The sequence below is a fragment of the Chryseobacterium sp. DZ-32 genome, assembly GCF_059587025.1.
In genome coordinates this window covers 1-57,671 of record NZ_JCAIOM010000016.1, presented here as the reverse complement: position 1 = coordinate 57,671, position 57,671 = coordinate 1, and the positions used below count along the sequence as shown (strand labels likewise).

The window sequence follows — 57,671 nt, the reverse complement described above, 5'->3', positions numbered from 1 at the left end:
ATGTAAAAGAAGCTACTTATTTTATTTGCGGACCTTCAGAAATGATTAAAGGGATTGCAGACTATCTGAAAAAAGATAAAAAAGTACCTGCTATCCAGGTATTATTTGAATATTTCACCGCTCCGGATGAAGAAAATACGGAGGAAATGAGTGATGAATTCAAAGCCATTGCCAATATTGAAAGTATGGTAACGGTAATCATTGATGACGATGAATATTCGTTCCACCTTAATTCTAAAAAAGAGAGTATCTTAGATAAAGCATTGAAAGACAATCTTCCTGTACCTTTTGCATGTAAAGGAGGTGTTTGTTGTACGTGTAAAGCACAAGTTCTGGAAGGAGAAGTTTTCATGGAGAAAAACTATGCGCTTACCGAAGAAGAAGTAGCCAGAGGCTATGTTCTTACCTGCCAATGTCACCCGACAACGAATGTGGTGATGCTTAATTATGATGTTTAAAAATTAATGTAACAATATAACAATGTATCAATATAACAATCATTGGTACATTGCTAGACTAATACATTGTTAAATTGAAAAAATTATGGACTTAGAAAAATTTGTTCAATACGTTCACGAAGAAAATAAAGTAGAACCAAAAGATGTAATGCCTGATGATTACAGAAAGCTACTGGTTCGTCAGATTTCACAGCACGCGCATTCTGAAATTGTAGGAATGTTGCCGGAAGCCAACTGGATCTCCAGAGCGCCTTCATTGAGAAGAAAAATGGCTCTTTTAGCCAAAGTTCAGGATGAGGCAGGCCACGGCTTATATCTTTATTCTGCTACCGAAACATTAGGAGACGGAAGCATCCGAGCAGACAGAGATGCTACTTATGATGATATGCTGGAAGGAAAAGCAAAATATTCAAGTATTTTCAACTATCCTACCCTAAGCTGGGCTGATATCGGTGCCATCGGTTGGTTAGTAGACGGTGCGGCTATTATGAACCAGGTAATGCTGATGGGGAATTCTTACGGTCCTTATTCAAGAGCGATGGTGAAAATCTGTAAGGAAGAATCTTTCCACCAAAGACAAGGGTATGAAATTCTTATGGCATTGTGCCGTGGAACAAAACAACAGAAAGAAATGGCTCAGGCTTCATTAAACCGTTTCTGGTGGCCGGCTCTGATGATGTTCGGACCTAATGATGACAGCTCACCCAACTCTAAAATCTCTATGAACTACAGAGTAAAAAGAGAAAGTAATGACAGTCTTCGTCAGAGATTTATCGATGTTACCGTTTCTCAGGCTGAATTCTTAGGATTAACCATTCCTGATAAAGATCTGAAATGGAATGAGGAAAGACAGCATTACGATTTCGGAGAACTTCCCTGGGATGAATTCATGGAAATCTTAAAAGGAAACGGTCCTTGCAACAAAAAGCGTATCGAAACGAAGAGAAAAGCTCAAAGAGAGAATGCTTGGGTAAAAGAAGCTGCGGCGGCTTTTGCAGAAAAACAACAAAAAGAAGTAATATAATAATGTAACAATATACCAATGTAGAAATGTAACAATCATTGTCATGCTGAGCTTGTCGAAGCATTTCATTGTTAAACTGGTACATTGATACATTGTTAAATTAATTTGATTATGGCAAATTTAGATATGTGGGAAGTGTTTATTCAGACTAAACCGGGATTATCTCACAAACACGTTGGAATTGTACAGGCACCAACAGCAGAAATGGCTTTGCAGAACGCAAGAGACGTTTATACAAGAAGAAAAGAAGGAACCTCTGTTTGGGTTGTTCCAAGTAAATATATTGTGACTTCGGAAGGAGTAGATAAAGAAGCATTCTTTGATCCGGCTGATGATAAACTATACCGTCATCCAACTTTCTACGAGATTCCTAACGACGTAAAAAATATGTAAAAATGCTAATGGCTATTAGCTGCTTGCAATTTGCTAAAAGCTACATGCCAAAAGCCAAAAGCTAAAATAATGAACCCATTATATAATTATTTATTAAAACTTGCAGACGACAGTTTCATTATGGGACAGCGTCTGTCTGAATGGTGCGGTGAAGGTCCTTACTTAGAGGAAGATATTGCATTGACAAATATTGCGTTGGATGAACTAGGTCAGGCGAATAACTTTTACGTTTACGCTTCGAGAATGATTGATAACGGTAAAAGTGAAGATGATATCGCATTTTTAAGATATGAGCATGAATATGTGAATGCCCATTGGGTAGAACTTCCTAATGAAGATTATGCACAGACTATTCTTAAAGTATACGTATTATCTGTCTATCAGAAACTGATGTATGAGGCTTTATCAAACTCTGCTAATGAAGAATTGGCTGCCATTGCTCAAAAATCACTGAAAGAAGTAAGATATCACTATACACACGCTGCATCCTGGATGAAAATCTTTGCTCAGGGAACAGAAGAAAGTAAGTCCCGTCTGGTAAAAGCTATAGAAAATATCTGGGAATATACGAAAGGTCTTTTTGCTAAAACAGAAGGTGAAGATGATCTTGTTGCCTTGAATATTGCTCCCAATTCAGATGCGCTTTACGAAGAATTTCTTGCGATTACCAAGAAAGATTTTGCAGATTTTGGTTTAGAATATCCGGAAAATCATTTCATGCAGCCCAAATCAAGAACAGGATATCATACAGAGTATTTCGGATATATCCTTTGTGAGCTTCAGTATATGCAGAGAGCGTATCCTGGCTGTACGTGGTAGTAAATTATGAAGAAGTTGCTTCTTGGGATATTGGCTTTTTTTCTTGCAGCCTATGTGATACTATGTGTTGGAATCTATTTCTATCAGGAGAAAATTATTTTTTATCCTGAAAAGTTACCCGAAAATTACAAGTTTACATTTGATGGTGATTTTGAAGAAGTACCCATTAAAATGCAGGATGGAAAGCATTTGAGTTCTGTTTTATTCAAAGCTCAAAATCCAAAAGGAGTCATCTTTTATCTTCATGGAAACGGAGGATCAATAAAAAGCTGGGGAGTAGTAGTTCAGCTGTATCAAAGTCTGAATTATGATACTTTGATACTTGATTACCGGGGTTACGGAAAAAGTGAAGATAAAATTAATAATAAAAATCAGATCTTTTCGGATGTTGAAAGTGCCTACAAAGAGCTTTTGAAAAGATATCCGGAAAACAGAATTATTATTTTGGGATATTCTGTAGGAACAGGATTAGCTGCAAAATTAGCATCCATGCATAATGCAGGATTATTGATTTTACAGGCACCATATTACAGTATGGAAGATGAAATGAATCAGAAATTTTCATTCCTTCCGAAGTTTTTGCTGAAATATAATTTTGAGACTTGTGAATATTTAAAAACCGTTAAGTCACCAGTCGTTATTTTTCACGGTGATAAAGATGAGGTTATTAACTATAAAGCCTCTTTAAAACTTAAAAATAACTTTAAAAAAGGTGATCGTCTGATTGTATTAAAAGATCAGTATCACAACGGCATAACAGATAATTTAGATTATCAGAAAGCAATGAAAATAATCCTTGATTCTGATAAAAAATAAAATATGAATCAGCTTTTAGATTTATTAAAAACCATTCCCGATCCGGAAATTCCGGTAATCAATATTGTGGAATTGGGTATTGTAAGAGAAGCGAAAATTACCAGCGAGAACTCTTGTGAAGTAACGATTACGCCAACTTATTCTGCTTGTCCAGCTATGTTTACCATTGAGGAGGATATTATCAAAATGATGAAAGAAAACGGATGGGATGCAAAAGTAGTCACCAAGATGTTTCCGATCTGGACAACAGACTGGATTACTGATGAAGCGAGAGAAAAGCTCCGTGTTTACGGAATCACTCCTCCCGAAAAAGGAGCAGACGAACACCACATCGGAAAACCGAAAAAATGTCCGCGCTGTGGTTCCGAGCATACCAAACAGATCAGCAGATTCGGGTCTACTTTGTGTAAGGCCTCGTATCAATGCTTAGACTGCCTGGAGCCATTTGATTATTTTAAATGTCATTGATGAATAATCAACCCATACACAACAAATTTTACGGCTATGCAAAGCATAACGAAGGAATTGTTATAATGTTAAATTATTAGACCGTTACATTGATTTATATTGTTAAATTAGTGCGTTGTTAAATAATAAATTAATAAAAACTATGTATACACAACTTGATATTGAAACGCATTTTGACGGAAAGCTGAAAATCGCATATCTTAATCAACCGGAAACGATGAACGCCCTTACAAAACCGGCTTTATCAGATCTTAGAGACTTTGTTAAAGAGTGCAGCGAAGACGAAACGGTAAGATGTGTTGCCATTTCCGGAAGAGGAAGAGCATTCTGCTCAGGTCAGAATCTGGACGAAGCTTTTGTAGTAGGCAAAGAACACCATGATCATGACATCATCAGAAAAATTGTGGTAGACTATTACAATCCATTAGTAATGGAAGTTACCCGTTGCAAAAAACCGGTTATTGCTTTAGTAAACGGTCCTGCAGTAGGAGCTGGAGCAATGTTGGCGTTAATCTCTGACTTCGTTCTAGCGAATGAGAAAGCATATTTTGCTCAGGCATTTTCAAATATCGGTTTGATTCCTGATACAGGAGGAACGTACTTCTTACCGAAACTTCTAGGTAGACAATTAGCCAATTATTTAGCATTTACAGGTAAAAAATTATCTGCAGAAGAATCTAAAGCGCATGGCCTTGTAGCAGAAGTGTTCACTGAAGAAGAATTTGTTCCGAAATCTATGGAAATTCTTGAAAGAATGGCAAACATGCCGACAGCAGCCATCAAGCTTACGAAAAAAGCATTTGCCAATTCTTATAACAACACATTGAAAGAACAGCTTGAACTGGAAGGTGATCTTCAGCAGGAAGCTGCAGAAACAGAAGACTTCATTGAAGGAGTAAATGCCTTTTTACAGAAAAGAAAACCTAATTATAAAGGAAAATAAGAACTAATATAACAATGTACCAATGTAGCAGTTTATCAATGAGATGCTTCGACAAGCTCAGCATGACAATGATTGTTACATTGTTACATTGATACACTGTTACATTATGAAATATGTAGGAATTATCGGTGCCGGAACCATGGGAATCGGCATTGCACAAGTAGCCGCAACGAACGGATGCAAAGTATGGGTTTATGATGCCAACGCAAAACAAGTAGAAACGGCAACGGTAGGTTTGGAAAAAACCTTGACCAAATTGGTTGATAAACAAAAAATTTCGGCAGAGAAAATGACTGAAATTTTAGCTAATATTTCCATTGCTACAGAACTGAAGGATTTCAAAGACTGTGAGCTGATTATAGAAGCCATTATCGAAAACAAAGAGATCAAAACCAAAGTGTTTACAGAGCTTGAAAATTATGTTTCAGAAAGCTGTATTCTTAGTTCCAATACCTCATCTATCTCTATCACCTCTCTGGGTGCAGAACTCAAAAAACCGGAGCGTTTCATCGGAATTCACTTTTTTAATCCGGCCCCATTGATGCCTTTAGTGGAAGTTATTCCATCCTTATTAACAGAAAAAACATTAGCAGAAAAAATCTATAACCTCATGAAAGAATGGGGGAAGACTCCTGTTATTGCCAAAGATATTCCCGGGTTTATCGTCAACAGAATTGCCAGACCTTACTATGGGGAAGCCCTTAGGATTGTTGAAGAAAATATCGCTACACCGGAACAGGTGGATGAAGCCATGAAAACGTTGGGGAATTTCAAAATGGGACCTTTCGAACTAATGGATCTTATCGGAGTGGATGTGAATTTTGCCGTAACAACTACTGTGTACAAAGATTATTTCTACGATCCGAAATACAAGCCGTCTTTATTACAGCAAAGAATGTCTGAAGCCAAACTTCACGGCAGAAAAACAGGAAAAGGTTTCTACGATTACAGCGAAGGAGCAGAAAAACCTATTCCTCAGAAAGACGATGCTTTATACCAGCAGATCTTTTTAAGAATCATTTCCATGTTGATCAATGAGGCTATTGAAGCCAAAAGATTAGGCGTTGCCAATGACGAAGATATCGAGCTGGCAATGCAGAAAGGCGTCAACTATCCGAAAGGTTTATTAAGCTGGGGTAAAGAAATCGGGTATACAAAAATCTCCGAAACCCTTCAGAGCCTTTACGAAGAATATCAGGAAGAAAGATACAGGCAAAGTCCTTTACTTCGTAAATTATAAAATATACCAATCTATCATTTTATCAATAGAACAATCATTTCATAAACATTGCTAAACTGATAGATTGTTAAATTGCTACATTTAAAAAAATAATGAATATAGATGAATTCAGGGCAGAGCTGGAGACCAGACTTTTAATTGAAAAACAGTATTTAACTCAGGAAGCTTCCTCCGTTGATGAGCAGGAAAGACTTGAGCTATTAGGAAAATTTAATGAGAAATATAAAGAGCTGATCAAAAGATTGGCCAACGAAAATGGAATTGATTTAAATGAACCCTATGCCGCTGAAAACTCATTAGATTCAGAAAGCCTTTCATACGGGCAGATTATTCTTGGAAAAACCATGAGTGTTTACGACAGATTATCAGATGAGCTGTATGAAGAAATAATAAACATATAATTAACAGAAATGAATCCAAGACAAGTAGCAGATTATATGTTCAATCAGGATTATTTTTCCCAGTGGATGAATATTAAAATGATTGAAGTAAAAGAAAATTACTGTTTAATAGAAATGCCAATCAAGAAGGATATGCTGAACGGACTGAAAACAGTTCATGGCGGAGTAACCTTTGCGTTTGCAGACTCTGCGCTGGCATTTTCTTCCAATAATACCGGAGATGCAGCTGTAGCATTGAACTGTATCATCAATTTTACCAAAGCCGGAAAAGAAGGTGATGTTTTCAGAGCAGAAAGTGTTTTGGTCAATGATACGAGGAAAACAGCTGTTTATGACATTCAGATTACCAATCAAAACAAAGAACTGATTGCAAAATTTGTAGGAACAGTTTACAAAATAGGGAAAAAAGTAACAGAATTATAATAAGCAGTAAGCTTGAAGCAATAGTTAGTAAGCTTTTTTGAAGCTGATAGAGCCTGTTGCATATAGCTTAAAGCCTAAAGCAAATAAAAATGAACAACGTATACATCATAGACTATGTCAGAACTCCCATTTCAAAACTGCAGGGAGGATTATCAGAAGTAAGAGCCGATGACCTGGCTGCTATTGTGATCAAAGAAGTGGTAGCAAGAAACCCTGAAGTTCCAGTTGAGGAAATTGAAGACGTTATTTTCGGATGTGCCAATCAGGCGGGTGAGGATAACAGAAATGTTGCCAGAATGGGACTTTTACTGGCTGGCCTTCCTTATAAAATCGGTGGAGAAACTGTCAACAGACTATGTGCCTCAGGAATGTCTGCGGTAGCCAATGCATTCCGTTCCATTGCTGCAGGAGAAGGAGAAATTTATATTGCAGGAGGAGTAGAGCATATGACCCGCTCACCTTACGTGATGTCAAAACCAAGCGCAGCTTTCGGAAGAGACAGCCAGATGTTTGATACTACTTTCGGTTGGCGTTTCATCAATCCTAAAATGAAAGAAATGTACGGGGTTGATGGGATGGGGGAAACTGCAGAAAACTTAGCAGATATTCACAAGATCAACAGGGAAGATCAGGATAAATTTGCCCTTTGGTCCCAGCAGAAAGCAACTAAGGCTCAGGAAAGCGGAAGGCTGGCAGAAGAAATTGTAAAAGTTGAAATTCCTCAGAGAAAAGGTGATCCAGTCGTTTTTGAAAAAGATGAATTCATTAAACCAACTTCATCGATGGAAGGGTTGGCCAAACTTCGTCCCGCTTTCAGAAAAGAAGGAACGGTAACTGCCGGAAACGCCTCAGGAATGAATGACGGAGCCGCTGCTTTGATTTTAGCAAGTGAAGATGCGGTGAAAAAATATGGATTAAAACCCAAAGCGAAAATTCTGGGATCTTCCGTAGCCGGTGTTGAACCAAGAATCATGGGAATCGGACCGGTAGAAGCCACTCAAAAGCTATTGAAAAGATTAAACCTTTCCCTGGAAGATATGGATATCATCGAATTAAACGAAGCATTTGCAGCACAGGCACTGGCTGTAACAAGAAGCTTAGGGTTGAAAGATGACGATGCAAGAATAAACCCGAACGGAGGTGCAATTGCAATCGGTCATCCACTGGGAGTTTCTGGAGCAAGAATCGTAGGTTCTGCAGCAATGGAGCTTCAGAAGCAGGATAAAAAGTATGCATTGTGTACCCTTTGTATCGGTGTAGGTCAGGGATATGCAATGGTCATCGAAAAAGTATAATGAATTTGAAAGTGAGTTAATTTGAGAATGTTGAAAGAAATTATTAATTTCCAGATTATCTCATTCTCAGATTTTCAAATTAAAAAAAATGAACATCTACTCATACCACGGGATTCGTCCCATTATAAAGCCCTCCGCCTACATTCATCCGCAGGCAGTCATTATCGGGAATGTTGAAATAGGTGAGGAAGTATATATCGGTCCCAATGCGGTCATTCGCGGTGACTGGGGGAAAATTATTATTAAAGACGGAGCCAATGTACAGGAAAACTGTACCCTTCACGTTTTCCCGAATATAGAAACAATCCTGGAAGAATCTGCACATATCGGGCACGGTGCAATTATTCACTCAGGACACATCGGAAAAAACTGTCTGATTGGAATGAATTCCGTTGTAATGGACAAAGCCTATATCGGTGATGAAAGTATCGTTGGAGCATTGGCTTTTGTACCTGCTAATTTCAGATGTGAACCAAGAAAATTAGTGGTGGGAAGCCCTGCGAAAATTATCCGTGATGTTTCTGATGAAATGATTCACTGGAAAACAGAAGGAACAAAATTATATCAGGAGCTGGCAAGGGAAGGAAAAGAAGCTATTCTTCCTTGTGAGCCTTTTACAGAATATGTTCAGCAGATCCCAACCAAAGTTGTGGATTACAGTATCTGGGATGATATAAAATAAAAGTAACTAATGGCTAATAATCAAACCTAACGGGTTTCTAAAACCCGTTAGGTTTAAATTAATACCAGATTTAAAATGATTAATACAGAAAATTTTGAATTTGAAGGTACCTATCACATTTTCTCTCATGTAAATGGGACTGAAGTTATTTTTCGTGAACCCTCAAATTATCAATTTTTTCTGGAAAAGATAGAAAAGTATATTCTTCCGGTTGCTGATATTTATGCCTACTGTCTGTTACCTAATCATTTTCATTTGTTGTTAAGATTTAAGAATTTTGATGATGTGAATAGTGAAAATGAGCATCAGTTTTTAATGAAGAATTTTGGTAATTTATTGAATGCTTATGCTAAAGCTTACAACAAAAAATATAATAGAAAAGGAGCTCTTTTTCTGAATGCGGTAAAAAGAAAGAAAATATCAGATGAGAAATATTTATTGAAAGTTCTCCATTACATCCATAATAATCCGGTTAATCACGGATTTGTAAATAAAATTGACCAATGGAAGCATTCTTCGTATAATTCATATTTAAATCCTGAAAAAGGAAGTAAATTGAATAGAGAAGAAATCATGCCGTATTTTGATTCGGTAGAGGTTTTTAAAAATTATCATCAATCTACTGTTGAATATGACTTTTTAAATTTTGAATAATGGCTAATAATCAAACCTAACGGGTTTCAAAAACCCGTTGGGTTTAACAAAAATAAATATGATTAAAAAAATTGCACTTGCATGCAGCATAATGTTTGCGGTGGCGTGTACGTTATCAGCACAGACTGTTGCTACAAAACCGCTTACCATCGGAGAAGTGAGGACCATTAAGTCCAAAACATTAAATGAAGACAGAACGCTGAATATTTATCTTCCGCAGGGATATGACAAAACAAAATCATATCCGGTAATTTATCTTTTGGATGGAAGTATCAATGAAGATTTTATTCATGTGACAGGATTAGTACAATTCTTTAATCAGATGTATTCCATGCCGGAAACCATTGTGGTGGGAGTTGCTAATGTAGACAGAAAAAGAGATTTTACATTTCACACGGATTTGAAAGACTTACAAAAAGACTATCCTACAACAGGACATTCAGATAAGTTTATTGCATTCGTTGAAAAAGAACTAAAGCCTTACGTGGAAAGTCAGTTTAAAACTACAGATAAATACCTTTTCGGTCAGTCTTTGGGAGGGCTTCTGGCAACGGAAATCCTTTTGAAAAATCCGGAAATGTTTGATAACTATTTTATCATCAGTCCAAGCTTATGGTGGGATGATGAAAGCCTTTTAAAACAGGCTCTACAACTGCTTTCAAAATCTACGGATACTAAAAAGTTTGTCTATGTTTCTGTAGGGAAAGGAGAACATCCGGTGATGGTAAAAGATGCTGAAGCTTTCTATGATGTTTTAAAAAAAGCAGGAAAGAAAAACTGGACATTGGAATATAAAATGATGGAAACAGACAATCACGCAACCATTCTTCACAGAAGTTTATATGAAGGATTGGTGAAAATGTTTCCTTATCAGGAACCGAAATAAAAATAAATGTAACAATATACCAATGTAAAAATGTAACAATAAATCCACAGCAAACAATTATTGGTAAACTGTTACACTTCTACATTGATAAATTAAATATTTTATGGAAAAGTTAAAAAACTATATCTACGGACAATGGGTAGAAGGTACCGGAAACGGAATTCCTTTGTACAATGCCGTTACAGGAGAACAGGTAGCTGTTTCCGATACAGAAGGACTTAATTTTGAACAGGCTCTGGACTACGGAAGAACCGTAGGATATAAAAACCTTTCTTCAATGACTTTCTACGATCGTGGAGAAATGTTGAAAAAAGTAGCACTTTACCTGTTAGAAAGAAAGAAAAAATATTATGATTTATCATACAAAACAGGAGCTACCCACATAGATTCGTGGGTGGACATCGAAGGAGGTTTCGGAACTTTCTTTACCTATTCCGGGTTGGCAAAAAGAATGCTTCCCAATACTTCATTTTGGGTAGATGGCGATACTCAGAAGATTTCTGCCAACGGAACTTTCTTGGGAACCCATATCTTAACGCCAAGTGAAGGGGTTTCTGTACAGATTAACGCTTATAACTTTCCGGTGTGGGGAATGTTGGAAAAATTATCCACTTCCTTGCTGGCGGGTGTTCCTTCTATTGTAAAACCGTCTCCTTTCGGATCTTACCTTACCAATGCGGTATTTCAGGATATGATTGAAAGTGGAGTATTGCCTGAAGGAGCTGTTCAGTTAGTTTGTGGAGAGCCGGGAAATATTCTTGATTATGTTCAGGATGGAGACTCTGTTTTATTTACAGGTTCTGCTCACACGGGAAGAAAATTGAAATCACTTCCTTCTATTGCAGGAAATGCCGTTCGTTTCAATATGGAAGCCGATTCGTTGAATTGTTCTATCCTTGGACTAGAGGCCAAACCGGGAACTCCGGAATTCGATCTGTTCATCAAAGAAGTCCGCAACGAAATGACCACGAAGGCAGGACAGAAATGTACAGCGATCAGAAGAATTATTGTTCCTGAGCATTTAATCGGTGATGTTCAGAATGCTTTGTCTAAAGCTTTAGATCAGACAAAAATCGGAAACCCATTAAGCAGAGAAACCAAAATGGGATCTTTGGTGGGAAGGCAGCAGTATGAAGAAGTTTTAAGAAAAGTAAATCTATTAAAATCAGAAACAGAACTTGTCTATGACGGAAAACACGAGCTGGTAGATGCCAATTATGAAAATGGGGCATTTATGAGTCCGAAACTATTCCTGAACGACAAACCTTTTGAAAAAAATATCTCTCATGATGTAGAAGCTTTCGGACCGGTATCTACATTGATGCCGTATAAAGATGCTGAAGAAGCAGCTGCACTGGCAAAAAGAGGAAAAGGAAGTCTGGTAGGATCTATCGTTTCTCATGACGAAAACTTTATCGCCGAAACTTCGTGGAAAATGGCCTCTCAGCACGGAAGAATCTTTGTATTGAACAGAGATAACGCTAAAGAAAGCACAGGTCATGGTTCTCCACTTCCGACACTGATGCACGGAGGTCCTGGTAGAGCGGGAGGTGGTGAAGAAATGGGCGGACTTAGCGGTCTTCATTTCTTCTTACAGAAAACAGCTATTCAGGGATCACCGGATGTTCTGAAAGCAATCACTAAGATTTATCAGCAGGGAGCTGAGAAAAAATTCTCAGACAAACATCCTTTCCAGAAATATTTTGAGGAAGTGGAAGTAGGAGATTCTTTGGAAACAGCAGGAAGAACTGTTACTGATGCCGATATCGTTAATTTCTCCAATGTTTCATGGGACCATTTCTATGCCCATACAGATGCAACAAGTTTAACAGGCACTATTTTCGATAAGACGGTTGCTCATGGATATTTTATCCTTTCAGCAGCAGCAGGATTATTTGTTTCAGGCAAAAAAGGACCTGTAATTGCTAATTACGGATTGGAAGACTGCAGCTTCTTCAAACCTGTATACGCCGGAGATACCATCACGGTTTATTTAACAGCAAAAGAAAAAATCAACAGAGGAGTAAAAGGAAGAAATATCCCTTCCGGTGTTGTAAAATGGCTGGTTGAGGTTGTAAACCAAAGAGATGAGATTGTATGTGTAGCAACGATCCTGACATTGGTAGCAAAACAATCTCCTTTCATCGATCTGAATGTAAAAAATATTCAGAAAATATTGAATGGATTAACGGAAAGTACTCCTGCGCTTTGGGGAAAAATGTCTCCGCAGCAGATGATTGAGCATTTGGAGCAAGCGGTATTGGTGAGTTTTGGAGAACCCGAAGCAGAAAAATGTTTCACTCCTGAAGAAAATCTTGAAAAATGGCAGGATTCTCTTTACAATCACAGAGCAATGCCGAAAGAATTTACAGCTCCATTCCTTCCTCAGGATGGCTCACTTCCGGAACCCAAACATAAAAATCTGGAAGCAGCAAAATTATCATTCATGGATAACCTGAAGAAATTTGTAATCTACTACAAGGAAAACCCGCAGGCAGAGCACATGAATTACGTTTTCGGAAAACTGAATAAAGAAATGTGGGAACTGATGCACAAAAAGCATTTTACCCACCACTTCCAGCAATTTGGATTGATTTAATTCAAAATAAAATATAAATTTAGAATCCCTTTCGGTTTAAACCGAAAGGGACTTTTTAATAACTCCTGCCAAGTTTTGAAACCTTAACATAAGTAATAAAATCAGAAAATTTTTAATCATGAAATCATTAGAAACCTTTTTTAACATTGTCTTTTGGGCTTTTTCAATTTTATTTCTTTTTTCCTGTTCGGGAAATCTAAAACAAGATAAAGACGGCTATTATTCTGAAGAAAAATTTGTTGACAGTCTGAATGTGGGAAGAAAAGGCAAAACTAAAGTAGAGTTTGAAAAATTTAGACATATTAAGAATGGTGATGTATTTGTAACCTTGAATGTTTATGATCTAAAAGATATTTGGGTAGAAAGTAAAGGATCTATGTTTCATACCTGGGAATTAAAAAATACTTTTAAATTTATCAAAGATGGAGTAACAGGTTTAGATGTTCAGATATGTGATTTTAATAATGATGGCTTTAATGATGTGACGTATCAAAGTGGAATCGCAGGAAGAGGAGGAAATATGGTAATGACCTTATTCGTGTATGAACCGGAAAATAAAAATTTTATCCACATCAAAAATTCAGATAATTATCCAAACCTGAGTTTTAATTCAAAACTAAAGTGTATCAATTCTGTAATTTTAACAGGCTCTATCACAACAGTATTTCTAAAAATTAAAAAAGATTCTCTGGATGAATTTGCACGGGTAGATGTTTCTGATAAAATAGTGGTGGAAGAAAAAGATTCTACAGGCAAGTTTAAGGTTATTGAAGAAAAAGTATTCACAGGAAATGATAAGGATCTTTATAAGGTTTTTAGAAATTATAAGCCTTTAGAATATTAGTCTTATATAAATTGAAATATTCATTATTTCAGTTAGTTATGGTTTTTTGTTTGAAAAATTACTAACTTTAATAGGCGAAATCCGAAAAGCATACAGAGTAGGAGAGAACACCAAAACAAACCACTATGAAAAACTTAAAAAAACTTTCAAGACATGAGTTGAGATCTCTTAAAGGAGCCGGGCCAAACTGGTCTTGCACCCTTAATCCTTGTCCTCCCGGAAGCTGTTGTCTTCCTGGAAGATGGCCTGATATTGCCAGAGCATGTTATATCTGTGCGGATTCTTAGACTTTTTTAACTTAAAACAATACACAAAGCTGCTACTCCTCGTGATTGGCAGTTTTTTATATTTTTTTCTTAAACTTAAAATATCCGTACATTAAAATGGGTAACGCGAATATCTGAAACAAAAAAACAAGCAATGAAGGGATTCCTTCCAGATGATTTGCATTAGCTTTTATAAGGAGCTGCTTGCCAAGCGGTCCGTTCGAGAATATCAGAATATTAAACAAATTCCAGCCCAGATGAAGACCTATAGGAAGGTACAAAGATTTTGTCTTAGCAAAGGACACTGCGAGCATCCACCCAAAAATAGACGTCATTACAAAAATAATTACCATCTGAAAAGGATTTCCGAATGCACTATAAGAAAACCAGTGGTAGACTCCGAAGCAGACAGCAGATAAAATGCAGGCTTTTGTTGTTCCCCATTTTTCAATAGCAAGATATAGCAAAGCCCCTCTGAAAAGTAATTCTTCAAACAAAACAGACTTTACAATCCACCATAAGCTCATCAATGCTGCAGAAAATGATATTGGCTTATTCAGTATCCAGCTGTTATTGATAAAGGCTGTTGTCAGGATGTGATAAACGCTGCATACTGCAGCTGCCAAAAGAAAACCTATGCTCAGGTTAATCAATCTTGCCTGGCTGGGTTTAAATCCTAAAACAGAAAGGTCCTTTTTTGCGATGAACCTCAGGAGAAGCCACGAAATGATAAGCTCAATAATAATTCCAATCATAGGTTAGAAGTTTTAATTGAATAAGTGTTATCTTATTGAAAACGAATATAATAAAAAAACGGATGCGAAAAGTTTCTTTAAAATATTTATCGTTCAAGACTTTAAACCTTGACAGGATGATGATAAAAGGTTTGAGCAACAGGATAATTTTGTTACTTTACAATAAAAATGATTTCATGGATAAAACTTTTGCGGATCATGTGATAGATTTCAACAAAAACCTTAGTTACACAGGAAATCTTCCTGATGATTTTCAAGTCCTGAATCCTTATCTGGATAATCCTGAGACGCTGAAGGTGATGGAAGAGTTTTATCATAAATTCTACGATGATTCAGCTAAGAGGAAATTCATCATCGGAATTAATCCCAGCCGTCATGGTGCGGGAGTAACCGGAGTTCCGTTTACCGATACAAAAAGACTGGAAAATGTCTGCGGAATCAAAATGAAATCTGCCCGTACCCATGAAGTTTCTTCTGTATTTATGTATGATATGATTGAAGACTATGGTGGTGCTGATCTTTTCTATAAAGATATTTATATCAATTCTCCATTTCCGCTGGCTATTGTAAGAAAAACAAAAAACGGCTGGCTCAATGCCAACTATTATGATGATAAAGAACTCTTCAATTCAGTCAAAGATTTTATGATCGAATCTTTGAAGAAGCATATCAGCCTTAATCTGGATACCTCAGAAGTTTTTGTTCTGGGTAAAAAGAATGCCGAATTCATTTCAAAATTAAACAAAGAAACCCAACTCTTTGAGACGATGACCGTTCTGGAGCATCCAAGATATATCCAGCAGTACAAATCAAAAGAAAAACAGCTTTATATAGACAAATATATTTTAGCTCTGAAAAAATGACAAAATCCCTTCGTTAAAAGGGATTTGTCATTCATGAATTAGAATCTTTGTGGGATATGGAACTTATAAAATTTTCTGATATTAGTTTTTAATAACTTTGGTAGATTCTGTTGCTGTTTTAATAATATAAACCCCTTTTGGAAGTTCCGAAATATTAACCTCATTATTTCCTTTTTGAGTTTGAATAGTTTTCAGCATTTTACCATCCAGGTTGTAGATCATAGCTTCACTTGCTTTTTCTGTTGTAATAGAAAGAGGTCCGTTGGTTGGATTAGGATAAACAGTCAGGTCTTTTTTGGTGCTTTTAGCTTCCGAAGTCCCCAGTACCAGATTGCTGTCTTTTACCCAGGTGAAAGCATCGAAGCCTACATATCGGAAGGCTCCGTTTGCTGTGATTTGTAACTCGTCAATCACAATATTTGAGTAATTCTGACCATTTAAATTGGTAAGATCAATCAAAGTATATCCATTCGTGCTACCTAAGCTTGTTGCAAATCCGGTTGTTTTTGTTTGGGTAAATTTTGTTACGCCACTTAGTTTTCCGGTTACAGTTAGTGTTCCTGCAACATTAAGATCCAGATTCAATGCAGAAAGATACATCCAGAATCTGTTTACTTTAAACAAATTGGAAGTGGTTTTGATGCTGAATGACGGTGGGGATTGTGAGTTATTCGAATTGTCGATGTATCTGTTATCATTTGCTGTTCCACTCCAGCCGGTTCCCGGGAAATTACCCTGAATATCAAAAACACTTACATGTGAAATGATATTAAAGATGACTCCATTATCGGTGAAGCTTGTACTTCCGTGCGATTCCGTTTCAAATTGTTCTGTACTGGTCTGCCCGAATGAAAAAATTGAAATGAGCAGACTACAGATTGCTAAAAAAGTAGTGCTTTTCATGATGTTTGGTTTTAAATGTTAGGTGATGGTGTGGATATTAATCCCTTGGCGGATAAATACCTTCAACACAAATGATATAATTTAAGCCTAGGTAAGGAGGCATATTATTCAGCGGTAAGCCTTGTCCTGTATAAGAAATACTTAACGGATTGATAGTTGTATCAGGGTTGGCATCATTCACGAAACTCGGTACTGCATTGAAATCTCTTCCCACTTGCGTTCCTGAAATGGCAATTGTTGAGGTAGCTGTAGGAGTAGATGAATTGGCATTCTTATTCGCTACTTTAAGCTGAAATCCGGCTCCTATACTTGGGAGGTTCGATGATAAAAGAGTATTTTGTGTTGTACCGGATACGATTCCCAAAGGATAACTTTCGCCGGAGTTTACATTCCCTGCTCCCAAAGCCATACGTCCTTTTAAGTTAGGCAGGGCAAAAGTAGTGATACCGTCTCCACCGTACGTTGTTCCTAAAATAGAAAATAAAGCAGAATTTCTTGAGATGCTTATTAAACTTCCATCACAAAACATCCAGCCTCTAGGTGCGAAATTTCCTGCAAATAATTTTACGATTCCAATGTACTCGTCCATGATAATATGTTTTTAGTTTTTTAGATTTCTTACTCTTTTTACAGGCTTTTCAGATTCCGCCTTTTGGTTATTAATTCTTAGTTCAAAGGAACAATTAATAAAAGGCAGGTACTAGAGTAGAAAATACCAAATTAAAAACTCCGTATTTCTACGTAATAATGTCTTGAATTTTGCGGATTCGGAAAAGAAAATTTATACTTTAAGTTTCTCTGAACGAGCTGTATTTCGTATTTTTGTAAGAATCCAATAAAAATAAAAATGAGCGAATTTGTAGCATCAGAAATTAAAAATAATATTGCCGAAATCAGTTTCGGAACACCTAAAAGTAATTCTCTTCCAGGAGCAATTTTGGAAAAACTGGCAGAAACTATCCTTGAAGAAGGGGCAAAAGAAGAAGTGAAAGCTATTTTAGTGAAAAGTGCCGGTGAGAAGGCTTTCTGTGCAGGAGCAAGTTTTGACGAGCTCTTAGCCATTGAGGAACTTGAAGCTTCCACACAATTTTTCGGAGGTTTTGCCAAAGTTTTAAATGCAATGAGAAACTGTGGGAAAATTGTTGTGGTAAGAGTACAGGGAAAAACTACCGGCGGAGGAGTAGGGATTGCCTGCGGGGCAGATTATTGTTTTGCTACTAAAGACTCGGCTCTTGCACTTACAGAAATCAATCTTGGAATTGGCCCTTTTGTAATTGGCCCTTATGTTGAAAGAAAAATAGGTAAGTCACAATTCTCCGCTATGGCCATTGATGCAGACTTCAGATCTGCTGAATGGGCTGAGCAGCATAATATTTATCATTCGGTTTCAGATACTATTGAAGAAATGGATGAAAAGCTGGAGAAATTTTTGCAGACTTTAGCATCCAGAAGCAGTGATGCTTTAGCATTAATTAAAAAAGTTTCATGGGAAGGAACAGATCATTTCAATGAATTGATGCCGGCAAGAATTCACATGAGTGCAAGTCTTATTCTTGAAGATTCTGCAAAGAAAAATATTGAGTCTATTAAAGAAAGGTTAAGGGCTAAATAAGGTATAAAAATAAAGGATTTTAATCCAAAAGCTATCCGTAGAAATTTTTGTTTTTACGGATTTTTTGTGCATTATTATATGTCAGGATACAAGTTTTAGCTTTTCCGCTGCTTATAAAACAATTAATATATCGTGATGAGAATTATTTCCAGAATTTTAAAAAAAACTTGGAAGATTGAAAATAAATCATAACTTTGTAATTCAAAGTTCTTTTTATGGATTCAAAAAACTATCACGAAGACTTATCGCATATCCGTTCTATGATGGAGCGGTCCTCCAGATTTATTTCGCTAAGTGGTTTATCAGGAGTTGTTGCGGGTTTAACGGCTATTATCGGTGCTGTATATGTGTACTGCGTTTTTCAGAGGGAAGGAATCAGTTATTTTGATGGGGACAGAAATATTCTGGGACCTGCCTTGGTTAAAGAGCTTGTCCTGATTGGTATTGTTATTCTGGTAATTGCAATCCTCAGCGGTTATCTTTTTACAGCTCATAAAAGTAAAAAGAAAGGTTTGAAGATCTGGGATGCTACAACAAAGAGACTTTTGGTTACCTTTGCAGTGCCTTTGGCAGCAGGTGGTGTCTTTTGCCTTGCGCTTCTTTATCATCATCTTTTTGTTTTCATTGCTCCGGCTACGCTTATTTTTTATGGATTGGCTCTGGTAGCCGCAGAACGATATACATTAACGGATGTAAAGTATTTAGGATATCTTGAGATTATTTTGGGACTTATTTCTTTGTTCTTTTTAGGATGGGGATTGCTGTTCTGGGCCATTGGTTTTGGTGTTCTGCATATTGTGTATGGATTGATCATGCATAAGAAGTATAAATAATGAATGAGATGTGGTTTTGCTATTGAGTAGTGAAAATCGGAATAATAATCAAGCATATTGCATTTTAGCAGTGTTTCAGAATAAAGATAAAGTAAAATGATCAAAATAAATCAGCTCAATAAAGAATTCGAAAGCCGTGTAAGACTGGGGATAATGTCCGTTCTTATGGTTAACGACTGGGTTGATTTTTCTGAAATGAAAAGCCTGCTCGAAATTACAGACGGAAATCTTGCCAGCCACAGCAATGCGCTGGAAAAAGCAGGCTATATCGAAGTAAAGAAAGAATTTGTCGGGAAGAAACCTAAAACGTCTTATCGTGTTACACAGAGCGGAAGGCAGGCGTTTAATGAGCATTTAGATGCACTGGAAAAATTATTGGGGCGATAGTCCTATATTTTTTTGAAAATTAACTTTGAATTACAAAGTACTTTATATGTTTAAATTAAATAAAATGATGACACAGAAACAAAAAACAATCGCCATTTATGCCCTTCCATTGGCTTTACTCAGTATTCCCTTGGTTGGCAATCTGTTTTCTAAGGAAGTGAACTGGTCAGGAGCAGATTTTCTTATTGCGGGAGCTTTGCTTTTTACAACCGCTTTTCTGATCAATATGGTTAGAAATAAAATCAAAAAGCAAAGTCAGAGAATGATGATCTGCATTCTCATATTGCTGGCTCTGGTACTTATCTGGGGCGAATTAGCAGTAGGAATCTTCGGAAGCCCGTTTGCGGGAAGCTGATCAGCCTTCTTTATTTAAACCTTGAAATAATGAAAGATCAAAAAATTATATACTTCGGAAGATTCATATTCGGATTATTCTTTTTAGCCGGAAATATCTGTCTTTTCGGATACATTCTAACAAAAGAATATTGGTTTGCAGACTCAGGATTTTTACTGATTACTTATGGAACTGTATTCAATGTTATTGTCCTATCAGTTTTGTTGATATATGCTGCTGCAGACCGGTCTGCAAGTAAAGCCTGTTTACAGTCGGCGGGGTTAATTCTGATCAATATACCCATAGCTATACTTTATACCATAATAGGATGCAATCTTGTTATTTTTAATTAATTCACTATGAAAAAAATACGTGTTCAGTTTCTGCTTTTTGTATACGATAAAACTCAAAAATTATACAGAAAATATTTCAAAAAGAAAAAAAGACAGTGGCAGTTCAATGAAAAACAACTGCTGGAGTTTCAGGAAGATTCTTTAGGCCGAAAACTGGGAGAATTTTACAGAAAACACGGTTTTTCGATGATCCCCAAAATGGAAAATCATGATGTACACCATCTGATTACCGGTTGTGGAACGAGCTTCGAAGATGAAATTGCCATGCAGTATCTGCTCCTTGGAAACGGTAAACTCAATGCACATCTGTTGGCTGCAATCGTATTGGGAACAATTATACTGCCTGAGTATGCGAAAATTTATATCAAAGCGTATAAAAAGGGACAAAATATGAGAGCCTTTCATTACTGGGATTTTGAAGAGCTGCTATGGCAGAATTATGAGCATGTGAAAGATTTTATTCAACAGAAAGAAACGATAGTTCTTCATTAAAATTAAAAATAATGGAAAAAATAAAATTCAGCCCACTAGGGGAGAAGACATTTTTAATCTCCTTTTTGCTGGGTACCTCTTTGCTGCTTTTATTTTGGATCACAAGAGCTGAATTTCTGATCATATTTGGGTTTTATTACGTTGTGATTGCTGCTGTAACGAACCTGTTGATCACTTTATATGAGTTGATGGAATTCCTGAGTGATATTTCCGAAAAGAAAAGAAACGGAAACTCTGTCCTTCTATTGCTGCTCAATATCCCTGTTACTTTTCTATACCTCACCCTATTCTTTAATTTTTGCTAATCTCTATCTCTGTAAATTAAATCTTTCAATTCTTTCAATCTTTTAAATAATTAACCTCATGAAAACACATCATTATATATTTCTTACAGCCATTCTCTTTGTCATCGTTTTTTATGATCAGGAGCTGGGGCTTAATCTTGGAATTCTTGGAATTGTCTACGCATTATTAACACTTTTCAGAACACCTGCAAAAAATAAAACAGGAATACTATATGGCCTTTTTGCAACAAGTATTCTATCCAGCATTGCATTTGCCTGGTTTGGAGATTTTACATCCTTTATTGCAGTGGTGAGCTCGTTGCTTTTGCTGGGATATAAATCAAAGAACAGAAGGCTGAAGATTCTCTTTTTAATACCGGTTTTTATTGTGAATAGCTGTACTTCCTTCTGTCGTTTTTTTAGCTTTGATGAGTGGCTGCCTAAGAAAAATTTTTCAGGATTTTGGCAAAAGACATTGGCTTTCTTTTTGATTCCGCTGGTGCTGGTTTCTGTTTTCTTTGGAATATATTCTGCAGGAAGCGACCATTTTGCAGCCCTTTTCACAGATTATGAGCTGGATATTAATCTATGGCAGGTATTCTGTCTCTCTGTGCTGGGATTCTTTATTGCCTTTAATTACTGGAATTATGCAGTGGAAAAGTTGATCTATAAAAACAATCATGTTCTGGATAACGAGTTCCGCAAAGAATCCCGGATTCCCGAAGCTACTTATTCCTTTCTTGATCTTGATGCAGAAAGAATAAGCGGAATTATTTCTTTTGTCTTGCTGAATGTTTTATTGGTATTCTTTATTATTACCTATAATTATGAACAGTTTTATGAAGCTGTAAAAACACCTGTTCAGCTTTCAGAAGAAACCCATGAGAGAGTAAACGCCGTTATTATGTCTATTGTCATGGCAATTCTTGTGATTATGTTTTATTTTAAATCAGGATTTAATTTTGATCCGAAAGCAGGTTCACTGAAAGTATTAGCCAAAATATGGATTTTCCTTAATGCTGTTCTTGTTATTTCCGCAGCCCTTAAAAATTATGAGTATATTGTTTATTATGCATTTACCTATAAAAGACTAGGTGTATTTGCTTTCCTGCTTTTATCACTGATCGGCCTTGTTCTGACTTATGTTAAAATTCAAAAGCAAAAAAGAAATATTTTCCTTGTTAATACAATGATCTGGTATTTTTATGGAACTGTCCTTGTGTGCAGTTACTTCAACTGGGGTGGTTTTATTACTTCCCAGAATATGAAACGAAAGGATTTTGCGGTCAACTATCATGTAACGTCTATCAACTTCAGTGAAAAAGCACTTCTGAAATATGCGGATGAAAAAAATGATGAGAAACTTAAAAAGACCTTGCAGGATAAGGTGAAAAACGAAACATCCAAAAACTTTCTTTCAAAGATTTTATATTATCAGACTATAAAATAAAAGATCATGAAAAACTTTGTAGAACCCTCAAAATTTAAAATTAATGTATTGTTGATAATGATGACCATATTCTGTTTCAGTCTTTCTGCTTTTAGATACTATATCAGTGATACAAAAGTGTTTTTGTTTCTCAACTGGAACCTCTTTCTGGCGTGGATTCCTTTATTATTAAGTTCTTTTGTTCTTGCTTTTAATATCAGAAGTAAAATCTCGCTGGTCTTTATTATTATAATCTGGATTTTGTTCTTTCCCAATTCTCCCTACATCCTGACAGATCTTTTTCATCTCAGAGCAAGAAATTCAATCCCGGTCTGGTATGATCTCATTGTGATTCTTTCTTATGCATGGACCGGCCTGATCTGCGGATTTATTAGCCTTAATGATATTGAAAAAAAACTTTCTTATTACGGGAAAAAAAATAGTATCAATGGAATTATTGTATTTTTTCTTTTCATGAGCAGCTTTGGAGTTTATCTTGGCCGTTTTCTGAGATGGAACAGCTGGGATGTACTTAATAATCCTTTCGGCCTGTTCTCTGATATTGTAGTGAGATTTATTTATCCGATGGAATATACCAAAACATGGGGTGTTACTCTTTTGATGGGAATTATGCTCAACTTTATGTACTTTACATTTAAATGGTCGGGCATCAGTGAAGAAAAAGAATTGCGGCCGGGAAGCAAATCATTAAACGGATTGGAACAGTTTTAGCATTTAAATGAGCTCAGCATAATTAATGTTGATCCATTCTTAAAATAATTATTATGAAAAAAAGCTTATTGTTAATTCCTTTGATTATTGTTGCCTGTAAAAAAGATCCAGCTGTGACAAACGTTCCGGAGAAGGATTCTACAGTGGTAACAGAAATGCCGGATTCTGTGGTAAAAACAGATTCTGCAGCATTAAGAAAGAAAGACTCCATTATTAACAATGCTCCGGCCACTAAGGAAGTTCTGCGAAAAGGGGTGATGAGAAATGAAAAAGACGGACAGATCATAAGAACCGCGGATGCTAATCAGCTGCCTTTTACCATTGGAGAAGAATTTACAAAAGATGATCAGGATTTTATTTTAAAACTGACCCACTACGACCGCCCGAACATCAAAGCAAAAATTTCTACCAAAGAAAAGGACTTCAATATCCGGTTCAATCAGATCAGACTTCCAAACGGAAATTATGATGGGCCTTTCGGAAGAGAAATCACCTATGATACTCCCGGAAAAGGTGAAGTATGGCTGATTATCGGGAAAAGTAACATGGCTTCCGGAAATACAAAAGGAAGTTTTACGGTAACTGTAGAATAAAATTCAATCAATTTGGTACAATTTCTGCAAACTAACCTTTAAGTTTAAAATTTAAAAATTATGAAAAATATAGTTCTAACAGCAATGGCCGCTTCAGCTGTACTCGTAAGTTGCGGAACCGTACAGTCGCTGGTTCAGAATACATTTCCATACACAACGAATGTTTTGGTGTCTACGGGAGTTCCTGCAGATAAAGAAGTTTCTTCCACTGCAACAGCTACCAATGTACAGACCTGGTTCGGAGGAAATAACAATGCAAAAATTAAAGACGTAAGAATTTCAGATGCGAAAATCTCTGTAGCTTCTCCTTCAGGAGGAAATCTGGGTGCTTTCAAAACTGTAAAAATATACGTTTCATCCAACGGAACGGGAGAAAGACTCATCGCTTCGCGTTCCAATATTTCCACCAATTCTTCCAGCTTAAATCTTGATCTTAATGATACCGGATTTCTGGATGAAATTGTAAAAAGTTCTGGTTTAACAGTAAGAACAGTGTACGAGCTGAAAAATCAGACCTCTTCAGATATGAACATCAAAGTGGCACTGAATTTCAGCAGTGTTCCTGCGCAATAAGTGCAAAAAAAATTACTATTTAAAACCCTCTTGCAGTATTCTGGAAGAGGGTTTAATGTGAAGTAAAATGTATATAAAAATCTTTATTTTTTAGAGCTTTGTCAGTTTTTCAACAACTCTTCTCTGGCCTTCATTAATATTAATAATATACTGACCTGTCGGTAATTGGGAAATATCAATTTTCTCATTTGGTACAACTGAATTTTTGATAACCGTACGACCCTGAAGGTTAATAATCTCTACATCCAGTTTTTTATTTTCATTGCTTTGAATAGCGATAGAACTGCTGGACGGGTTAGGATAGATCTTAACTTCCAATGCCGGTAAAGCTGTAACAGGTGTTGCCAATTTACTTTCCAGCTGAAGAATCGCATTCTTCACATTGGGAAGAGGTCCGATCTTTTGGCCGGTCACAGTTCCTCCCTGAGGAATCCCCGTTGAAATTAAAAGGTTTTTCATCGCTGAAGGGGTTAAGTACTGACCTGTAGTCTGACGATAGTAAGACTGGATCAAAATAGCCGCAGAAGATACCACCGGCGTAGCAGAACTGGTGCCGCTGAAATAATTATAGGTTCTGTTGTTATCATTGTCATATTTCGCATAAGACCCATAACCTGCTGCCATCACACTGCTTCCCCAGCCCTGTACATCCACTCTGTTTCCATAAGTACTGAAACTTAATTTTGAATGGGTAGTATTGGGAGATCCTGCTCCTACAATGATAGCTCCGCTGTTTCCTCTCGCAAGATACGTAGCATAAAAAGGGTCATCCAGGTTCTGATTCCCGTTACCTGCCGCTGCGATAATAATGATTCCTGAATCAGTAGCAGCTTTTGTAAGATCCCAGATTACTTTATCATATTCTGCAGGACAATATTGCCCGTCTTTTCCGCCAGTCTGCATTTCATACAAAATAATATCTCCGGCCTGAGAAGCGTTGATGGATCTGCTCACGGCAGAAGCTCTGTTATAACCTACTGTCGTCCATTCCATATAGCCTTTTATCTCAGAAGTATTGTAGGCTGCTCCCGTAAGCCCAATATTATCTTTTACAGAACCTAAAATACTTACTACTGCCGTTCCGTGATCACGGTAATTATTATTGGCCAGTCCGGCATTTGGAGAATATCCCGGTTCCAGTTGTATGGAGTTTTGATTAGACAGCATCTCGTGAGTTTTATAGAACCCATATTCTACATCCCGCACACGGATATTCTGGCCTGTGATTCCTCGGGACCATGCATATTTGGCGTTGATTCCCGGATTATCATTCAGGTAGGTCTGCAGGCTTTCCAGATCAGGAGTTGCCACAAAAGCATTTACCAAAGGTGGTTCGATAGGCTCGCCACTCATTACAGATACATATTCTATCTCAGGAAACCTCTCCAGAGTATGGATGATTTTTTCTGAGGTTTCTTTATTTTGAATAGGAATATCAGCCTTATAAATTCTTTTCAGTTTTTCCACAGATTCCGTGGAATTTCCGATGGCCTTGCTGTTTCTGGCCATTTCATCAAGTTTGCTGTCTGTGAAGTCCAGATCATACTTGAATGCGATGTGATTTTCTCTTGAAAATCTTTCCAGATCAGCGTTTCTGCTGAAGGCTGTTTTTTCTGAATTGATGCCTTTTGAAAAGCATACATAAATAATTGAATTTTGTTCAGTAGCCATTTTGGGCTGACTGTCCTGCCCGAATGACAGAGTAGAACAGAACGCAAACAATGCGAAAAGATTGATTTTTGTTTTCATACAATTTTGTTAAATGGTTGTGAATCAGTTTTGATTTGCGTCAAAAATAATAATAAAATGAAAACAAATCACATTTTTGTGAATTTAATTTTAAAATTTTTACTCTTTTCTTTTGTGTAAAGGATTTTTTTTGTTTTTGAGTCATAACCTCACAGGTTTTCAAAACCAGTGAGGGTTAAGAGCGCATATTTTATACGTACTCATCAAAAAAATACGCTTCATAAATTGAAGCGTATCGGATGTATTTTACATATTTGTCTTTTTCTGCTTAGCTTTTGGTAATAGAATCCATTACAATGGTTACAGGCCCGTCATTGACCAGAGAAACCTTCATGTCAGCTCCAAAAATTCCGCTTTCTGTTTTTAATCCCGATTTGGCTATTTCCTCCTTAAAATACTCAAAAAGCGGTATAGCTTTATCCGGTTTTGCGGCCTTTATGAAAGAAGGTCTGTTGCCTTTTTTATAATCTGCAATTAATGTAAACTGGCTGATGCAAAGAATTTCTCCTGAAATATCCTTCACAGAAAGATTAAGCTTGTCATCTTCATCACCAAAGATTCTAAGATTTAAAACCTTCTGTACAAGCCAGTCTGCATCAGCTTTTTCATCATTTTCATCGATACCTGTCAGCAGCATAAGCCCTTTTCCGATTTCACCCACAATTTTTCCGTCCACTTTTACACTGGCTTCGGAGACTCTTTGTATAACGATCTTCATTTTGTATTTTTAATAATAAACATTTAAGGTTTTACTTGCAGCATCGTAACTGTAAGGATAGGTCTTAGGTGGCAGAGAAGTTTTTGCACCCGATTCCGGTTGTCCCGTACTTAAGATCCATCTGGTATTATCCTCAGGACATACGATGGCAATATTATCTTTTACCTCAAGAGTAGTATTGTTATCAGGACATATGTGCGGTGCATTTCTGTCATACACTTTAAATCCGTTGGCTGTACGGACAATAATCAATCCTCTGGTTCCTGACTGTTGCTCGTTCACATAAATCCAGCCGTTGATATTGTTTAAAGCATAATAAGCAGGCAGGTTTAAATTAAGTGATACATTGATAGGAACATTGGGAAAGCAGGTTACCGTATCTTCTCTGCTTCCACATGAGTTTGTGGTTAAATTGCTGAAAATCAATAAACTGAAAATGGATAAGATTGAAAAAGTTTTTTTCATTTCAATTTAAATTTTTATATATTTGTAAAAATTAAACGATTACAACACGAAAACATTGTCCGGCAAATGTCGGATTATTTTTTTATACTAAAACTAAATTTTGAAAATTATGGCAAGCTATGTAACTAAGGAGGGCCTAGAGAAAATGAAAGCTGAGCTGGAACAGTTGGAAACTGTGGAGAGACCAAAAATTACTCAGCAGATCGCAGAAGCAAGAGATAAAGGAGATTTATCGGAAAATGCAGAATATGATGCGGCTAAAGAGGCTCAGGGGATGCTTGAAATGAGAATTTCCAAGCTGAAAGATGTTATTTCTACTTCTAAAATTATAGACGAAAGCCAATTAGATACTTCAAAAGTTTCAATCTTAACAACAGTGAAACTTAAAAATAATGCTACCAAGCAGGAGCAGGTATTTACATTGGTACCGGATAATGAAAGCGACCTGAAGACAGGGAAGATTTCTGTGAATACACCTATCGCAAAAGGCCTGTTAGGAAAAGCTATTGGTGAAACTGCTGAAATTATTTTACCCAACGGAAACAAACTGTCTTTCGAAGTATTAGACATTTCTTTATAGTCTGATATCCCTTTCTATTTCTAAACTTCTAAATATCTAACCCAAACTTCTGATAAAATGAGCACTATATTCACGAAAATCATTAATGGCGAAATTCCCTCTTATAAGATTGCAGAAAATGAAAACTTTATTGCATTCTTAGACGCAATGCCTTTGGTGAAGGGACATACTTTAGTTGTACCTAAAAAAGAAGTGGATCTGATTTTTGATCTTGAAAGTGAAGAATACAAAAACCTTTGGGGATTTGCCCAAGAGGTAGCCAAGAAGATCAAAACTGCAGTTCCATGTGTGAGAGTAGGAGTAGCAGTGGTGGGACTTGAAGTTCCTCATGCGCACATCCATCTGATTCCTTTAAATAAGATGGAAGATATGAATTTCAGAAATGAAAGATTAAAATTAACGAACGAAGAATATACAGAGATTCAACACTCAATTATGAATTCTTAACAACCAGAAAATCGTAAAAAAGTAATTTTTTACGATTTTCTTTAACATATACATATATATTATATCATATGAACTCAAACCAATGTTCTTTCTGCGGCAGAAAAAGAAATGAAGTACAGATGCTGATTTCCGGGCAGAATGGTTTTATTTGTGAAAATTGTATAGAGCAGGCACATGCGATCGTAAAAGATGGTGCATCCAAAACAGGATATTCACCTGCAGACAGCATGGATGAGCTTAAAAAACCAAAAGAGATCAAAGAATTCCTTGATCAGTATGTAATTGGACAGGATCAGGCAAAAAAGCAGCTTTCAATCGCTGTATATAATCATTATAAAAGGTTGCTTCATGCTCAGGACGAAAACAGGGAGGTGGAGCTTGAAAAATCAAACATTATCATGATAGGGGAAACCGGAACAGGTAAAACCCTTCTGGCAAAAACGATTGCCAGAGAGCTTAACGTCCCTTTCTGTATCGTAGATGCTACTATTCTAACAGAAGCCGGATATGTAGGAGAAGATGTTGAAAGTATCCTTTCAAGACTTCTTATGGTGGCAGATTATGATGTGGAAAAAGCTGAAAAAGGAATCGTTTTCATTGATGAGATTGATAAAATTGCCAGAAAATCAGACAACCCAAGTATTACAAGAGACGTTTCCGGAGAAGGAGTACAGCAGGGATTGCTGAAACTGCTGGAAGGAAGTATTGTGAATGTTCCGCCACAGGGAGGAAGAAAGCACCCGGATCAGAAATACATCCAGGTTAATACTCAGAATATTTTATTTATTGCAGGAGGGGCTTTTGACGGAATCAAAGAAATCATCGAAAGAAGAATGAACAAGCAGGCCATCGGGTTCAGTTCTGAAAAAATCAATAAAACTGACGAAGACGAATATATATTAACAAATATTAATGCAATTGATCTTCGTACTTTCGGATTAATTCCGGAACTTTTAGGAAGATTTCCAATCATCACTTACCTTGATAAACTCACCAAAGAGACTCTGGTAAGAATCATGAAGGAACCTAAAAACTCTATTGTGAATCAATTTGTGGAACTTTTCAAAATGGATGGCACAAATTTGGTTATTACAGACGGAGCCATTGAAAAAATCGTAGAAGAAACTATTGAAAAAGGACTAGGTGCAAGAGGTCTTAGAGGGACCACCGAAAAAGTTCTAGAAGACTATATGTTTTCAATAGGAGAGGAGAAAGATATCATCTTAAATGAAGATAATGTTTTGATTAATAGATAAAAAATTTTTTTTTTAAGAAAAATAATAATACCTTTGCGGGTGAAGATTGTATTAACACACAAATAATTTATACAATGAGAAAAAGTTTATTTGCTATAGGTCTTTTAGCAATTAGTTATTCTGTTCAGGCGCAGATACTATGTCATGTTGACACTAATGCTAATATGTATGTGAGCGAAGGCACCCTAGTTTATAGCGGTGGAGGTGTACAAACAAAGGGTAATGGCCTTTTGGACGTGCATGGAAATATTATGGTTGTAGGATCTGGTACAGATGCTTTTAAGACAATTAATGCTGCCGGAACAGGTGATAAAACTGACGGTGGAAATATCATCTTAAGACTTAATACCCCTGCTTCTTTTGCTACTTCCACGTATGGCCAGCTGTACATCGATGGGCTATCCCAGTCCAACATTACGGGTATTGTAACCAAAGAGTACAGAACTACAAGTAATGGTAGTGGTAATTATTTCCAACAAGTTGCTTTGCCTTTCTATGGTAAAGCTTTAAGCTCATTATCTACTGAAGTTGGTAAGACTTTCAATACGGGGAGATACAGCAATCCAATTCTTAAGTGGGACAACGCTAATGCAGTTTCTGCACATTTTACAAATTTAGCAACTACAACTACTGATGGTCCGGGATATTATATGCTGAAAGTTACCAATAATGATTGGAATCCAAGCACACCTGCAACCGGAACAGTATTCAATATTAACGGAAAGCCATATGCTCCGTTAGCTGGAACTGTAACATTGCAGAATGGAGGAAAATCTAATTTGGGACCTTCTAATGTCGTATTCGGAGCTGGTGGTAATGCTGTGAATTCTTACAACGAAAAGTACAACACTTATTTAGATGACAGTTTTGAGTTTACTACAAGCGCATGGGCTGGAACATTTGGACAAAACTGGTATCAGTTTGGTAACCCATTCCTTACCAATTTAGATTTATCTAATATCGGATATACTGAAAGTGTTACCGGATCAGACGGAAATGCTGTAAAAAATATCTGGGGTATTGAATATAACCCGGGTACTGTTGTTACACTTCCGGGAGGTTCTACTTATGCTACAGGTGCTCAGGTGGTTACTTTTGTTACTACAGGTGATGGTGTTGCTCCAGCTGTTGGAGATGTTGATAATGTAGTAATGAAACCTATGCAGTCATTTAAAATAAAGTTAAGAGACAATACAGCTCAGACTTTAGATTTTAATACACTGAGAAGATTCAAATCAACAGCAAGAGCAGCAGGTACCCCTAACGGTGTAAATGCAGCCAGAATGGCTGGTAAAGGTACAAACAGTACAGTGAAACAGCTTGGGGTAATCGGTCTTGATGCTAATGGTAAAGAGATTTCCAGAACATATTATGTGGTTTCTCCATCATTTACAACAGGACACCAGGTTTCTACAGCTACAACAGTTCAGGCTTCAGCAGGTACCAGAATCATTGGTACTTACGAAGAAGCGCTGAATGGTGGGTATGATAACAATTATACTAATTATTGGTTATATATTAACGAAGCTAATGAGAGTAACTTCCAAGGTAAAAATGTTAAGTTAGTTAACTATAAACTTGATCAGGTTAAATCTTATAAGTTCGAGATCAGAGAAAATGCAGAACTTATTCCTGCTGGGACACACCAGTTATCTTCAGGAATTGGTTTCTATTATAAAGCGGAAAATGGAAATTTAGTACAGGCTAAACAAGGAGATGTTGTAGCGGTAACAAATGAAGAAGCTAACTTGTATTACGGTGAGCCAAGTAATATTACTTTGGCTGTAGATAAAACAGCTCCTAGTGTTTCAAGAACACTTGTTGTTTACGATCCATCAGTTACAAATTACATTGTTAGATTTGATCCAAAATGGAAAAAAGCGGACATTCAAGTTTATGATATGAGCGGTAAACTGGTAATCTCTAAAAAAGCGGTTGAAACATCCCGAGATTTTGTAATCGAGCTTGATGGCTCAGTTAAAAATTCATATGTTGTAAAAATCGTTTCTGATAAGGGAGAAACTGTTAATACTAAAATCTTAAAATAAACCACATGAAAACTATTAATAAACTAGTTCTGGCGTTTTTCCTGTTTGCTGTATCTTTAGCAAATGCCGCTCCACCACAACCAGCAATCCCGGGAGGAGGAGGAAACGGAGGAAATGGTACCGGGTCACCTGCCTCACCAATTGATATGTATGTATATGTACTTGGTATCGTAGCAATTGGATTTATTGTTTACTTTACAAAAAAGTACAAGAGCGTAAAAGCATAAAATTTTATTAAAATAATATTAAACTCTCTGATTAGTCAGGGAGTTTTTTTATTTTTACTATATGAAAAAAATTTATATGCTATCTGCAGTTTTAACTGCATTTGCTCTGCAGGCTCAATTTACTGTTACAATTCAGACTCCGGCAGATTTTAAAGATCAGGACGCTATTTTATATACATTAAACGGATCGAAAGATATTATTGTTACTAAAGAACAGAGTAAGAATAGTACGTGGACTTTTAAATATCCGGGCCATTATATGGGGATGATGAAAGTCTATTTCCCTGGCTCCAATAATACCGTAAGCTTTATTTCTGAAAATAAAAATGTCAACTTTAAACTGGATATTCAGAATAATAAAGTGAAGGATGTTATCTATCTGGATGAAGCCAATAATCTGATGAGTAAACAACAGGAGGGTTCACAAAAGAAAGAGCTTATTTTACCGGCTTTAGCACAGATTAAAGAATATTATAAAGATAATACCGACTTTGGAAAAGCGCTGAAAACAGAAATTGACAGGCTTTCCGGTGCATCAAGCTCTATTGATGCAGCGCAACACCCGTTTATTGCTTATTACAATACGAATTACAGCAAGTTTCTTTCCAACTCTCCTGATGCCGTGAAAAAAATAGATCAGGAAGAAATAATCAACTTTCTGGACAAATCCGGTGATATGCTTGAAAGCTCATCATTATTAAGACCTTTGTTGGTAGCTTATCTGAATTCAGGAGGGAATACAAACGTTACGGCGTCTGTTGATAAGTTATTGGATCGTTTAAAAGTAGAAACTCCAAGAGGGCAGACTGTATTGTCAGAATTGATTGATATTTTTGATGTCTATCAGATGGATGAATATAAGAGTAAATATCTGTCTCTTGCCAAAAATCTTAAGTGTACCATTAACGATAGACTTGCTTCTACGTTGAAATCGAACGCCAATATTGAAATGGGGGCGGTTTTCCCTAATTATAAGTTCCAGTCACCTGTTAATACCACTGCCAAATCATTACACGATATTAAAGCAGATAAAAAGGTCGTTGTCTTCTGGTCTTCCACATGTTCACACTGCGAAAGTGAACTTCCGAAACTTCTGGAAAAATACAATGACCTGAAATCAAAAAATATCCAGATTGTAGGACTGTCTTTGGATGTGGATAAGAATTCATATACCCAAAAAATCGCTGCATTTCCCTGGGTGAATGATTCCGAATTGAGAGGATGGAACAGCAGTTACACAGATTTGTATAATATTCATGCAACTCCGACGTATTTTATTTTAGATGCTAACAATAAGATAATCAGCAAACCAGATCATGTTGGAGATGTTTTAGAATATTTTAAGGTAAAATAATTTTGGAGGTAAAGAAATATTTTCTATATTTGCACCACCAAAACGGCGAGGTAGCTCAGTTGGTTAGAGCGCAGGATTCATAACCCTGAGGTCACGGGTTCAATTCCCGTCTTCGCTACAATAAACCGCAATCATTACACCAATGATTGCGGTTTTTACTTTTAAAAAAATTAATACTTTACTCTTTAATTCTTTCAACTCAATTTTATTTTTAATAATTTCAGTCTTCTGATGGAGTATTAAGGGAATAATTATACTTTTCAGCGTTAGTACTGAGATCATTTATTCATCTTACGTTATTATCTCTTTTATATTCGCCTTTTTGCTGTCTTTTTTTGATGATCTTATTGTCAGTAATAGAAATCCTTTGTTTCGCTGAATTATGGCTGTAATGGACTGTTTAAAAGGAAAAGTATATTGCGTTCCGGAAAATAGGATTAGATTGGTTGCCATCTTAAAAATAAAGAATAAAAAAACCGCCTTACATATCTGTAAAACGGTTTTAATGTTTTTTAAAAGCTTATCAAACCTGATATCCGAGCAGCTTTCTGATCTGATAGAAGAATCTTTCAATCAGTCGCAGATCCTGTGTGACAATCTCTGCACTGCCTCTAAGCTCTTTATCGAATGTAAGTGTTTTATTGTAGCTTGTTTTTAATCCTTTTGGCAAGATCACATCTACATAGTAGTTTCCTTTATCATCAGGAATCAGGGAGATGTTCTGTACTTTTCCTTCGATGATACCGTACTCCTGGAATCTGTAGTTATCCAGTTTAATCAGAACTTTTTCACCCGGAGTTATTTTTCCTGAGTTTGTTGTAGGTACGGACATTCTGCCCACCAACTGCTCTTTATTTTTAGGGAGAATAGAAAGGATGGGTTCACCTACCTTTACGAATTGATTCTCGCCGAAAAACTGCTGAAAACTGGCAACGCCGTCTGTGGATGAGATCACCAGATAGTTCAGCTCCCACTGTTTCAAAGATTTTCGCAGCTGTTCAAGAAGCTGCAGGGTTTGTGACGAATAGGTAATTCTGTCTTTTTCTGTGTTAATGGCAGTTCCGCTTTTGGTTTTATTCAGGTTGGAGATGCCTTCATCCATTTGTGATATGGAAATTTTAATATTCTCAAGATTTTGCTGAGCCTGAAGATATTTGATTTTTTCGTTTTCAAGTTCCATAGCAGAGATAACACCCTGATTAAATAGTTCCTGAGATCTGTTGAAATTTTTCTTAGTCAGATCATACTTTATAGATTCCAGGTTTTTCTGCTGTTTTAATGTGGCAATTCTTACTTTATATTCTGAAATACTCTGATTGGCCGCCAGATTTTCGGGAGCGTATGGCTGTAATCTTGTAAAAAGGGCTTCGTCCTGAAATGCTTTTGCAAAACTGTTGTACTCACCCTGTAATTCACCGAGCTTAAATCTTGAAGCCTGGGCAATAGGGAAGGAGTATAATTGATCGGGAGTGATGGAGTCTACCAGTTTTTTAAGCTCTAAAATATCCTTATAGTTGGCTGCAGACTGCATCACCATCAGAACATCATTCTTTTTAACTTCCTGGTGGTCTTTTATGAATATTTTTTCAATTTTAGAGCTGGTTCGTGCTTCTATTTTCTCAGGAGGGTTCTGAGAAGTCACAATAATAGGAGCCGGTACAAATTCGGGATATTTTATAATGTAGCTCATTAAGAGAATCAATAGCAGGATAATAAATATCACCGTATTTCCCCAGCGGATCATCCAATGCGGCGGCTGGGTAAGAATATCCTGTACGCTTTCTGAGCGGAGTTCAATATTGTCTAAAACGTCTTCTTTCATTGTTATGTAGTAAAATTTCCCCCAATATTTCAGGGGGAATATAATTTAAATAATTGGGCAGTTCCCGTCATACCATGATGGTGGCGAAGTGTCTGCATCCGGCGGGCATTCAAAGTGCTTTATGCGGCATGGTACCCAGCTGCCTAGACACCAGGATCCACAGCAGTTGTTGTCCGGAATAATAACACCTCCGCTGACAAATGTCAAATCTTTTCTCGAAAGTTTTTTAAGATTTTTCATGATTACTATTATTTTTTATTTTTCCTACTCTGTAAGCTTTTCGGATTCCGCTATATGGTGGCTTTATCTTGGTTAATTTCCTAATTCAAGCTGGTTTCTTACCAATCTGTAATATTCTCCTCTTAAGTCTACCAGCTCAGCATGGCTTCCTTCTTCTACCACTCTTCCCTGATCCAGTACAATGATTTTGTCTGCATGTCTTACTGTGGAAAGTCTATGGGCAATCACCACTGCTGTTTTGCCTTTGAAGAACTGCTCAAGGTTTTCCATGATCACTTTTTCATTATTGGCATCCAGTGCAGAGGTAGCTTCATCAAATAAAATATATTCAGGAGCTTTATAAACAGCTCTTGCAATGAAAAGTCTCTGTTTCTGACCACCACTTACTCCAACGCCCTCATTTCCGATTTTGGTGTTATAGCTTAATGGAAGACTTTCAATAAAATCTTTGATATTGGCTATTTCTACAGCACGTCTCAGCTTTTGTTTATCTATATGATCTTCACCAACAGCAATATTGTTGGCAATGGTGTCATTGAATACATATCCTTCCTGCATGACAACACCGCAATGATCCCTCCAGTATCTCGGAGAAATATTTTTCATATTGGTATTTCCGATTCTGATTTCACCCTGATCAGGATCATAAAACTTCATCAGCAGTTTCAATAAAGTTGTCTTTCCACTTCCGCTGGCCCCGACAATTGCTGTCGTTTGCTGATAAGGTATTGTAAGGCTGAGATTTTCAAAAACCGGAACATCGGAACCAATATACCTGAACGACATATCTTTGATTTCAATATCTTGTTTCGGAACATCGGTAACATATTGCTCATTCTTATCTTCTTCATCATCTTTATCGTGGATTTCTCCTAATCTTTCAAGAGAGATTTTAGCATCCTGTGTCTGCTTGATAAAGTCGATAAGCTGGAGAAGCGGGCTGTTCAGCTGTCCGATGATATACTGAACAGAAAGCATCATCCCCAAAGTAAGGTTTCCGCTTAAAACAAGTTTGGCAGAAAGAAAACTCACCAGAATATCTTTCATCTGATTGATAAAATTACCTCCCACAGACTGCCATTGTTCTAAGGATAGAGATTTTATCCTGATTTTAAATAGTTTTACCTGAAGAAATTCCCAGTCCCATCGTTTTTGTTTTTCAGCATTATGCATTTTGATTTCCTGCATTCCGTTGATAAGCTCGATGACTTTACTCTGCTCCTGAGATACCTGAGAGAATCGCTTATAATCAAGTTCTTTTCTTTTTTTCAGGAAGAAACTGATCCATCCGATATATAATACTGCTCCAACAAGATAAACAAGGAAAAGCCTGTAATCATAAAACAGTAAGACAATACTGAAAATGATAAGGTTCACCAGTGAGAATAATGTATTCAATGAAGAACTTGTAAGGAGCTGTTCAATTCTGTGATGGTCATTAATTCTCTGCATGATATCTCCTGTCATCCTGGTATCAAAGAAACTTATCGGAAGTTTCATCAATTTAATAAAGAAATCGGAGATGATCGAAATGTTAATTCTTGCTGAAAGGTGGAGAAGAATCCAGCTTCTTATGGTTTCAATTCCCATTCTTCCCAGAAATAACATAATCTGTGCAAGCAAAACCACATAGATAAAATTAATATCCTGGTTCTGGATGCCGACATCTACAATACTTTGGGTAAGAAAAGGAAATATAAGGGAAAGTAAACTCCCACCTAAAAGTCCGATCGCAAGCTGTATAACAAGTGTTTTGTACTTTAGAAGATATTTGGAAAGGAATGTAAAACTTGCCTTACTTTCTTCTGCATCAAATTCTGTTTGAAAGAATGCAGGAGTAGTTTCAAGGATCAGGACAATTCCCTCTTCTGTATTTTCGTTGGCATTTTCTCCAATCCAGGACTTGATGAATTCTTCTCTGGTATAAGTGATCAGTCCATAGCTGGGATCTGAGATATATACTTTGTTATTTTTGTCAATTTTGTATACAACTACAAAGTGATTTTTATTCCAGTGTGCTACACATGGAAATGGAACTTCTTCTTTGAGGGTATTGAAATCGATCTGGACTCCCATTGACCGGAATCCCAGATTTTCTGCGGCATCACTCAGCCCAAGAAGGCTGCTTCCTTCACGGGTGGTTTCGGAGAGGTTACGAATCTGCTGCAGGGATATACTTTTACCATAATACTTACTTACGATCCTGAGACATGTAGGACCGCAGTCTTTGGTATCTGGCTGCTTATAAAAAGGAAACTTTTTTTTCAAAACTACTACTCATTATAAAATGCCGCCAATAGATGGCGACATTTTTGCTTTAATTCAATTATAATTCAATGAAATGGTAAACTGGAAATAGTCCCATTGATCACCGTTTTTCTACTCTTTTACATCTTTTCAGATGGTTATTTTGTTTTTCCTAAGATAGTGAAATTTTTAAATGAAGAAGATTTATTTGCTAAATCTCATCATCCTCGATTAATTCATCAATAAAGAAGGTGATATCTTCGCGATCATACTTATCCGGGAACTGATATCCGTTGATGATAAAGATTGGCGTAAAGCTTAATCCTGCATTACTGTTTTCCTTAGACATCTCTATCAGCGGATCCAGATTTTCTGAATTTACTTTTCCTCCGGAAAGTGCATTGATTTTGCCTTCATCCTTGGTTTCAAACCATTCTTCAACAGCGTGTAAAAACTCTTTTTCAGGTTTGTTATGATAAATATGAGTTAAATCTGAAATAAGCTGTGTATATTTTTCTGGAGCTCTGTCCGGGCTGTAATTGAATCTCATCTGCAATGAAATATCATCAGGGTATTTCTCCAAAAGTCCTTCCACCAATTTATGCGCATCTTTACAGAAACCACAGTATGGGTTGGAAACGATAGAAATACGAAGCTTGGCATCCCTTTTTCCAACAGCAAAAGTTTCAGTATCCTGAAATTCTATTTTTGGATTTTGTTCCATCTGATTTTTGAAAAGCTCATAGTTTCTTTTGAATCTGAGATTTTTTGCATTCGATTTTTGCAGCGTTTCTTTTTGCTCAAGAAGAGTATTGAAATAAATAACCGCAGAAAATACAAGAGCCCACAGAATGACAGTCAATAAAAGAGTTCCCACACTGAATGACAGGTTCTCAAAAAATAAACTGCTTACTATGATCTGGCCTACAAGAATTGAAATGATCAAAAGACATACTCTGCAGAATGTTTTTTCTACAAATGCCTGAATGTACAGAGAGTACCCGATTGCAAGTACAGAAACGAATGTAAATCCTTTTACAATATAAGCTGTAGCTGGTAAGAACAGACCTAATACAGCGAGTCCTGTAAAATAAATCAGGGAAAAATCTGCAAATTTTAAACCCAGAATGCTGGTTTTATCCTGTTTTATAATTTTATCACAGGAGTTGGCTGTCTGGCTTGCTGCTGAACCTCCGCCTCCGCATATACTTCCGATAACCGTAGAGGTGTTTCCGAATTTCTGGTTGAAAATTTCCAGAGAAATATAAACTCCTGCTAACGAAAGAAGGTTGAATATAGCTTCATAGATGCTTTGGCTTATCAAAGAATAAGCAAGAACGGCAGCAAAAATAATATAAAGAACCGGCTTGAAATTGAATGTCAGTTTGCTTTCTGCATTTTCTGTTTTTTCAAACAATAATACAAAGTCCGTCGATTTATTATAAAGCTCCTCTTTACCGAAAGTTTTTGCTTTTTCCGAATATACTGAATAATTGCTTCCTGACTTTTTTACAAGAGAGAATGAATTCTCAACAATGGCAATAAATTCCTCTGGAAGTTCGTCCCAATATTCTTTGTCAAGTTCATAAGCGTCATTTTTTACCCCCATAAAGTTGAGTGTGTCACTGAATGCCAGTGCAGATGGGTAATTGGGATGAGAGTTGAACTGGAAAATAAATTCCTGTTTATCTAGTTTTAGATGGTTGATTAGTTTGTCAAAAATCATATTAATATTTTTATCTAAAATACACAGATGTTTTAAATATACAAAAAAAAATCTCCTTTATTAGTGAGATATAAACGGATGTTGATAAATTTTATTTGATCTTCAGTATTTTATTTCTTGAATCCGGATACGAAAGCAGTTCTTGGAATATGCCTTTTGTATTATTCTTTGAGTAATTGATGTTTTAATATTTTAAGCGGGATTATTTTAAGAAGGAAAGATCCATTTCCCACAGGCAGGTATTCTAAAGTTTTCATGGTTAAGCGTACATTAAATGTTGCCTGTGGGAAGTAAAAGGATCTATTAGAAAAAGTATTTCGTGTTTTTACCTGAGACAAAGATGCATTCATAACTCTGGGAATGCAAGAAAGGGATGTCGGAATTGATAAATTTTGGATAATCTATTATCCGTTCCTGTAGGATTGCGTTGATGGAATGAATTAAGAAAATAGAAAAGTGTACCATTATGCCTTTACAGGAATATAACACAAGGTCCTTTACTATTTCGATTGATTTTTATGGAAATGTAATACTTGATAATCTTTGTGGACTTTAATTCAAGCTGGGATTATTTGTCAACATATCTGATGCTAAAGAGCTTGGGAGATCATATGGTATAATGGCAGTTATGTGGAAATTCCTATTTTGAGACAATAAACGGAATCGATATAAAAATGAATGGATTTTTATCTGAGAATATCCTGGATTATGAAGTTCAGATTTTTGGAAATATCATATAAAATACTGAGGATAACTCCAACTTTAAAACATAGGAAATAAAGCTGAGAAATAATATTTTTTATTTAAACAAATGTTTTATTTTGTTATTATTTTATAGCTTGTAGTGGGTTTTACCCTTGTTTTGTTTATTAAATTTCGATATTCTATGTAATTTGTAACAAACAGAAATGAACTCAAAAAAACTTAAAAAATCATAAAGTTTTCATAAAGTTTTAAAAAAGGATAGAAATGTTTTTGTATTTATAAAATATGTCGTACTTTTACATCGCCTTGAATGAGGGAACAAGTCAAGGTAATAAATTTTTTTTCATCATTTGTGTTTTTAGAATCGTATCGCCTGATACGATTCTTTTTTTATGTTTTCTCATAGCTTAAGAGAAGATCAATAAAGTAAGAATAGGTAACAGAGCCTTCCTGCTGATTACTTTTCAGAAACAGGTTGTTAGTAAATCCAAAGAATTCATCAAGCCATCCCTGATGCTGAAAAATAAAACTTTTTTCATAAGCACGGTCTCTTTTCATGGCGGGAGAATACTGGTGAAGAATATTCTTTACAAATTCAGGATCTTTCTCCACAATAAATCTTAAAAGACTTTTTAAAGTGAAAAATTCAGTACTGTATCTCAACTCAGGATTACCGGAATGAATGCCTATTAAGTACCCTATAAAATTAGCTTCCTGCTCTCTGGCAAAGCCAAGCTGATGTGAACTTTCGTGCGCTGTGGTGAAAGGGATTAATGTATGAGGCAGCTCAGTATTATACTGGGCTTCAGCTGTAAAAGGATTATAATAGCCTAAAATTCCTGTAAAGCTCATTACATTTTTGAATAAACTAGGCTTGATGTCCAGTATCTCCGGAGCTTTTTTATCGGAAATATAAGAAGGCAGCTTGGTCTGCTGATTCAGGATTTCCTTTTGAATAGATGTAAGGTTTGTGATTATAAATACTCCGTTGCTGTCCTCCTGTGTATACTGTCGTGTTGCCTTACACTTTTCAAGATAAACAAGAGCCAGTTTTTTTGCTTTTTCTATATCCGGTTCATTCTGGCTGGAAAGTTTTTTAATAATAGGAACCTGAAAATACAGCATTCCCCAAAAGATCTGATAAATAAAATAAAAGATATTCATGACGATAAGAATTTTTCTCATCGAATCACTTCTTTGCTGCTTTTTGAATAAGGTGATGAAACAGTATAAAAGAAAAGCTCCTAGTATAATATAGATCAAATCCCCGACAGAAAATGGAACCCAGCTGAACAGCACCTGATGAAGCTCTTTCTGAAATTCAAAAAAGCGTTCAAAAAAAGAAATCATTATTTTGGATTTTGAAAATCCATAAAACAAAAGAAATTGGGCAAGTAATACACCTGCCCAAAATCTTTTTTTCTTATATATATTTGTTGTTATATTAATGACCATTGCCTTTAGATATTTTATCAAGATCAATGCCCTGGGCTTTCAGAATCCCACTTACACGGATCGCATAGAATGCAAGATAAGCAAAACAAATAACCCCTACGATATAACTGAAATGAATATTGGTAATATCTGCAACATATCCCTGTATAACGCTTACAATACCTCCTCCCATAATCATCATGATAAGGTATCCTGAACCCTGGTTAGTGTGTTTTCCAAGCCCGTTGATAGCCAATGCGAAGATACACGGCCATAGCGTAGAGCAGAAAAGACCTACACTGGTAAATGCATATACAGATACCATTCCTGTAGTGAACATCCCTATAAGTAGAGCGGTGATCCCTGCCAGAGAGAAGATCAGAAGCATTCTTGCCGGGTTTCCTTTGCTTAAAATATCACAGATAATCATTGCGATAATGATAAATCCATATACATAGAACGGAGAAAGATCATGATCGGCAATAGCGTTTACCAATAAAAATACACCGAATGCAAGATAAGGAGCTAAGAATCTTAAGATTTTTTTGAATCCTGCATTGACATCAAATGCTTCTACAGCACCTGTCCAACGGCCAATCATTAATGATGCCCAGTATAAAGAGATATAAGGTGCTACCTCTTTCGTTTCAAATCCCAAGCTTTTTTCCATATAAGCAGGAAGGTTACTGGCTGTGGAAACTTCTACCCCTACATAAACAAAAATAGCGATCATTCCCATCACCAGCTGAGGATACTGGAATGCTGACTTTCTATGTTCTCCCGGAGTTGCATCATCGGTGTCCTCAGTGTTTGTTGGAGTTACTGCAGGAAGAGAAGAGAATTTAAGCATTAAAGCTACCAGAGCAAAAGCTGCTCCTAATATCAGATAAGGTGTTTTTACACTTTCTATACTTGCTTCCGTGTTGGCAGCACTTGCAGATCCAAAAATAGCAAATGCAACGATAAGTGGTCCAATAGTAGTTCCTAAGTTATTAATCCCTCCTGCCATTGTTAGCCTCTGAGATCCCGTTTCCGTAGGACCTACTTCAATAGCAAGCGGATTAGCAACAATCTGCTGAAGAGAGAATCCTAAACCTACAATAAATAACCCTGAGATCATTAAAGGGAAAGAATGCATATTGGCAGCCGGGTAGAACAATAAGGTTCCCAATGCGGAAATCAGAAGCCCCACAATAAGACCATTCTTATATCCGATTTTATTGATCAAATCCTGTTTAAGGCTCTTTGATACAAGCATATAAATTAAAGAACCTACAGTATACGCTACATAAAAGCAGATCTGTACAAGCATACTTTCAGTTTGGGATAGATTGAAGGCTTTTTGAAAAACAGGGATCAGAATATCATTACTGGCTGCTACAAATCCCCAAAAGAAGAATACAGTAACCAACGGAATGAATTGGGCCCAATTGGTTTGTTTAGAATAATTTGACATATTTATTATAGATTTCACAAACAAATATAACTATTTCCTTTCAACGGAATACCTGATTAAGGTTTTTTTTATTGTCTCATAAGCCTCTGCTTTTGAGTCTTTTGGAGAATCTGAAGGCTCAATGATGCCATTGTAATATACCTTTACCCTTCCGGGAAAGCCTTTTGAGTTTTCAAAAGGGAACATTTCTTTAAGTCCCACAAAGGTATAAACAACGATAGGAGAATGATGTTTTGAAGACAGTATAAATGCACCGTCCTTAAAATCATCCAGGATAATAGAAGTGTCGTCCGGCACACCGCCTTCAGGAAAAATCGCGATACTGTTACCTTCTTCCATCTTCTCTGCACATCTTCGGTAAACATCTGCACGGCTTTTTGCACTCGCTCTGTCTACCATTACACATATCCTTTTATATATAGTTCCGAAAATAGGAATCTTAACCAGTTCTTTTTTTCCTACAAAACAAATCGGATGATCAGGAAACAGAATACATACAAGCATGATATCCATAATAGACGTATGATTGGAGATAAAGACATAAGGGATATTTTTATCTTTTTCCTGTTCCGAAAGTTTAATCAGGTCATATCTGAAACCCATTCCGTAGAACATACCGAAACACCATAGCCTGACCAGTTTATAGCCGTATTTATAATGCTTTTTATTAAAGGATAAAATGTAAACCGGGATCCCAATAATAACTGTCAGAAAAAATGCCAACAGCAGCAGCCAGAATCTCCAGAGATAATTTAAAATTTTTGTCACAGCCTAACCGTTAAAAATTACTTTCTTTTTTATCGAATAATTCAGAATGGAAACCAGCAATATTGCTGCAATTTTACTGATCATTTCCGGGCTCAAGGTATAAAAAAATAAATTGATATTATCTTTAAATACGAAACTGTAAAATACCTGGAAAAAACCTAAGCTGAGTAATGTTGAAAAAAAAGATACTACCATAAAATAAGCAAATTCTTTTCTCTTCGAATGTTTTCCCCTTTCAAATACAAACCAGATGCTCAGAAAATAATTGGTAATAATCCCGCAGCTCGTGGAAAAAATATTGCTTAAAGGATAGTGTACTCCGTAGAAATTGGTTTCCTTTACAAAGAAGTGCGGAAGATAGGTGCTGAAAATCTTAAAGCTTCCTATTTCTACAATGGCACTCAGTCCTCCTGCAATGATGAAGAACAAAACCTGTTTCTGGCGTAAGAGTATTTCTTTCATTTAATAAGTATAAAACTAAACATCTTTGTACATATCGGACAATCTGCCAGGTTGATTTATCTCTCACAATATAAACACCTTAGAGAATTTCTTCTGTTTATAATGGTTTTTAAATCCCAGCAGTTATACCGCTTGACAATATGAATATGCAAATTTATAACTATATGTTAAACACTGAAAAAAGTTGTTAAAATATTTTTTTTAATAAAAATTATTTCTAATTTTAATATTCAGAATGATGTAATAAAGACCTGATAATAAATTCATTTTCAACTCCTTGTGTTGATGGTTTTTTCTATCTTGTAGTGCACGGTTAAGAGCATATACTCCAACTTTTTTATGACCCAATTATTAATAATATTTGTATGAAACGTCAAAACAAATACAGAAAATTCCAGCTTCAACAGAAAAATATTGAGGCTCTTGAGAAAGAAAATTCCCGCTTCAAAAGAGTGTATTCAGAGTATGAAAATATGTCAAACGAATTGTGGAATCTTGAAAACTCCACTGGCGAGCCGGTGCCTGATGATTTTATCAATGCAATGGAATTACAGACTTCCTATCTTGAAGATGAAATAGAAGATTGGCTTTTACAATTCAATGAAAAAAAAACACAAATCAAACATTAATGATTTTAGACAGCTTCCAGGTTGTTTTTAAATGCTAATTGAAGATAAATTCATAATTTAGCACCCTTAAATTAAAATCTAAAATATGGTTGCTATTGTAGATAGTGGTTCTACTAAAACGGATTGGGTAATTCTTGATGACTTTAAAAAAGTTTTTCTGAAAACAGAAACCATCGGTTTCAATCCGAATTTTATCAACAGAGAACTTATCGCTCCTGAAATACAGAAAAATAGCAATCTGATATCGGTTAAAAATTCAATTACCAAAGTCTTTTTTTATGGTTCCGGATGCGGAGTGAAAAAAAACTGCGAAACCATAGAAGAAGAGCTGACAAAAGTTTTTGGAAAAGCAGAGATTATTGTGAAGGAAGATCTGATGGCTGCAGCCTATGCAGCATACAGTGGAAAACCTGCTATCGTGTGCATTCTCGGCACAGGATCTAATTCCTGTTTTTTTGACGGTGAAAATGTGAAGATAGAATTGCCTTCGCTGGGATTTCTGATCGGGGATGAAGGAAGCGGCAGTGCTATCGGAAAGCAGCTGGTACGCAGATATTTTATGAAAAAACTGCCTGCGGATCTTCATAAAGAATTTGAAGCAGATTATCAGCTTACCGTAGAAGATGCATTGAAAAACATGTATCACACGCCGAGACCCAATGCATATCTGGCGAATTTTACCAAATTTGTAATCGAAAGAAAAGATCATCCTTATTTCAAAGATATGGTTTTTGAAGAAATGAAAAGTTTCTTTGAATACCAGGTTCTTCCTTATGAGGAGGCGCATGATGCCGAGATCAATTTTATTGGCTCTATCGCTTATTATTATGAAAATATACTACGTTCTGTAGCTGCAGAACTTAATTTAAATGTGGGACATGTTGTGCAGAAACCAATTGAAAGCTTAGTAGATTACCACATTAAATATATACTTTAACAAAAAACAAAATTTTATGTCAAGTAACAACAATCGTGACGAAAAGAACTTTAGCCAGGCAGCGCTAGATTATCATAAAGCAGAACCCAAAGGAAAAATTGAAGTTATCCCATCAAAGCCACACTCTTCCCAAAGAGATTTATCACTGGCTTACTCTCCGGGAGTAGCGGTTCCTTGTATGGAAATTCATGATAAGCCGGAAACTGTATATGATTATACGGGAAAAGGAAACCTGGTAGCAGTAATTTCTAACGGTACTGCCGTACTTGGACTGGGAGATATCGGTGCTGAGGCTTCAAAACCGGTAATGGAAGGGAAAGGACTATTATTCAAGATCTTTGCAGATATCAACGTTTTTGATATTGAGATCGATGAAAAAGATCCGGATAAATTTATTGAAATCGTAAAAGGAATTGCTCCTACTTTTGGAGGAATCAATCTTGAAGATATTAAAGCTCCTGAAGCTTTTTATATAGAACAAAGACTGAAAGAGGAGTTGAATATTCCTTTGATGCACGATGACCAGCATGGAACAGCTATTATCTCAGCTGCTGCATTGATCAACTCTCTGCAGATTGCCAATAAAGATATTGATAAAGTAAAAATGGTGGTGAACGGAGCTGGTGCTGCAGCTATTGCATGTACCAAGCTTTATATTTCATTAGGATTGAAAAAAGAAAACGTCCTGATGTGTGACAGTAAAGGCGTAATCAATCATAAAAGAGAAAACCTTACTCCTGAAAAATTAGATTTCATCGCTCAGACAGATATCGAAACATTAGAAGATGCTGTAAAAGGATCTGATGTTTTTGTAGGATTGTCAAAAGGAAACGTAATGACTCCTGAGATGTTACAGAGCATGAATGAAAACCCTATCGTATTTGCTCTTGCCAACCCTGATCCTGAAATTGCTTATGACCTTGCGCTGGAAACCCGTAAAGATGTGATCATGGCAACGGGAAGAAGTGATTATCCTAATCAGGTAAACAACGTATTGGGATTCCCTTATATCTTCCGTGGAGCATTGGATGTACAGGCTACAGGAATTAATGAAGCCATGAAACTGGCTGCCGTACACGCTATTGCTGATCTTGCGAAAGAACCGGTGCCGGAAGCTGTAATTTTGGCATACAATGTTCAGAACCTTCAGTTTGGAAGAGAATACTTCATTCCAAAACCATTTGATAACAGACTGATCACAAAAGTATCAAGCGCTGTGGCAAAAGCAGCTATTGAAAGTGGTGTTGCCAGAAAAACCATAACGGATTTTGATGAATATGAGCACCAGCTTTTAGACCGAATGGGCAGAGATGAAAGATTGGTAAGAATGATGCAGAGCCGTGCAAAATCCAATCCGAAAAGAATTACCCTTGGAAATGCTGAAGAATATAATGTATTGAAAGCTGCCCAGATTCTTTATGAAGAAGGAATTGCTTACCCAAGCCTTTTAGGAGATAAAAAATACATCAAGGAGCAGATGGAGCGTTACGGAATTACTCTGGATGTTCCTATCATTGATCCAAGTGATGACGATCAGAAAGAAAACAGAAAAAAATACAGAGAAACCCTTTGGAAACTTCGTCAGAGAAAAGGAATGAACGAGTACAAAGCGAAAAGATACGTACGCCAGAGAGATTATTTCGGACCTTTGATGCTGAAACATGGTGATACAGACGGACTTATCGTAGGATTCTCTAAGAACTATACTTCCGTTTTACGTCCTGTTTTAGAAGTGATCGAAAAAGATAAAGGAGTAGATAAAGTAGCGGCCATGATGATGATCTTGTCTGAAAAGAAACCTATTTTCTTCGCAGATACCTCTATCAACCAAAACCCTACAGCAGAAGATCTTGTGAATATTGCTAAAATGGCTGAATTTACAGTAAAATCTTTTGCCATTGAACCAAGAATTGCAATGCTTGGATTTGAAAACTTTGCTGCAATTTCTGAAACATCCAAGAAAGTAGCAAAAGCAGTAGGAATCCTTCATGAAAAATATCCGAAAATGGTTGTGGATGGTGAAATTCAGCCGGACTTTGCAATGAATGCAGACCACTTGAGCGATTATCCATTCTCAAAATTAGGAACTACTCCGGCAAACACGTTCATCTTCCCGAATCTGGAAAGTGCAAATCTTTCTTACAAAATTCTGAGAGGTATGAAAGTAGCACAGGTTATCGGACCTATCTTAATGGGATTAAAGCAGCCGGTACACGTACTTCAGATGCGTTCAAGCGTTGATGAGATCGTAAACCTTGCTACCATTGCTGTTCTTGATGCTCAAAGAAGAGAGAAGAAATAATACAGAACAGATGGCATCACTGGAAATCAATAATCCATCTTTCTTATTTCAAAATTGACACTTTAAACCGTGTACAGATAGTAAAAAGACTCCATATTTTGGAGTCTTTTGTTTTTCTGTTAATTCCTTGAATTCTTATTTAAAATTTAAGTTAAAAATCATTCGTACATCAAATGAAAACATTAATTAGTTTAAATTGCTATATTTGGGAGTTTTAAAAATTAATAATGATATTTTCTTTACAAGGCACTGTTCAAGAACTTACGCCTACTTACGCTGTCATCAATGTTCAAGGAGTTGGTTACTATGTGGGAATCAGTCTGATGACCTCACAGACGCTGGTTTTGAATCAGCAGACCTTTTTATTTATTCAGCAGATCATTCGTGAAGATGCTCATCTTCTCTTTGGATTTAACACACGTTCAGAAAAAGAAATGTTCAATCTGTTAATAAGCGTTAATGGAGTAGGAGCTGTTTCAGCATTGATTCTGTTGTCAACATTGAGCCTTGATGAAATTGCTTCGGCGATACTTTCCGGAAACAGTGCATTGATCCAAAAAGCAAAAGGAATTGGTGCAAAAACTGCCGAAAGAATTATCGTGGATCTTAAAGATAAAGTACAGAAATACAGCGATCCAAACGCGAACATTTCTGTGATGGTGGATAATAAAATTAAGGAAGAATCGTTATCTGCATTAGAAGTTTTAGGCATCCCTAAACGAACAAGCGAGAAGATTGCGGATAAAATTATCAAACAAAATCCAAACATCTCGGTAGAAGAATTGGTTAAACAAATCTTAAAAAACATTTAACATTTGGTGGCGAATATTAAGCATCTTAACATATTTTTGTTCCTGTCGTTCCTGTGTATGTCTGTGAGTGCTTTTGGGCAGGCACAGAAAGATACAGCGATCATAAGAAAACAATATGAAGTGGCCGACCCTACGAGGTATGAAGCCTATTACGACATAAAAACCGGGATGTACTATGTATATCCAAAAATCGGAAATACCATTACAGGTCCTCCTACAGCCATGTCTCCGGAAGAGTATAAAGAATATATGCTTGCCAGCCAGACAAAAGCCTATTACAAGGAGAAATCCGATAAATATAATCTTCTCTTCAGAAGAGACAGATCTGATGCCAGAAAGAAGGGGCTTATTCCTTCATTACAGATCAACAACAAGCTTTTTGAAACCATTTTCGGTGGTAATAAAATTGAAATCATCCCTTCAGGATACGCATCCCTGGACTTTGCAGGACTTTACCAGAAAATAGATAACCCAATGATCCTGCCTCAGAACAGGACCAGTTTTACCTTTGATATCGATCAGAGAATTCAGTTGGGATTATTGGGGAAAGTAGGGGAAAACCTTCAGTTAAAGGCCAATTATGATACCCAGAGTGGTTTTGCTTTTGAAAACAGGATGAATCTTGTATGGCAGGCAAAAGGAAGCTGGAAAGATCTTCAGAGTAAAGGTCTTGGAAATGTAGATAAACCGAATGAAGGAGGAGAAGATAAAATCATCAAAAGAGTTGAATTTGGTAACGTAAACATGCCGCTTTCAACCAGCCTTATCCGTGGTTCACAATCGCTGTTCGGGGTGAAAACAGAATTCCAGTTAGGAAAAACATTTGGAACAGTAGTTCTTTCCCAGCAGCAGGGTGAAGCCCGTAATATTGTAGTACAGGGTGGTGGTGTGATGAACAATTTTAAAGTCAACGCCATTGACTACGAAGAAAACCAGCACTTCTTTATAGGACATTATTTCCTGAACAAATATGATGATGCCTTACTTAATTATCCGCAGATCAACTCAACCATCAACATTACCAGAATGGAAGTCTGGGTATTGGATCAGGGGAACAGTAATCTGGCATATCAGAAAAGTATTATCGGGATCAGAGACCTGGGAGAAGGTCCTGGAGGAGTTACGCTGCCGGATAACTCGCTGAACGGATTGTATGATGAAGTATCACAAGTAGCTGGAACAAGAGAAGCTGGGAAAAATTACAATGCTCTTTTTCAGGGGCATGTCTTCCCGGGAACACCTACTCCCTACAATAACGGAGAAGAATTTGTTCTTGCTACAAAAGCGAGAAAGCTGAATGCTAACGAATTTATCTACCAGCCACAGCTGGGATATATTTCATTAAACCAAAAATTGAATGACCAGCAGCTTTTAGCCGTTTCGTACTCTTATACTGTTAATGGAAGTAATAAAGTATACAAAGTAGGGGAATTTTCTGAAGAAAGCCCTGTGCTGATCACCAAGGTATTGAGAGTAAATAACAAGGTGAACACTCAATCTCCGATGTGGGATCTGATGATGAAGAATATCTATTCTATTGATGCGGGACAGGTATCTCCGGATGGCTTTATCCTTAACGTATATTACAGAGATCCAAAAACAGGAGGTAAAGTAAACTATCTTCCAGATACTCCTGTAAAAGATCAGAATTTACTGAAGTTATTTAACTGGGACCGTCTTAATATGAATGGAGATATCCAGAACAATAAAGATGGAAGTAAAGGAGACGGTATTTTCGACTTTGTGAATGGGATTACCATCAGACCGGAAACAGGAAGAGTCATCTTTACCAAAGTACAGCCTTTCGGTAAATTTCTGGAAGCAAAATTAGGAACAAGTGATCCTCAATATATATTTAAGGATCTTTATACCAAACAAAAACAAGAAGCTTCCCAGAGTAACCTTACACAAAGGTATACCATGGAAGGGCGTTACAAAGGTGTTCAGGGACAAGGTATTTCTTTAGGAGCTGTAAACGTTCCTCAGGGATCAGTAAAAGTGGCAGCAAACGGAGTACAGCTTACGGAAGGCGTAGACTATACAGTAGATTATATGCTGGGTACGGTTACGATCATCAATGAAAATGTAAAACAGTCCGGACAGGCCATCAATATTTCACTGGAAAATCAGTTGACATTTAATACCCAAAGAAAAAGATTCTTAGGATTAAACTTAGAAAGAAGATTCAGTGAAAACTTTATCTTGGGAGGAACAGTAATCAATTACTCAGAATCTCCATTGACTCAGAAAGTAAACTTCGGGCAGGAAGCGGTAAACAATACCATGGCAGGGATCAACCTGATGTACAACAATCAGGCCCCTTATCTTACAAGATTTGCCAATAAACTTCCGATGGTAAAAACTGAAGCTCCATCCAACTTAAACTTTAAGATGGAAGCAGCTTACTTATTACCTGGATTGAATAAAGGAACAAATAATCAATCTTATATTGACGATTTTGAACAAACAACCTCTAAAATATCATTAAAAGAGCCGGCAGCATGGAGTTTAGCTTCAAAACCGGAAAAAAATAAATTACCGCCATTTAACACAGTGCCTGGCAATGATGATCTAACAAGCGGATATGGAAGAGGATTATTAACATGGTATAACATCGACCCTAGATTCTGGGGAGTTGGAGGGAAAGCACCTGCAGGAATTACACCGCAGTCTGTATCTAATCACGCTTCCAGAAGAGTACAATATTCGGAGATTTATAATAACAGAGATTTCGTAGCAGGAGAACAAACCTTTACGAATACTTTTGATATCTCTTATTTTCCGAAAGAAAAAGGACCGTATAACGTAAATCCAGTAACAGAACAGGCACAGAGCAGATGGGCAGGGATTATGAGATCAATCAGTGTTCCGAACTTTATTACTTCAAACATTGAGTATGTTGAATTCTGGATGATGGATCCTTACGCAGATGGTAAAACGCTGGGTACTGATCCAAAACTTTTACTTCACTTAGGAAACGTTTCAGAAGATGTATTGAAAGATGGAAAAATGCAGTATGAAAACGGACTGCCAACGCCAGGTACACCATCTTCTACAACGAATTCAAATTGGGGAGTACAGCCAAAACAGCCGCCAATCTTATATGCATTCTCTACAGAAGGAGAGGATAGGAAAGTACAGGATGCCGGATATGATGGTCTTACCTCGGACCAGGAAGCCATGAGATTCGGAAATACGTTTGTAAATCCGGTAACCAATATTGCAGACCCTGCAGTAGATGACTTCGTATTCTATCTTTCGGATAAATTTACAGGAAGTCAGGCAGCTTCAGTAGTGGAACGATACAAATATTTCAGAAACCCTGAAGGAAACTCAGAAGCAAACTCTCTTAACGTAGCTTCACAAACTCCGGATGTTGAAGATATCAATAAAGATTACAACCTGGATCAGACTGAAAACTATAACCAATATGTTATAAAGCTTGATCAGCCAAGTTTGTCACTTGGAACGAATAATATTGTAGATGTAAAAACAGTAAAAGCAACATTCCAGAACGGACAGAGTTCAGATGTTAAATGGTACCTGTTCAGAATTCCTGTAGCGAATTATGATCCAGCTGAAGGGACAGCAGAGCCATCTGTATTGAATAATGTAAGGTTTGCAAGATTGATGCTGGCAGGATTTGATCAGACCTCTACGCTTAGATTCGGAACAATGGATCTTGTAAGATCAGACTGGAGAAAATATACCAGTAAAATTGCCAGTGTAAATGTTCCAAATTCCGACGAAGGAACCGGAACTGTGACAGATCCAAACTTTGAAATAGGAAGTGTAAATATTGAAGAAAATGCATTGAACCAACCTCCATATGTATTGCCTCCGGGAATTGACAGACAGGTATTGAGTGGAAATGCAGGAGCGCAGAGACAGAATGAAGCTTCACTTTACATGAAAGTGAAAGACCTTAAAACTGAGGCAAGAGGAGTATTCAAAAATACAACATTGGATATGAGAAGATACAAAAAGCTGAAGCTGTTTGTACATGCTCACGATCCATTGAACAGAGTGATTGGATTGGATGAGAATACCAAATTCTTTATCCGTTTCGGAAGCGATGCTACTGATAACTATTACGAGTATGAATCATCTTTAAGAATGACTCCTACAACAGCAACAGCTCCTATGGAGATCTGGCCAATGGAAAATGAAGTTGATTTCGATGTTCAGAACTTTGTAGATGCTAAAATCAGAAGAGACAAATCAGGTGTTGCCATTACGAATAGAACCGTTGACACAGGATATCAGGAACCTTATAAAAATATTTATATTAAAGGTAGACCTAGTTTAGGAAATATTACCACCATTATGATTGGGGTAAGAAATGCAGATCCAAGAACAAACTCTACCATAACAAGAGTTCTGTGGGTAAACGAAATCCGTCTTTCTGAAATTGAGAATGATGGTGGATATGCAGGAAATGCCAGCTTAAACTTCAATATGGGAGATCTGGCAACAGTGAATGCCAATGCCTCTTATACCTCAGTTGGTTTCGGAAATATCGATTCAAAACCTGCAGAAAGAACACAGTCTACTCAATCTGCATTCAGCATCAATACGGCGATCAATGTAGATAAATTCCTTCCGGAAAAAACTGGGGTGAAAATTCCTTTAAACTATTCTTACTCGCAGACTATTGAAGATCCAAAGTACAATCCTCTGGATACCGACGTAGAATTCAATAAGGCACCGAACAAAGAGCAATTGAAAAAAGTAGCGAGAACCTATACTCAACAGAGAAGTATAGGAGTCGTTAACATGCATAAAGAAAGAGTAAATCCAAATAAAAAGCCTAAGTTTTATGATATTGAAAACGTATCAGTAACTGCTGTTTATAACGATGACTATTTCAGAGATATCTATACCAAGAGAAATTACAGACAGTATCTGAGAGGGTATATTGATTATAACTACACTTTTAAACCGTGGGTACTTAAGCCCTTCAACAAGATGATCAGTGATACGGCAAAATCGACAAAGTATCTGAGATGGGTAAAAGAATTCAATATTAATCCAATTCCTACAAGAATCTCTTTCAGAACTGAAATCGACAGAAACTACAACGAGCTTGAGTTCAGAAATGTGGAAGCAATCCTTAATGGTGATATGAACAGTAATTTCGATGCCATCAGAAACAGAAACTTCTTCTTTGGATGGCAGTATGGATTAGGATTCAACTTTACAAAATCATTAAAACTGGAAATCAATTCCGCAACCAGAACATTAAATGACAATCTGGATGTAAATTCGATGGACAGCAAATCGATTTTCGGAAATATATTCAGAGCAGGAAGGCCGGTATTGTATAATCACAGAGCACAGTTAAACTATAAGCTACCATTCCAATATTTGCCTTATCTGGATTTCATTGATGCAGAAGTAGGATACGGATTTACCTATAACTGGGCGGCGAGGTCTACGTCATTGCTTGGATTTACTGATCCTAATACAAATCAGACCGCAAGTTTAGGATCCGTTGGACAAAATACCAATGTGATTCAGGCAACAGCTTCTGCGGATCTTCCGAAGTTCTTTGGACAGTTTAACTATTTCAAAAATATTAATGCCAAACTTCAAAAACGCAGACAGGAGATGGACTCTCTGAATAATGTGTATGCGAAACAATGGGAGAAAAACAGATACCGATATAAAAAATATAAATTTAAGAATAAGCTTACTCCACTTCAAAGTGCTGCATTCTTCTTAACTTCCTTTAAACAGTTAAACGTAAGTTACAACGAAACGAATGGAACAGTACTTCCGGGATTAATATCAGCACCAAACTGGTATGGATACGGACAGACATTGGGAGGTCCGACACTGGGATTCCTTTTAGGTTCACAGGCAGATATCAGAAGAACCGTAATGGAAAACGGATGGGTGAGTAATTCAAATTATATGACAGATCCGTATGTAAGAATGTCGACCAAAGAGCTGAGAGCAGACCTACAGGTGATGCCTATGAATGACCTGAGAGTAGATCTTAATGTGTTGCATACCTTCAACAGTAACTTCTCGCATACAGGATTTAACTATACCAATGGTGGGGTTCCTGATACGGATTTTACATTTGCCAGCGAAATGATAACGTATTCCAATACTACGTCGCTTCTCAGCACGTCATTTAAAGATGGGCAGGCAGTTTACCAGGCGATCAGAGAAAATGCAAGAGTGCTTTCTCAACAATTGGGAGGTCCCGGGGCAGTATTGGATAATAACGGATTTGCAAAGCATTACAGCATTGGAAATGCCTATGTATTAATCCCAGCCTTTAGAGCAGCGATGGAAGGAAAATCTGTGTCACCTATGGGTAACCCTAAAAAAGCAGGATTCCCATTGCCAAACTGGAGAATTACGTATTCAGGATTAAAAAATATCCCGATCATCAGCGGGCAGTTCACAAAGTTCGATATCTTACATGCCTATACTGCTACGTATACAGCAACAGGTATTCAAAGCAATGTAGATTATCATGGTAATCCAGATGGATATTATCAAACAGTGGATGATGCCGGTAATGTGAAAAAAAATGATGGAGATAAGATTAACCCATATACATTCGCACAGGTGGGATATGTAGAATCTTTCTCACCGCTTATCGGAGTAGATGTTACCATGAGAAACAATATGCAGTTCGGAATACAGTACAACAGAACCAGAATGATGGTACTGGGATTGGTTAACCAGACTCTTACCGAAGATGCGAATACAGAATATGTAGTAAGACTGGGGTATATTGTCAGAAACTTCAGATTAGGAACAGCCAATATCAGAGGAAGAGGAACAAGAGGAAAAGGAAGTGATCTTAACATCAGAGGAGACATTTCATTAAGAGACAGTAAAACATCTATTATGAATATTCTGTTAAATGATGCCCAGGTTACAGGAGGACAGAGACTCATGAACATTAAACTTTCCGCAGATTACAATGTTTCCGAGAATCTGAATCTGAGAGTGTTCTACGAACAGATGACCTCAAAATATAAGATCTCCACAGCATTCCCGCTGTCTACGGTCAGAGCAGGTATCTCAGCCACATTTACATTCGGAGATTCCGGAGGTGGATTCTAAAAATAATACAAACGTAAAAGTCCTTCAGTTTTGAAGGACTTTTTTTATATCCAATATTTGAAGCTACTATATTTTTGAATACATTTGTACAAAATAAAAATTTAAAAATGAACACACCATCAGAATTAAAGTACACGAAAGATCACGAATGGATCAAGATCGAAGGTAACGTTGCTACAATCGGTATTACAGACTTCGCACAGGGAGAACTTGGAGATATCGTTTACGTTGATGTAGATACTGTAGATGATGATCTTAATGGAGGAGACGTTTTCGGAAGTGTAGAAGCAGTAAAAACTGTTTCAGACCTGTTCTTACCTATTTCAGGAAAAGTTATCGAGTTTAATTCAGAATTAGAAGATCAGCCTGAACTGTTAAATACAGATCCTTATGGAGACGGATGGATCATCAAATTGGAAATTGCTGATGGAGCAGATCAGTCAGAGTTACTTTCTGCAGATGATTACAAAGCGATCATTGGATAAGATTTCAAAAATATTTAGTAAGATACTGCCCATTTATTGGGCATTTCTTACTTATATGCTTCTCAAGCCGGGAGAAGAAAACCATGAATATTGGTTCATGTTCAGCGGTATCGACAAGGTTTTGCATGTAAGCATATTCGCAGCACTGGGTTTCTCTTTCATTGCTGCTTTTCCCAAAATAAAATTCTCATACTTTGTCCAGATCATCCTTATTTATGCTTTCCTTACAGAAATCCTGCAGGAAGAAATGGGACTGGGAAGATCGATGGAAACTTTAGATATCGTAGCAGATACCATTGGATGCTTATTAGGATATTATACCTATAAGTTATTAATCAAGCGTTTCTTTTAACACGCCTTACAAATCATCACGATTTTATATCCATTTTTTATTCTCTCTTCACCAGTACATTTAAGCTTTTTCATCCTCCAACTTTCCAACTCTCGAACTTTTTTCAGGAGCTATTTCCTGCTATCCATTCATACTCCTCGCGCCGAGGCTTTCCCACGCTGTCACCCTGAGCGAAGCCGAAGGGTCCCCCCACCAAAAAACCACCCACCCTCCGAAGCAAGCTGCGGTGTAACCATTACTATCAGGGCTAGGGTAGGAGTCGTTAATGATAAGTGGTGAATGATGAATGATGAGGTTCGGGTTATTGTGTTGCGAGTTTCGGGTTTCCAGATAGAAAAGGAACATTGGTATTGAATTTTCATATTGTAGATTTCTATGGAAACATATTATTGAGTATCAATCTCTATTCCTATTGTGTCATTCCGCAGGAATCCAAACTTCTTTACGAGAGTCTTAAAAGAAGCAAAATGCCAATATAATGTCTAAGGCCTTTTAGCCGTTAGTATTAGCCATGTCATACTGAGCTGAACCGAAGCATTGTAATTAATTACGGGTGTAGGAGCTAAACCTTATTACTCTATATAATATATAAATATACTCTTTAGCATTTCCATCCTTCCCATTCTATTATAATATAAATGTATACAATAAAGCAGGCCCCTCTTATCTGTGTAAATCTGCGAGATCTGTGGGCAATGATCATCCCCATACATAAAAAACAACAATCTCCCTTCATTATATAATATATAATCTTCCATCAATAGGAGCGGACTATAATCGTGAGCTTAATCGAAGAAAGCTTATAGCCTGGTCTCTACTATATAATATATACCCTATTTAATCCTTCCACACCTCAAACCCTCGCATCCCGCACCCCGAATCATACCTCTCTCCCCCTCAAACCCTCAAACACTCTCCCCCCCCCGATTCTCCAAACAAATGTTTAAAATTTTTCTCCCTGCCTTCCAGTCCTTTAGGAATAAATATCACTGTAATGTAAAATTTAT

At 36.7% G+C, this 57,671-nt stretch carries 55 protein-coding genes and 1 tRNA gene (1 of these 56 running past the window's edge); 43 read left to right on the top strand and 13 right to left on the bottom strand.

What is annotated here, in order from left to right; translation table 11 throughout:
- The 17 genes from AC59HC_RS17310 to AC59HC_RS17230 all read left to right on the top strand — a co-directional run.
- Window positions 1-458 carry the 3' end of a 2Fe-2S iron-sulfur cluster-binding protein gene (locus tag AC59HC_RS17310; RefSeq protein WP_330745192.1) on the top strand. It extends 628 nt beyond the left edge of the window, so the window shows 458 of its 1,086 coding nt (coding positions 629-1,086); its start codon lies beyond the left edge, outside the window; the stop codon is at window positions 456-458.
- 85 nt (window positions 459-543) lie between these two features.
- Entirely contained in the window at window positions 544-1,482 is a 939-nt protein-coding gene (gene paaA / locus AC59HC_RS17305) for a 1,2-phenylacetyl-CoA epoxidase subunit PaaA (protein WP_110010672.1), read from the top strand.
- A gap of 111 nt (window positions 1,483-1,593) precedes the next feature.
- On the top strand, window positions 1,594-1,875 hold the full coding sequence (gene paaB, locus AC59HC_RS17300; RefSeq protein WP_002981782.1) for a 1,2-phenylacetyl-CoA epoxidase subunit PaaB: 282 nt from the start codon (window positions 1,594-1,596) through the stop codon (window positions 1,873-1,875).
- A gap of 69 nt (window positions 1,876-1,944) precedes the next feature.
- A complete protein-coding gene (gene paaC, locus AC59HC_RS17295; protein ID WP_202840487.1) occupies window positions 1,945-2,694 on the top strand; it encodes a 1,2-phenylacetyl-CoA epoxidase subunit PaaC in 750 nt (249 codons plus the stop codon).
- A 6-nt stretch (window positions 2,695-2,700) separates the two neighbouring features.
- On the top strand, window positions 2,701-3,510 hold the full coding sequence (locus AC59HC_RS17290) for an alpha/beta hydrolase (RefSeq protein ID WP_202840490.1): 810 nt from the start codon (window positions 2,701-2,703) through the stop codon (window positions 3,508-3,510).
- 3 nt (window positions 3,511-3,513) lie between these two features.
- Entirely contained in the window at window positions 3,514-3,978 is a 465-nt protein-coding gene (paaD, locus tag AC59HC_RS17285; protein WP_202840492.1) for a 1,2-phenylacetyl-CoA epoxidase subunit PaaD, read from the top strand.
- A 142-nt stretch (window positions 3,979-4,120) separates the two neighbouring features.
- Window positions 4,121-4,921 carry an enoyl-CoA hydratase/isomerase family protein gene (locus AC59HC_RS17280; RefSeq protein ID WP_062672201.1) on the top strand — a complete coding sequence of 267 codons (801 nt, stop codon included), beginning with the start codon at window positions 4,121-4,123 and terminating at the stop codon, window positions 4,919-4,921.
- Window positions 4,922-5,027: 106 nt separating this feature from the next.
- Window positions 5,028-6,161 carry a 3-hydroxyacyl-CoA dehydrogenase NAD-binding domain-containing protein gene (locus AC59HC_RS17275; RefSeq protein ID WP_496559053.1) on the top strand — a complete coding sequence of 378 codons (1,134 nt, stop codon included), beginning with the start codon at window positions 5,028-5,030 and terminating at the stop codon, window positions 6,159-6,161.
- A 92-nt stretch (window positions 6,162-6,253) separates the two neighbouring features.
- On the top strand, window positions 6,254-6,562 hold the full coding sequence (locus AC59HC_RS17270) for a hypothetical protein (protein ID WP_496559052.1): 309 nt from the start codon (window positions 6,254-6,256) through the stop codon (window positions 6,560-6,562).
- Between the two features lie 9 nt (window positions 6,563-6,571).
- Window positions 6,572-6,985, top strand: coding sequence for a PaaI family thioesterase (locus AC59HC_RS17265; protein ID WP_034695815.1), 414 nt, complete (start codon window positions 6,572-6,574; stop codon window positions 6,983-6,985).
- Between the two features lie 89 nt (window positions 6,986-7,074).
- Window positions 7,075-8,280, top strand: a complete 1,206-nt coding sequence (pcaF, locus tag AC59HC_RS17260; RefSeq protein WP_496559051.1) for a 3-oxoadipyl-CoA thiolase — start codon at window positions 7,075-7,077, stop codon at window positions 8,278-8,280.
- A gap of 88 nt (window positions 8,281-8,368) precedes the next feature.
- The gene (locus tag AC59HC_RS17255) at window positions 8,369-8,962 is read left to right on the top strand and encodes an acyltransferase (RefSeq protein WP_227943485.1); all 594 of its coding nucleotides are present in this window, start codon (window positions 8,369-8,371) and stop codon (window positions 8,960-8,962) included.
- 75 nt (window positions 8,963-9,037) lie between these two features.
- On the top strand, window positions 9,038-9,616 hold the full coding sequence (locus tag AC59HC_RS17250) for a transposase (protein ID WP_202840503.1): 579 nt from the start codon (window positions 9,038-9,040) through the stop codon (window positions 9,614-9,616).
- Between the two features lie 58 nt (window positions 9,617-9,674).
- Window positions 9,675-10,502, top strand: coding sequence for an alpha/beta hydrolase (locus AC59HC_RS17245; RefSeq protein WP_202840505.1), 828 nt, complete (start codon window positions 9,675-9,677; stop codon window positions 10,500-10,502).
- A 103-nt stretch (window positions 10,503-10,605) separates the two neighbouring features.
- A complete protein-coding gene (gene paaZ / locus AC59HC_RS17240) occupies window positions 10,606-13,101 on the top strand; it encodes a phenylacetic acid degradation bifunctional protein PaaZ (RefSeq protein ID WP_202840506.1) in 2,496 nt (831 codons plus the stop codon).
- A 118-nt stretch (window positions 13,102-13,219) separates the two neighbouring features.
- Window positions 13,220-13,945 (top strand): XAC2610-related protein, encoded by a 726-nt coding sequence (locus AC59HC_RS17235; protein WP_202840507.1) that lies wholly within the window; start codon window positions 13,220-13,222, stop codon window positions 13,943-13,945.
- A 125-nt stretch (window positions 13,946-14,070) separates the two neighbouring features.
- Window positions 14,071-14,232, top strand: a complete 162-nt coding sequence (locus tag AC59HC_RS17230; RefSeq protein WP_157885761.1) for a bacteriocin-like protein — start codon at window positions 14,071-14,073, stop codon at window positions 14,230-14,232.
- 56 nt (window positions 14,233-14,288) lie between these two features.
- On the opposite strand, the gene AC59HC_RS17225 is transcribed toward AC59HC_RS17230, so the two are convergent.
- Window positions 14,289-14,966, bottom strand: a complete 678-nt coding sequence (locus AC59HC_RS17225) for a CPBP family intramembrane glutamic endopeptidase (protein WP_496559050.1) — start codon at window positions 14,964-14,966, stop codon at window positions 14,289-14,291.
- 176 nt (window positions 14,967-15,142) lie between these two features.
- Here AC59HC_RS17225 and AC59HC_RS17220 point away from each other — a divergent pair, with 176 nt between their 5' ends.
- Window positions 15,143-15,829 (top strand): SMUG2 DNA glycosylase family protein, encoded by a 687-nt coding sequence (locus AC59HC_RS17220; protein ID WP_496559049.1) that lies wholly within the window; start codon window positions 15,143-15,145, stop codon window positions 15,827-15,829.
- 81 nt (window positions 15,830-15,910) lie between these two features.
- Here AC59HC_RS17220 and AC59HC_RS17215 read toward each other — a convergent pair whose 3' ends face one another.
- Both AC59HC_RS17215 and AC59HC_RS17210 read right to left on the bottom strand, forming a co-directional pair.
- Window positions 15,911-16,732, bottom strand: coding sequence for a T9SS type A sorting domain-containing protein (locus AC59HC_RS17215; protein WP_496559048.1), 822 nt, complete (start codon window positions 16,730-16,732; stop codon window positions 15,911-15,913).
- A gap of 37 nt (window positions 16,733-16,769) precedes the next feature.
- The gene (locus tag AC59HC_RS17210) at window positions 16,770-17,321 is read right to left on the bottom strand and encodes a phage tail protein (protein WP_110010685.1); all 552 of its coding nucleotides are present in this window, start codon (window positions 17,319-17,321) and stop codon (window positions 16,770-16,772) included.
- Between the two features lie 258 nt (window positions 17,322-17,579).
- Between AC59HC_RS17210 and AC59HC_RS17205 the strand changes: the two genes are divergently transcribed.
- From AC59HC_RS17205 to AC59HC_RS17155, 11 genes are all read left to right on the top strand, one after another.
- On the top strand, window positions 17,580-18,344 hold the full coding sequence (locus AC59HC_RS17205) for an enoyl-CoA hydratase/isomerase family protein (RefSeq protein ID WP_202840513.1): 765 nt from the start codon (window positions 17,580-17,582) through the stop codon (window positions 18,342-18,344).
- A 215-nt stretch (window positions 18,345-18,559) separates the two neighbouring features.
- Window positions 18,560-19,177, top strand: coding sequence for a hypothetical protein (locus tag AC59HC_RS17200; protein ID WP_202840515.1), 618 nt, complete (start codon window positions 18,560-18,562; stop codon window positions 19,175-19,177).
- Window positions 19,178-19,273: 96 nt separating this feature from the next.
- On the top strand, window positions 19,274-19,564 hold the full coding sequence (locus AC59HC_RS17195) for a winged helix-turn-helix domain-containing protein (protein WP_110010688.1): 291 nt from the start codon (window positions 19,274-19,276) through the stop codon (window positions 19,562-19,564).
- Window positions 19,565-19,628: 64 nt separating this feature from the next.
- Complete coding sequence (locus tag AC59HC_RS17190) at window positions 19,629-19,919, top strand: hypothetical protein (protein WP_343641177.1); 291 nt, start codon at window positions 19,629-19,631, stop codon at window positions 19,917-19,919.
- A gap of 29 nt (window positions 19,920-19,948) precedes the next feature.
- Window positions 19,949-20,251 (top strand): hypothetical protein, encoded by a 303-nt coding sequence (locus AC59HC_RS17185; protein ID WP_227943471.1) that lies wholly within the window; start codon window positions 19,949-19,951, stop codon window positions 20,249-20,251.
- 6 nt (window positions 20,252-20,257) lie between these two features.
- Window positions 20,258-20,743 (top strand): Coq4 family protein, encoded by a 486-nt coding sequence (locus AC59HC_RS17180; RefSeq protein WP_343641181.1) that lies wholly within the window; start codon window positions 20,258-20,260, stop codon window positions 20,741-20,743.
- An 11-nt stretch (window positions 20,744-20,754) separates the two neighbouring features.
- Window positions 20,755-21,048, top strand: coding sequence for a hypothetical protein (locus tag AC59HC_RS17175; protein WP_343641183.1), 294 nt, complete (start codon window positions 20,755-20,757; stop codon window positions 21,046-21,048).
- 58 nt (window positions 21,049-21,106) lie between these two features.
- Window positions 21,107-22,477, top strand: coding sequence for a DUF4153 domain-containing protein (locus tag AC59HC_RS17170; protein ID WP_429816733.1), 1,371 nt, complete (start codon window positions 21,107-21,109; stop codon window positions 22,475-22,477).
- 6 nt (window positions 22,478-22,483) lie between these two features.
- On the top strand, window positions 22,484-23,188 hold the full coding sequence (locus AC59HC_RS17165) for a DUF1361 domain-containing protein (RefSeq protein ID WP_496559047.1): 705 nt from the start codon (window positions 22,484-22,486) through the stop codon (window positions 23,186-23,188).
- Between the two features lie 53 nt (window positions 23,189-23,241).
- Window positions 23,242-23,781: a hypothetical protein gene (locus AC59HC_RS17160; protein ID WP_110010693.1), complete on the top strand. Its 540-nt coding sequence runs from the start codon at window positions 23,242-23,244 to the stop codon at window positions 23,779-23,781.
- 60 nt (window positions 23,782-23,841) lie between these two features.
- Window positions 23,842-24,354 (top strand): hypothetical protein, encoded by a 513-nt coding sequence (locus tag AC59HC_RS17155; protein WP_110010694.1) that lies wholly within the window; start codon window positions 23,842-23,844, stop codon window positions 24,352-24,354.
- Window positions 24,355-24,444: 90 nt separating this feature from the next.
- Here AC59HC_RS17155 and AC59HC_RS17150 read toward each other — a convergent pair whose 3' ends face one another.
- From AC59HC_RS17150 to AC59HC_RS17140, 3 genes are all read right to left on the bottom strand, one after another.
- Window positions 24,445-26,103: a S8/S53 family peptidase gene (locus AC59HC_RS17150; RefSeq protein ID WP_343641194.1), complete on the bottom strand. Its 1,659-nt coding sequence runs from the start codon at window positions 26,101-26,103 to the stop codon at window positions 24,445-24,447.
- Window positions 26,104-26,371: 268 nt separating this feature from the next.
- Window positions 26,372-26,821 carry a D-aminoacyl-tRNA deacylase gene (gene dtd, locus AC59HC_RS17145; protein ID WP_343641196.1) on the bottom strand — a complete coding sequence of 150 codons (450 nt, stop codon included), beginning with the start codon at window positions 26,819-26,821 and terminating at the stop codon, window positions 26,372-26,374.
- Between the two features lie 9 nt (window positions 26,822-26,830).
- Window positions 26,831-27,286, bottom strand: a complete 456-nt coding sequence (locus AC59HC_RS17140; RefSeq protein ID WP_411414632.1) for a hypothetical protein — start codon at window positions 27,284-27,286, stop codon at window positions 26,831-26,833.
- 109 nt (window positions 27,287-27,395) lie between these two features.
- Between AC59HC_RS17140 and greA the strand changes: the two genes are divergently transcribed.
- The 7 genes from greA to AC59HC_RS17105 all read left to right on the top strand — a co-directional run bounded on the left by greA (window position 27,396) and on the right by AC59HC_RS17105 (window position 33,316).
- On the top strand, window positions 27,396-27,866 hold the full coding sequence (greA, locus tag AC59HC_RS17135; RefSeq protein ID WP_110010698.1) for a transcription elongation factor GreA: 471 nt from the start codon (window positions 27,396-27,398) through the stop codon (window positions 27,864-27,866).
- Window positions 27,867-27,923: 57 nt separating this feature from the next.
- Window positions 27,924-28,313 carry an HIT family protein gene (locus AC59HC_RS17130; protein ID WP_110010699.1) on the top strand — a complete coding sequence of 130 codons (390 nt, stop codon included), beginning with the start codon at window positions 27,924-27,926 and terminating at the stop codon, window positions 28,311-28,313.
- Window positions 28,314-28,381: 68 nt separating this feature from the next.
- Window positions 28,382-29,569: an ATP-dependent Clp protease ATP-binding subunit ClpX gene (clpX, locus tag AC59HC_RS17125; protein ID WP_110010700.1), complete on the top strand. Its 1,188-nt coding sequence runs from the start codon at window positions 28,382-28,384 to the stop codon at window positions 29,567-29,569.
- A 74-nt stretch (window positions 29,570-29,643) separates the two neighbouring features.
- A complete protein-coding gene (locus AC59HC_RS17120; protein ID WP_110010701.1) occupies window positions 29,644-31,617 on the top strand; it encodes a T9SS type A sorting domain-containing protein in 1,974 nt (657 codons plus the stop codon).
- 5 nt (window positions 31,618-31,622) lie between these two features.
- Window positions 31,623-31,844, top strand: a complete 222-nt coding sequence (locus tag AC59HC_RS17115; protein ID WP_110010702.1) for a signal peptidase — start codon at window positions 31,623-31,625, stop codon at window positions 31,842-31,844.
- A 61-nt stretch (window positions 31,845-31,905) separates the two neighbouring features.
- A complete protein-coding gene (locus AC59HC_RS17110; RefSeq protein ID WP_343643473.1) occupies window positions 31,906-33,198 on the top strand; it encodes a TlpA family protein disulfide reductase in 1,293 nt (430 codons plus the stop codon).
- A 44-nt stretch (window positions 33,199-33,242) separates the two neighbouring features.
- Window positions 33,243-33,316, top strand: a tRNA-Met gene (locus AC59HC_RS17105).
- A gap of 405 nt (window positions 33,317-33,721) precedes the next feature.
- On the opposite strand, the gene AC59HC_RS17100 is transcribed toward AC59HC_RS17105, so the two are convergent.
- From AC59HC_RS17100 to AC59HC_RS17070, 7 genes are all read right to left on the bottom strand, one after another.
- Window positions 33,722-35,020, bottom strand: coding sequence for an HlyD family secretion protein (locus AC59HC_RS17100; RefSeq protein WP_181397983.1), 1,299 nt, complete (start codon window positions 35,018-35,020; stop codon window positions 33,722-33,724).
- A gap of 312 nt (window positions 35,021-35,332) precedes the next feature.
- Window positions 35,333-37,528, bottom strand: a complete 2,196-nt coding sequence (locus AC59HC_RS17095) for a peptidase domain-containing ABC transporter (RefSeq protein ID WP_110010705.1) — start codon at window positions 37,526-37,528, stop codon at window positions 35,333-35,335.
- A 190-nt stretch (window positions 37,529-37,718) separates the two neighbouring features.
- Window positions 37,719-39,233 carry a thioredoxin domain-containing protein gene (locus AC59HC_RS17090; protein ID WP_496559046.1) on the bottom strand — a complete coding sequence of 505 codons (1,515 nt, stop codon included), beginning with the start codon at window positions 39,231-39,233 and terminating at the stop codon, window positions 37,719-37,721.
- 1,095 nt (window positions 39,234-40,328) lie between these two features.
- Window positions 40,329-41,288, bottom strand: coding sequence for a DUF3810 domain-containing protein (locus AC59HC_RS17085; protein ID WP_496559045.1), 960 nt, complete (start codon window positions 41,286-41,288; stop codon window positions 40,329-40,331).
- Between the two features lie 94 nt (window positions 41,289-41,382).
- Window positions 41,383-42,828, bottom strand: coding sequence for an MFS transporter (locus AC59HC_RS17080; protein WP_496559044.1), 1,446 nt, complete (start codon window positions 42,826-42,828; stop codon window positions 41,383-41,385).
- A gap of 30 nt (window positions 42,829-42,858) precedes the next feature.
- Window positions 42,859-43,596: a lysophospholipid acyltransferase family protein gene (locus AC59HC_RS17075; RefSeq protein WP_110010709.1), complete on the bottom strand. Its 738-nt coding sequence runs from the start codon at window positions 43,594-43,596 to the stop codon at window positions 42,859-42,861.
- A 3-nt stretch (window positions 43,597-43,599) separates the two neighbouring features.
- Window positions 43,600-44,058 carry a GtrA family protein gene (locus AC59HC_RS17070; RefSeq protein WP_110010710.1) on the bottom strand — a complete coding sequence of 153 codons (459 nt, stop codon included), beginning with the start codon at window positions 44,056-44,058 and terminating at the stop codon, window positions 43,600-43,602.
- Between the two features lie 365 nt (window positions 44,059-44,423).
- On the opposite strand from AC59HC_RS17070, the gene AC59HC_RS17065 reads away from it, so the two are divergent.
- The 7 genes from AC59HC_RS17065 to AC59HC_RS17035 all read left to right on the top strand — a co-directional run bounded on the left by AC59HC_RS17065 (window position 44,424) and on the right by AC59HC_RS17035 (window position 56,664).
- Complete coding sequence (locus AC59HC_RS17065; RefSeq protein WP_002981716.1) at window positions 44,424-44,687, top strand: hypothetical protein; 264 nt, start codon at window positions 44,424-44,426, stop codon at window positions 44,685-44,687.
- Window positions 44,688-44,772: 85 nt separating this feature from the next.
- Entirely contained in the window at window positions 44,773-45,624 is an 852-nt protein-coding gene (locus AC59HC_RS17060; protein ID WP_110010712.1) for a BadF/BadG/BcrA/BcrD ATPase family protein, read from the top strand.
- A gap of 16 nt (window positions 45,625-45,640) precedes the next feature.
- Window positions 45,641-47,926, top strand: a complete 2,286-nt coding sequence (locus AC59HC_RS17055; protein WP_110010713.1) for an NADP-dependent malic enzyme — start codon at window positions 45,641-45,643, stop codon at window positions 47,924-47,926.
- 227 nt (window positions 47,927-48,153) lie between these two features.
- Complete coding sequence (gene ruvA / locus AC59HC_RS17050; RefSeq protein WP_110010714.1) at window positions 48,154-48,738, top strand: Holliday junction branch migration protein RuvA; 585 nt, start codon at window positions 48,154-48,156, stop codon at window positions 48,736-48,738.
- 57 nt (window positions 48,739-48,795) lie between these two features.
- The gene (gene sov, locus AC59HC_RS17045) at window positions 48,796-55,827 is read left to right on the top strand and encodes a T9SS outer membrane translocon Sov/SprA (protein WP_343643479.1); all 7,032 of its coding nucleotides are present in this window, start codon (window positions 48,796-48,798) and stop codon (window positions 55,825-55,827) included.
- Window positions 55,828-55,934: 107 nt separating this feature from the next.
- A complete protein-coding gene (gene gcvH / locus AC59HC_RS17040) occupies window positions 55,935-56,312 on the top strand; it encodes a glycine cleavage system protein GcvH (RefSeq protein ID WP_047098621.1) in 378 nt (125 codons plus the stop codon).
- 25 nt (window positions 56,313-56,337) lie between these two features.
- The gene (locus tag AC59HC_RS17035) at window positions 56,338-56,664 is read left to right on the top strand and encodes a VanZ family protein (protein WP_317193513.1); all 327 of its coding nucleotides are present in this window, start codon (window positions 56,338-56,340) and stop codon (window positions 56,662-56,664) included.
- Window positions 56,665-57,671: the final 1,007 nt, after the last annotated feature.

Coding starts and splice junctions, on each gene's coding strand:
- AC59HC_RS17215 (WP_496559048.1), bottom strand. CDS start 16,732: ATGAAAAGCACTACTTTTTTAGCAATCTGTAGTCTGCTCATTTCAATT.
- paaZ (WP_202840506.1), top strand. CDS start 10,606: ATGGAAAAGTTAAAAAACTATATCTACGGACAATGGGTAGAAGGTACC.
- AC59HC_RS17070 (WP_110010710.1), bottom strand. CDS start 44,058: ATGAAAGAAATACTCTTACGCCAGAAACAGGTTTTGTTCTTCATCATT.
- AC59HC_RS17175 (WP_343641183.1), top strand. CDS start 20,755: ATGGAAAAAATAAAATTCAGCCCACTAGGGGAGAAGACATTTTTAATC.
- AC59HC_RS17060 (WP_110010712.1), top strand. CDS start 44,773: ATGGTTGCTATTGTAGATAGTGGTTCTACTAAAACGGATTGGGTAATT.
- AC59HC_RS17190 (WP_343641177.1), top strand. CDS start 19,629: ATGATGACACAGAAACAAAAAACAATCGCCATTTATGCCCTTCCATTG.
- paaA (WP_110010672.1), top strand. CDS start 544: ATGGACTTAGAAAAATTTGTTCAATACGTTCACGAAGAAAATAAAGTA.
- AC59HC_RS17090 (WP_496559046.1), bottom strand. CDS start 39,233: ATGATTTTTGACAAACTAATCAACCATCTAAAACTAGATAAACAGGAA.
- AC59HC_RS17120 (WP_110010701.1), top strand. CDS start 29,644: ATGAGAAAAAGTTTATTTGCTATAGGTCTTTTAGCAATTAGTTATTCT.
- AC59HC_RS17110 (WP_343643473.1), top strand. CDS start 31,906: ATGAAAAAAATTTATATGCTATCTGCAGTTTTAACTGCATTTGCTCTG.
- AC59HC_RS17170 (WP_429816733.1), top strand. CDS start 21,107: ATGAAAACACATCATTATATATTTCTTACAGCCATTCTCTTTGTCATC.
- clpX (WP_110010700.1), top strand. CDS start 28,382: ATGAACTCAAACCAATGTTCTTTCTGCGGCAGAAAAAGAAATGAAGTA.
- AC59HC_RS17265 (WP_034695815.1), top strand. CDS start 6,572: ATGAATCCAAGACAAGTAGCAGATTATATGTTCAATCAGGATTATTTT.
- AC59HC_RS17165 (WP_496559047.1), top strand. CDS start 22,484: ATGAAAAACTTTGTAGAACCCTCAAAATTTAAAATTAATGTATTGTTG.
- greA (WP_110010698.1), top strand. CDS start 27,396: ATGGCAAGCTATGTAACTAAGGAGGGCCTAGAGAAAATGAAAGCTGAG.
- AC59HC_RS17150 (WP_343641194.1), bottom strand. CDS start 26,103: ATGAAAACAAAAATCAATCTTTTCGCATTGTTTGCGTTCTGTTCTACT.
- sov (WP_343643479.1), top strand. CDS start 48,796: ATGTCTGTGAGTGCTTTTGGGCAGGCACAGAAAGATACAGCGATCATA.
- AC59HC_RS17115 (WP_110010702.1), top strand. CDS start 31,623: ATGAAAACTATTAATAAACTAGTTCTGGCGTTTTTCCTGTTTGCTGTA.
- AC59HC_RS17160 (WP_110010693.1), top strand. CDS start 23,242: ATGAAAAAAAGCTTATTGTTAATTCCTTTGATTATTGTTGCCTGTAAA.
- AC59HC_RS17080 (WP_496559044.1), bottom strand. CDS start 42,828: ATGTCAAATTATTCTAAACAAACCAATTGGGCCCAATTCATTCCGTTG.
- AC59HC_RS17290 (WP_202840490.1), top strand. CDS start 2,701: ATGAAGAAGTTGCTTCTTGGGATATTGGCTTTTTTTCTTGCAGCCTAT.
- AC59HC_RS17210 (WP_110010685.1), bottom strand. CDS start 17,321: ATGGACGAGTACATTGGAATCGTAAAATTATTTGCAGGAAATTTCGCA.
- pcaF (WP_496559051.1), top strand. CDS start 7,075: ATGAACAACGTATACATCATAGACTATGTCAGAACTCCCATTTCAAAA.
- AC59HC_RS17205 (WP_202840513.1), top strand. CDS start 17,580: ATGAGCGAATTTGTAGCATCAGAAATTAAAAATAATATTGCCGAAATC.
- AC59HC_RS17085 (WP_496559045.1), bottom strand. CDS start 41,288: ATGATTTCTTTTTTTGAACGCTTTTTTGAATTTCAGAAAGAGCTTCAT.
- AC59HC_RS17195 (WP_110010688.1), top strand. CDS start 19,274: ATGATCAAAATAAATCAGCTCAATAAAGAATTCGAAAGCCGTGTAAGA.
- ruvA (WP_110010714.1), top strand. CDS start 48,154: ATGATATTTTCTTTACAAGGCACTGTTCAAGAACTTACGCCTACTTAC.
- AC59HC_RS17180 (WP_343641181.1), top strand. CDS start 20,258: ATGAAAAAAATACGTGTTCAGTTTCTGCTTTTTGTATACGATAAAACT.
- dtd (WP_343641196.1), bottom strand. CDS start 26,821: ATGAAGATCGTTATACAAAGAGTCTCCGAAGCCAGTGTAAAAGTGGAC.
- AC59HC_RS17255 (WP_227943485.1), top strand. CDS start 8,369: ATGAACATCTACTCATACCACGGGATTCGTCCCATTATAAAGCCCTCC.
- AC59HC_RS17185 (WP_227943471.1), top strand. CDS start 19,949: ATGAAAGATCAAAAAATTATATACTTCGGAAGATTCATATTCGGATTA.
- AC59HC_RS17140 (WP_411414632.1), bottom strand. CDS start 27,286: ATGAAAAAAACTTTTTCAATCTTATCCATTTTCAGTTTATTGATTTTC.
- AC59HC_RS17225 (WP_496559050.1), bottom strand. CDS start 14,966: ATGATTGGAATTATTATTGAGCTTATCATTTCGTGGCTTCTCCTGAGG.
- AC59HC_RS17280 (WP_062672201.1), top strand. CDS start 4,121: ATGTATACACAACTTGATATTGAAACGCATTTTGACGGAAAGCTGAAA.
- paaB (WP_002981782.1), top strand. CDS start 1,594: ATGGCAAATTTAGATATGTGGGAAGTGTTTATTCAGACTAAACCGGGA.
- AC59HC_RS17155 (WP_110010694.1), top strand. CDS start 23,842: ATGAAAAATATAGTTCTAACAGCAATGGCCGCTTCAGCTGTACTCGTA.
- paaC (WP_202840487.1), top strand. CDS start 1,945: ATGAACCCATTATATAATTATTTATTAAAACTTGCAGACGACAGTTTC.
- AC59HC_RS17230 (WP_157885761.1), top strand. CDS start 14,071: ATGAAAAACTTAAAAAAACTTTCAAGACATGAGTTGAGATCTCTTAAA.
- AC59HC_RS17200 (WP_202840515.1), top strand. CDS start 18,560: ATGGATTCAAAAAACTATCACGAAGACTTATCGCATATCCGTTCTATG.
- AC59HC_RS17065 (WP_002981716.1), top strand. CDS start 44,424: ATGAAACGTCAAAACAAATACAGAAAATTCCAGCTTCAACAGAAAAAT.
- AC59HC_RS17245 (WP_202840505.1), top strand. CDS start 9,675: ATGATTAAAAAAATTGCACTTGCATGCAGCATAATGTTTGCGGTGGCG.
- gcvH (WP_047098621.1), top strand. CDS start 55,935: ATGAACACACCATCAGAATTAAAGTACACGAAAGATCACGAATGGATC.
- AC59HC_RS17275 (WP_496559053.1), top strand. CDS start 5,028: ATGAAATATGTAGGAATTATCGGTGCCGGAACCATGGGAATCGGCATT.
- AC59HC_RS17235 (WP_202840507.1), top strand. CDS start 13,220: ATGAAATCATTAGAAACCTTTTTTAACATTGTCTTTTGGGCTTTTTCA.
- paaD (WP_202840492.1), top strand. CDS start 3,514: ATGAATCAGCTTTTAGATTTATTAAAAACCATTCCCGATCCGGAAATT.
- AC59HC_RS17130 (WP_110010699.1), top strand. CDS start 27,924: ATGAGCACTATATTCACGAAAATCATTAATGGCGAAATTCCCTCTTAT.
- AC59HC_RS17100 (WP_181397983.1), bottom strand. CDS start 35,020: ATGAAAGAAGACGTTTTAGACAATATTGAACTCCGCTCAGAAAGCGTA.
- AC59HC_RS17220 (WP_496559049.1), top strand. CDS start 15,143: ATGGATAAAACTTTTGCGGATCATGTGATAGATTTCAACAAAAACCTT.
- AC59HC_RS17270 (WP_496559052.1), top strand. CDS start 6,254: ATGAATATAGATGAATTCAGGGCAGAGCTGGAGACCAGACTTTTAATT.
- AC59HC_RS17055 (WP_110010713.1), top strand. CDS start 45,641: ATGTCAAGTAACAACAATCGTGACGAAAAGAACTTTAGCCAGGCAGCG.
- AC59HC_RS17250 (WP_202840503.1), top strand. CDS start 9,038: ATGATTAATACAGAAAATTTTGAATTTGAAGGTACCTATCACATTTTC.